Raw genomic sequence first — 56,829 nt, forward strand, 5'->3', positions numbered from 1 at the left:
TACAACTTCCGCCGCATCCTCGCTTGGCTGGAGCTTTTTGTCGCCTTCATCCAGATCGCGATCATCAGCCTATTCGGCACCCGTCAAACCGCCGACGCCGCTTGACGAGCTTTCTTCACGGACGACTGTTTCCGCTTGGCCTTGCCCGAACCGCAGAGCTCCCTCGGCGTAGATGTCGTAGAAATCGCTCTCGGCCTCGGTCGTGAGGTCATAGGTCATGAGAGGGAGGCTGCCCGGCCCGGCGGCGCGCTTCCATCAGCAGCTCGTTGGGTGACTTGTCGCTGATCCCGCTCTTCAACGCATCGTCGACGATCCGCTGCAGTTCCGCCGTCGTCGCCACTTGCTCCTGATCGCGGCGGATGAGATCGAGAAGATAGCTTTCCACGTCATCGAAGCCGGCCGACTCGGCCTTGGCTTCGACCCATTCCTGCACTGGCTCGGGAAGCGAGAGGGTCATCGTCGCCATGAGTGCATCTCCTCGTCAGCATGAAGGCCGACATCAGCGCCGTTAAGGAAGATCGACCGAGGAGCCCTTTCGATCAAGTCCCCCACTTCCGGTTGCCTCACACCGCATTCGCCAGCCGCACGAACTCGCTGACGCTCAGCGTTTCGGCCCTTCGCTGCGGGTCGATGCCGACGCTGGTGAGCAGCGCCTCGCCGCCGAGGCTCTTCAGGCTCTGGCGCAGCATCTTGCGGCGCTGGCCGAAGGCGGCGGCGGTGACTTTTTCAAGCTTGTCGAGGGCGGCGGGCTCCGGCGACTCGCGCGGCACGAGCTGGACGATCGACGAGGTGACCTTCGGCGGCGGCGTGAAGGCGGAAGGGGAGACGTCGAAGAGGATCTTCGCCCGGCTCCGCCACCCAGCCAGCACCGAGAGCCGGCCGTAATGGTCCGTGCCGGGTGCGGCGACGATGCGCTCGGCGACTTCCTTCTGGAACATCAGCGTCAGGCTTTCCCAGACCGGCGGCCAGGCAGTGGAGGTGAGCCAGTTCAACAGGAGCTGGGTGCCGACATTGTAGGGAAGATTGGCGACGATCTTGACCGGCTGCCCGCCGGAGAGCGCCGCAAGATCAATGGTCAGGGCGTCGGCGGAAACGATCTCCAGCCGTCCCGGATGATGTGCGGCGATTTCCTCCAGGGCGGCGATGCAGCGCGGATCCTTCTCGATCGCGACAACCTTCTTCGCGCCCTCGGCGAGCAGCGCTCGTGTCAGGCCGCCGGGGCCGGGGCCGACCTCGACGACGGTCGCCCGGTCGAGCGGCAGGGCCTGCCGGGCGATGCGGCCGGTGAGGTTGAGATCGAGGAGGAAGTTCTGTCCGAGGCTCTTCTTCGGCGCGAGGCCATGCGCCTCGATCACCGCCCGCAGCGGCGGCAGCCCTTCGGCGGCGGTCATCAGCGGTGCTTCGCCGCGGCCTCGCTCGCGGCCATCTTCCAGGCGAGCGCGATGGCGGCGCGAAAGCTGTCGGGGCGGGCCCTGCCGGTGCCGGCGATGTCGGCGGCGGTGCCGTGATCGGGCGAAGTGCGGATGATCGGCAGACCGAGCGTGACGTTGACGGTCTCGTCGAAGGCCAGCGTCTTGGCCGGGATCAGCGCCTGATCGTGATACATGCAGATGGCGACGTCGTAGCGCGCCCGGGCCGGCGGGTGGAACATCGTGTCGGCAGGAAGCGGGCCGACCGCATCGATGCCCTCGGCCTTGAGGATGTCGACCGCCGGGCGGATGACCGCCTCGTCCTCACGGCCGATCGCGCCCTTTTCGCCCGCATGCGGGTTGAGGCCGGAAACAGCGAGGCGCGGGCGCGCGATCCCGAGGCGATTGCGATAGTCCGCAGCCGTGATGCGGCAGGTGGCGACGATCAATTCCGTCGTCAGCTGGGCCGGCACGTCGGCGAGCGGAATGTGGATGGTGACGGGAACGCAGGACAGCTGCGGCCCGGTCAGCAGCATGACCGGCATGACCGGCGCGCCGGCCCGCGAGCAGAGCTCGGCGAGATACTCGGTGTGGCCGGGATGGCGGAAGCCGACGTCGTAGAGCGCCTTCTTGTCGATCGGCCCGGTGACGATCGCCGAAGCCCGCCCGTCGAGGCAGAAGCCGACGCCCCGGTCGATCGCCTCGATCGTGCCGGCGCCGTTGGCGGGCTGCGGCGTGCCGGGCGTCTCCGTCTGGCGGCTCTGAAGGGGAAGCAGCGCCAGCGCGTCTGCGTCGACCCCGGCGGCGTCTTCCGGCGCCGCGATCACCTCGAACCTGATCCGGTCGGTGAGGCCGAGCCGGTCGGCCCGGGCGGCCAGCATGGCCGGATCGGCAAGGACGAACAGCGGCGGAAGTCTTTCCGCCTTCGCTGCCTTCAGCATCAGGACGATGTCCGCTCCGACGCCGGACGGTTCGCCCAGCGTCACGGCCAAGGGCGCGGGCCCGCCGCCGCCGCCGCCCACGATCATTTGCGGACGATCTTCGCGCTCTTCTTGAGCTTGTCGAGAAGCTCCTTGTCGGGGCCCGACTCGCTCTTGCCGAGCTCAGCGAGGTCGCGCGAGCGGAAGACCATCGCCGCCGACTTGTCGTCGGAGATTTCACGGGTGTTGCACACCATGATGAACTCGACGCCGCGATCGGTCTCCTTGACCGGCGTGGTCTTGCCACGCGAAGCCGCCTCGACCGCGTCTTTCCAGAGCGATGGAAGTTCCGGTGCGGCGACCCGTCCGAGGTCGCGCACGGTCACGTCCCGCAGCTGCTTGGCAATGTCGTAGGTTCCCTCGCAGCCTCTCAGCCGCCCGCGCATGCCTTCGGCCTCGCGCTTGCGCAGCGAAAGCTTGGCGCTACGCTCGCTCGGCGGGATGACGAAGATGACCTGCTGCAGCGTGTATTCGGTGGTGGTCGGCTTCTTGCCGCCCTGCGCCAGCATGCGCTGCACCGCTTCCTGCTCGCTCACCGTCTCGTTGCGGCGCAGGCTCGCCTGCACGGCCTGGCCCCAGCTCATCTGAGCGCGGATGTAGGATTTGAAGCCCTCTGCGGAAAATCCCGCCCGCGACAGCACTTCCGTCAGTTGCGCCGTGGTGAGCTTGTTCTGCTTGGCGAAGTTCTCGAAGGCCTGATCGACGGCCGGGTCGGGAATGTTGACGCCGCGCCGCCGCGCTTCCTGCAGCTTCAGCGTTTCGTCGATCAGCTCGTCGGTGGCCTTCTGGGTCAGATTGCCGCCCTCGCGGCGAAGCTTCAGGAAGGCCGCCCGCTGCCGGATCTGATAGGTGGTGACCGGCTGTCCGTTGACGACGACGGCGACTTCCGAGGCCGCCTGCGCCGCCTTCGGGGCGAATGAAACATCGGCCGGGGCGACGGTGAAAAACGCACCGGCCGCGGCGAGGCCTGCCAGCAATCTCACGAATGTCATAGAGGCTCTGACTCCTCATCCAGGGCGGCCGTTGCTGCCGCCGGGTTGCTCGGTTCGTCGGCGGCGCCGACCGACTTGGCCGCTCGACCGGCTTCAATTCGCCTTCGTGTAAGCGAGTTGGAGCGCCGTGAGAAGTGAATTCGTCTCAAGCGGCCGGTCGGTGGCGCATGTCGTTCCCCCGGTGAACACCAAAGCTTTGGCGAAACCATGGTGACGGAGACGCGCGGGGGTTGCGACCCGGCGCGAGGCACCGAGCGCAAGGGCGAATCCCGGCGGTGGTTCTCCCCCGACAACGCCGGGCGCTGCTCCGATCGCCGGTGCGGCGGAGCGCGCCCTGTCAGAGCCCGATGTCGTACGGCTCGTTGAAGTTCGTCAGCGTCCTCAGGCCGACCTTGAACATCACCGTGGTCGAGCCGTTGTCGTCGGAATAGCTCGAGTTTTCGTCCTCGAAGGCGAGGAGCACCGAGAAGCACTCGTCGGCCCAGCCGAGAGCGACGCCCTGGCGGATCACCGAGCTGTTCTCGAGATCGTAGCCGATCGTGCCGTAGGCGGTCCAGTTCTGGTCGAATTTCAGCGAGGCGCCGGCGGTGATCTGGTTCTGGTCGTCGATCGACCCGTAGGTTGGCTGTGCGTCGATGAAGGAATAGGCGACGTAGCCCGACGCGACCGGTCCGGTATAGGCGCCGTAGAGATCGGCTCGGCGCAGGGCGAAGTCCTTTTCGTCAAAGCGGCCCTGGGTGCCGAAGGTGACGCCGGACGGCATGCCGAAGGACAAGGAGCCGACATAGTCGGAGCGATCGGTCTCGAGGCCGGAATCGTAGCCGACGAGGCTCAGGTCCCGCTCGGCGTAGGAGTTGACGCCGCCCAGGTGATAGGACTGGCCGATCACCGCGTCGATCGAATAGCCGCCGTCGAAACTGCCGGCGTAGCGCAGGCCGAGATTGGCTCTCGTTCCGCCTTCGAGCCGGTCGTAGCCGGAGAACTTGTCGAGGGAGAAGAGGTTGGCCGTGTTGAAGACGAGGGTCTGCGCGTCCTCGTTCGGCAGATAGCCGATCTGCGTCTCGTTCGGCCGCACGATGATCTGGCCGATCGGCTCGATGACGTGGCTGCCATAGGCGGTTTCGATCAGATAGGGATAGCGCGCCTCGAGGGCCGCCGTCGCCATGCCCCGCGAGCCGTCGTCGTCGATGTCGATCGCGCCGAAGGGATTGTTGGTGTCGCGATTCCCGTTGGCATAGATCGGCAGGGAGGAGCCGTTGCTCGACATGTCGGCGGTGTAGAGATCGCCTCGCACCGAGGCCAGCGGGGTCAGGACGAGGCCGACGGGGAGGATGTAGCTGTTCTTCCACTCCAGCGCGGTGGTCGCGCGGGTGTAGCTGCCCTCGAGGCCCTCGTAGCGAAGCGCGCCCGGCCTGAACTGGGGGCCATCGAACGGCTTGGCGCAGTCGTCTTCCGGCTCGATGCCGCCCGTCAGGTAGGTGTTGCAGAGCCTTGTGACGCTATCCTCGTTGCGATGGATCGACGCCAGATTGGCGGTCAGCTTGAGCTCGCCGCCGAAAACCGATTCCGGCTCGATCCGCTCATAGTCGAGGGAGGGCAGGACGTAGGGCTGCTGATGCGCCAGTGCGGCCTCGTCCGACTGGTACTGGAACTTCTGGGCCCTGAGATCGAAGTAGCTGCGCTCGCCGAGGCCGGTCAGATAGACTTCCGAGACGCGCTTGCCGTCCGAATAGCCGGTGATGTCGTAGGTGTTGGCGAAGTTCTCGTCGCTCTGCACGAGAACGTCCCAGCCGAAGGTCCAGCGATCGGACAGGGCGAACTTGCCGGTGGAGCCGACCATCCCGCGCGTCTTGTTGTCGAAGTCAGGCGTATCGTCGTCGAAGCCGGTCCGGTCCTGCTGGATGATGCCGGCGGTCTTCAGCGTGAACATGCCGTTGTCGAAGGCCTGGCGGTACTCTGCTTCGGCGAGGAAGCCCTGCTTGGTGTAGTAGGTTCCCGCGACGGTGACGTCGGCACTGTCGTTCAGCACCATGAAATAGGGGACCCGTACCCCATAGCCGAGATCGCTGGAGGTCCGGAACTCCGGCGCGAGGAAGCCGCTCTGGCGCTTCACCGTCGGATCGGCCGACTGGAAGTAGGGCAGATAGGCGATCGGCGCGCCGAACAGCTCGAACCGGGCGCCGTAGTAGCGGATCAGCTTTTCCTTCTCGTCCCAGATGATCCGGCGCGCCTTGATCTGCCAGAGCGGTGGGCGCTCGGGATGTTCGCGGCACGCCTCGCAGGCGGTGTAGACGCCGCGCTCGAACGTGGTGGCGCCGTCTCCGCGCACCGCCTGGGCGGCGGCGAAGCGGGTGTTTTCCGGCGTTTCCAGCCGGAGCGCCTCGATGAAGCCGTCACGGAAATCGTCGGTGACGTCGATCTGGTCGGCATAGATCAGGTTGCCGTCGGGCTGCTTCAGCTCGACGTCGCCGACGGCGATCAGCCGGCGGGTCTTCTGGTTGTAGATCAGCCGCCGGGCGACGAGCTTGTACTCGCCATAGTCGATCTGGACACCGCCGGTGGCGGTGACGACGTCGTTTCTGGTGTCGTAGTCGACCGTGTCGGCCGCCAGGAACAGCTTTGCGTCGTCGCCTGGCAACGACGCGGCCGACGGAATCGCCGGCTGCGCCCGCACGGTCACCGGGCCGCCGAACACCAACACGCACGCCGCAGAAAGAAGAATTGTCCACGGCCGAAGCCGGATCGCGCCCGGCTCGGCGGCGAACGTCCCCCTCATTGTCATCGCCTATCCATCCTCCTGATGGAGCAGGATCGTTACCCCCAACGATCCTGCGGCCAATACTGGAAACCACGCGGCCATCACCGGCGGAACGATGTCGTTGCTCCCCAGCGCCTTCGCGAGGAACGTTACCACGTAGAGTGTGAAGCCCGCCAGCACTCCGAGCGCAATCGCCCGGCCGGCCTGTTGAGTTCTGGAGAACCGTGTCCCAACTGTCGCAGCCACCAATGTCATGGCGAGGAACAGCGCGGGCCGGGCCAGAAGCGTCTGATACTGCATGTCGAAGGCCATCGCATTGAGCCCGAGGCTCCCGGCCACCTCGATTTCCCTCGGCAGCGCGAACACCGAGGTTGCCTCCGGATCGGTGCCCCTTTGCTCGATGTATTCCGGCTTCAGGGTGGTCGGCAGGACGAATTGCCGGGGATAGGACGGCGGGTAGCCGATCCGGGTGACGCGCGGCTGCGACAACACCCATTGGCCGTTCTGGAGCACCGCGCGGTCGGCATCGATGCGCTGGACGATCGAACCGTCGTCTCCGAACAGGAATGCGCTGACCTTACCCAGTTCGGTGCCGCCGGCGGCGACGGTCGCTCCGCCGAGGATCGAGCGGACGCCCTCGGCATTCTGTCGCAGCCAGACTTCCTCGCCGCTCCGCGAGGAGGACCCACCGAACAGCGACGTCTCGATCGATTCGGCCTGTGCCTTGGTCCAGGCCGCGAGCGGATTGTAGACGAAGGTGGCGGCGAGCCCGAGAAGCAGCGATCCGGCCATGAAGGGCATCAGGATCTGCCAGATCGACACACCGGCGCTGCGGGCGACGACGAGTTCCAGCCGTCGGTTGAGATTGAGCAGCGTGAAGATCGAGGCGAACAGGATGATGAAGGGAAACGCCTGTTCCATGAAGCCCGGCACGCGCAGAGCCGAGAAGCTCGCGGCGCCGAGGAAGCCGAGGTCGTCGGTGCGTCCGCGCCGCGAGAGTTCGACCATGTCGACGAGATAGATGAGCGCGAAGACGGCGGTGAGCGTCGAGAAGAAGGAGATCAGATAGAGCCGCAGAAAATAGCGGTTGAGCGTCAGGTTCTTCATCGGCCGGCCTCGGCGGTTCCGGGCTTGGGACCTTCGAAGAAGCGGGTGATCGCATGCGCGGTGGCCTCCGCGGCCTCGACAAAGCGCCGGTAGACCCTCCACTCGGTGATGTTCGCGTCGGACCAGATCAGCCAGGCATCGAGAGCGATGGCCGAAAGCGGCAGGGCATAGGCGGCGAAGGCCCAGCCGGAGTGCCCGTCGACCTGGGCGATGACCAGGAAACCGAGCGCTTTCAGCCCGAGCCCGCCCGTCAGCCCGAGCGTCATCGCGGCGGAATTCGCCTCCCGATTGGTTCGCGGCTGACCCGCCACGACGACGGCCCAGAGCGCGAAGGCGATGGCATAGAGCCAAGAGGTCATCCGGTCGGTCAGCTCCCTCCACAAGGATCCCGGATCCTCGCGATACTGCTTGTCGGCCGGATTGGGCGAGATCAGCTCGGCGGTCGAGCGCTCGGAGGTGCTGATCCAGTCGCTCTGATTGGCCGGCTTCAGGTCGGCGAGATCGAATGCGTAGGACTGGAACTGGACGACGGCGACGGAATCGTCCTTGACGTCGCGGCGATGCAGCTGCCCGTCGCTGAGCAAAAGCAGCGACTGCCCGTCCTCCTCGGCGATCCGCGCCTCCCTGGCGAAATAGATCAGCTCGGTCTTCGGATCCCGGGTGTCGGCGATGAACAGGCTGGTGATGTTCGAGCCTCTCGCCGCGCCGATCGACAGCTCCAGCCCGTCCTGGACCCTTTCGAAACGTCCCGGCTGCAGGAACAGGGTGATCGTATCGGCGTTGATGGCGCGAATTCCGTCGCGAAACGCCTTCGAGGACATCGGTCCGACGACGTTCGAGACCAGAAGGATGACGATCCCGCCGAGGACGCCGAGAACGATCACCGGCTTGGCGGCGACCTTCGGAGCAGCGCCGGACGCCGCCATCACCGCCCGCTCCGAATCGGCGTTGAGGCCGTTGAGCGTGTAGATCGCGCCGATCAGGACGGCGAAGGGGACGATGCCGGCCGCAAGGTCCGGCAGGAGCATCAGGGCGATCCAGAAGATGTTGCCCGCCGCCGACGCCGTCGACTTGACGATGTCGACGCGCGACAGCGCCTGGACGATCCAGACGATCAACACCAGCGCGCCAAGGGCGCCCAGCGAGTTCGTCACGGCGCGCCGGAACACGTAGCGTTCGAGGATCGTCATAGGGGTCGGCGCCCAGCCGTCACGAGGCGGCTCCTTGAAAATCTGAAGTGGCGAGGCATTCGCGTCGTCGGCCGCCCGCATCTTCCGCCTGCGCGTGCTGCGCATGCTCCGTCCGATGTCGCCGCCGCAATAGACGTCCCGAACCGGCTTGTCGAGAAGTCGGCTGCAACACCTGCAGCGGCTTTCGGCTCGCGGTCCGGAGGAGTGGTGGCGGCGTCCATGCGTCGGGCAAGCTCGTCGAAGGCTCTCGTTTGGCCGGGCCAGCCGGTTCAGCCGGCGGCGCCTGATCACAGTCGCGCAGCTTGGCTAAGGAAGCGGCAAGGGACATGGTTAACGCGTCTTGTCGCTGGTCGCCGCCCTTGCATTTCCCTGCTGGGGGCTCAAATCTGGCCCGGTTCGGCCAGCGAATCGATCGTCGGGCGCCGAGGACGGCAGCGCCCGTGCGTCGTCGGCGTGGAACGACGTCCAGATTGGACGCACCGCCGGACCGGACGGCCGAACGGACCGGGCTAAAGCAGCCTCTCGAAAGACCAGGAGACATCATGGCAACGCTTCCAAAGATCGAATTTGCAGCTCTCGACGCACCGGCGGGCGACGTCCTGGTCGTCCTTGCCGGCGAGGGCGGGTCGATCCCGGAGGGGCTGCCGGCGGCGCTGCGAGAGGCGGTCGCCAAGGCCGCCGGTATCGCCAAGTTCAAGGGCAAGGGCCTTGCCACCCTCGATCTCATCGCGCCGGCCGGTGTCGAGGCCGATCGTCTCCTCGTCGTCGGCACCCATTCGAAGGATCCGGCGAGCGAGGAGGATTTCCTCAAGCTCGGCGGGACGATCCTCGCCAAGACCAAGGGCGCAGCGACGGTCACGATCAGGTGCGAACTGCCGGCCGGCGGCGCGCTTTCGACCGCCGACGTCGCGCGGATCGGCGCCGGGGCGTTGCTGCGCGCCTATGACTTCGACCTCTACAAGACCAAGAAGACCAAGTCCGGCGACGAGGGAGACGAGGAGAAGAACGACGCGCCGTCGACGCTGACCCTCGCCGTCGCAGACCCGGACGCCGCGCGTGCCGCCTTCGAGCAGGAAGAGGCGGTGGCGAGCGGCACGATGCTCGCCCGCGACCTCGTCAACGAGCCGGCCAACATCCTCGGCCCGGTCGAATATGCCGAGCGCATCCAGGAGCTGGCCAAGCACGGGATCGACGTCGAGGTGCTCGGCGAGAGCGAGATGAAGGCGCTCAAGATGAACGCGCTGCTCGGCGTCTCGCAAGGCTCGCCGCGGCCGCCGCGCCTCGTCATCATGCGCTGGAACGGCGCCGGCAAAGACGAACAGCCGGTGGCCTTCGTCGGCAAGGGCGTCGTCTTCGACACCGGCGGCATCTCGATCAAGCCGGCCGGCTCGATGGACGAGATGAAGGGCGACATGGGCGGCTCGGCCGCCGTCGTCGGCCTGATGCGGGCGCTCGCCGGCCGCAAGGCCAAGGTCAACGCCATCGGCATCGTGGGGCTGGTGGAGAACGCCGTCGACGGCAACGCCCAGCGGCCGGGCGACATCGTCACGGCGATGTCCGGCACGACGATCGAGGTGCTCAACACCGACGCCGAGGGGCGGCTCGTCCTCGCCGACGCGCTCTGGTACTGCCAGGACCGGTTCAAGCCGAAGTTCATGGTCAATCTGGCGACCCTGACCGGCGCGATCATCGTCGCCCTCGGCAATCATCACGCCGGGCTGTTCTCCAACGACGACGAACTTGCCGAGCGGCTTTCGGCCGCCGGCAAGGCGAGCGGCGAGAAGGTCTGGCGGCTGCCGCTCGGCCGCGAATACGACAAGATGATCGAAGGCAAGTTCGCCGACATCAAGAACATCGGCGGCGGCCGGGCCGGCGGCTCGATCACCGCCGCGCAGTTTCTCAAGCGCTTCGTCAACGACGTGCCCTGGGCCCATCTCGACATCGCCGGCACGGCGATGGGCTCGCCCTCGAACGAATACAACCAGTCCTGGGCCTCGGGCTTCGGCGTCCGGCTGCTCGACCGGCTGGTCGCCGATCACTACCAGTCGAAGTGATCGATCCCGGGGGAGGCGGCCTCCGCCTTCCCTTTCAGGTCCGGATCGGCGAAAGTCTCGAGGGTATCGCGGTGGCGCGGCGTCGAAAGGCCGGGCCGCCGACGCGTCTCATGGAACCGCCGCCAATGAACCGCCGCTCATGACGGAAGTCCTGTTCTACCATCTGACCGAAAGCCGGCTGGAACAGGCGCTGCCGGACCTTCTGGAGAAGTCGCTGGCGCGCGGCTGGCGGGTCGTCGTGCAGTGTTCCAGCGCCGAGCGGCGCGACGCCCTCGACAACCATCTGTGGACCTATCGCGAGGACAGCTTCCTGCCCCACGGCACCGACGCCGAAAGCTCCGGCGCGCTGCAGCCGATCCTTCTAACGGTCGATGCCGCCCAGCGGGCCAACGAGCCGGATGTGCGATTTCTGGTCGACGGCGCCGTGCCCGACACGCTGACGGGATACGTCCGGGCCGTCTATCTCTTCGACGGCCATGACGGCGAACAGCTGGACACGGCGCGAGGGCGCTGGAAGATCGAGAAGGCCGCCGGCCACGCCGTCACCTACTGGCAGCAGACCGAGGAAGGCCGCTGGGTCAAGAAGGCCTAAATCTTCTGATTGAATTTGGTTAAAAATTGTTGATATAATTTTCGTTGTTTGCCGTGAAGGCAATTTTTCCAGCCCTGAACCATGAAAGGGTTCCCGAACATAATAATCCTTAAAATTCAACGAATAGAGAAATATTCGATGTCTTCTATAAAATTTTTTACTTCCCGGAAATTGATTTCCGCCATTATTATGACAGTTATCACAGCTGTAATTGGGTTTTTGCTAGAAACAATTGTTTCCCCCTCCGCGAATGTGATTGTGAATAATGATATCAGGCTCCCTCCAGTAGCAAGCAAAAGCAGCGATAATTTGCCTCTCTTAATTCAGCGTGCTGAAGTCGATTACGCTCATGTGCGGCATGCGTTTTGGCCATGGAGTGCGGATCAACGATACGTAAGAATAGAAGCCGCTATACGAAACCAAGGAGAGAAACTGAGCAACTGCAACGTGTTTTATAAAACAGAAGGGAAATTCCTGCCTAACGCGATATTTCGCGACAACGGAGTATTTTTTCAAGATATCTACTACGAGAAGGACAGTAGAAACTTTTCACTCGGAAATGGGGTCAATGAAAAGCAATTTGATCATGAGTATCGGATAGAAAAAGAAATAGAGATTATGAAAATTATCGTAAAATGTGACAAAGAGCAGAGTCAGTGGGTTGATGTTAAAGGATTCCCATTATCTAAATAGTTTTTCCATGATTTTCTTTCGATTATTGCGAGGTCATCAAATCTAAAGCGTATTTTTCACGTTCGATGCGAATGTAACATAAAGTCAAAATCGTCTAAAATACAATTTCGCCCTTCAGATACAGCACCGCCTGGCCGGAGACGACCACCGTCTCGCCATCGAGCGTGCATCTGAGATCGCCGCCCCGGGCCGAGACCTGCCGGGCGACGAAGTCGGATTTCCCCAGCCGCTCGGCCCAGTAGGGCACCAGCGAGCAATGGGCCGAGCCTGTAACCGGATCCTCGTCGATGCCGGCCTTCGGCGCGAACATGCGCGAGACGAAGTCGACGGCGAGGCCGGGCGCCGTGGCGATGACGTTGAGCGGCGCAAGGGCGGCGATCGCCCGGAAGTCGGGCGAGAGGCCCATCACGTCGGCCTCGTCGGCAAAAACGGCGAGCCAGGACGTGTCGCCGGGCGTCGCAAACTCGACCACCTCGTCCGGCCGCCGGCCGAGCGCCGCCGCCACCGGTTCGATTGCGGCCGTGCCGTTGCGGGCCCGTCGGGGAAAGCGCATGACCAGCCAGCCGTCGTCACTCCGCGAAACAGTGAGGTCGCCGACCATGCGGGTCGAGAAGGTCAGCGTCCCGGCCGCCTCGCCGAGAACGTTGGAAAGGACGAAGGCGGTGGCGAGCGTCGCATGGCCGCAGAGCGGCACCTCGATCGCCGGGGTGAACCAGCGCAGCTCCCAGCGCGCTTCGCCCGCGGGCACGAAGAACGCGGTCTCCGAGAGGTTGTTCTCGGCCGCGATCTGCAGCATCGTTTCGTCCGGGAGCCAGCTTTCAAGCGGCACCACGGCGGCCGGGTTTCCGGAAAACAGCCGGTCGGTGAAGGCGTCGACCTGATAGATCGGCAGGGTCGTCATCGTCGCTTCCTCGGATCGTTCCATCATCGAGCCGGATTAGACCCGTCCCGCCGGCCGATGCCATGCAATTCGTGTCACGGGCGCAAAAACGTCGGGGGCGTCCGCGGCGGGTGCCATCCGCGCTCAGCCCGCCTATGTTCGTGCGCAAGGAGAAGGAAATGGCGGTCGAACATCGGGACGCGGCGAAGACACGCGAAGGCGAGGCCGGGGCTGAGCATCACGGTCATGGTCACGATCATGGGGCAGGGCATCGGTATCCCCATGAGGGTGGTCAGCATCAGGGGCATGACCACATCCACGACCATGGCGGTGGCCACGATCACGGGCACGGGCACGACCATGGCGGCCACCACCACCATGCGCCGGAAGTGTCCAACGCCAACGAACGGGCGGTGCTGTTCGGCTTCGTCCTGACCTTCGGCTTCATGATCGTCGAAGGGGTGGGCGGCCTTCTTTCCGGCTCGCTCGCCCTCGTCGCCGATGCCGGCCACATGCTGACGGATTCGGCCGCCCTGGCGCTCGCCTGGGCCGGCTTCCGCTTCGGCCGCCGCAATTCCGATGACCGCCGCACCTTCGGCTACATGCGCTTCGAGATCCTCGCCGGCTTCGTCAACGCCGTGGCGCTGATCCTTCTGATCGTCTGGATCGCCTATGAGGCGGTGATGCGGCTGGTCACGCCGCAGACGGTGCATGCCGGGCCGATGCTGGCCATCGCGCTAATCGGGCTTCTCGTCAATGTCGGCGTCTTCTTCATGCTGCGCCAGGGCGACCGGGAGCACGTCAACATTCGCGGCGCGATGCTGCACGTCCTCGGCGACCTTCTCGGCTCGGTCGCGGCCATCGTCGCGGCGATCGCCATCTATTTCACCGGCTGGACGCCGATCGATCCGATCCTCTCCGTCCTGCTCTCGGCGATCATCCTGAAGAGCGCCTGGACGCTTTTGAAGAACACTCTCAACATCCTGATGGAGGGTGTGCCCGGCGGCATCGCCACGGACGAACTGACCGAGACGCTTCTGCAGGAAGTCGACGGCCTCGCGGCGGTCGACCACGTCCATGTCTGGTCGATCACCTCCGGCCAGCCGCTGGCGACGATGAACGTCCGGTTGGCAGAGGGCGCCGAGCCGCGACAGGTCGTGTCGTCGGTGAAGGAGGTGCTGCAGGCAAAATTCGGCATCGATCATTCGACGATCGAGATCGACTTCGGTCAGGCGCCGGCATCCTGCCCGCTCGACGGCGGCAAGGAGCGGGGCTCGCCCTCCGCCGTGGACGGCCCAGGCGATCCGGGCCGAGCGGGCGCGCGAAAGACTGCCGCGGCCGCCTGAGCCTCCGGTTCGCCTCGGCGGGCACATTCCGGGATCGACCGGCAGAGTTTCCGCCGGCGCCGCCCTTGACCTTCCAGCTACTGGAATGCCGATCTATGCCGTGCGGGCGAATGAACCGAACGCGCCGCATCGGCGAGCATCGGTCAGCGCCCGGCCGAATGATCGAAGGACGAGACAGATGAACACCGCACGATCCCTCACGCTCGCCATCGACGGCATGTCCTGCGCGTCCTGCGTCAATCGGGTCGAGAAGGCCCTGAGGGGGGCGGACGGCGTCACGGCTGCCGACGTCAATCTCGCCGCCGGGACGGCGACCGTCGGTCTCGCCGAGGACGCCGATACCGCTGCGGTCGTCGCGGCGTTGGACACGGCCGGCTATCCCGCCCATCTCGCCGAGCTGACCTTCGACGTCGAAGGCATGAGCTGCGCCTCCTGCGTCGGGCGGGTCGAACGGGCGATGAAGGCCGTGCCCGGCGTCGTCGGGGCGGCGGTCAATCTGGCGTCCGGAACCGCTTCGGTGCGCGTTCTGGAAGGCGCGGTGGATGTTTCGGCGATCACCGAGGCGGCGAAGGTCGCCGGCTATCCGGCGACCCCGCGGAACGATGGCGACGAAGCCACTGCGAGCCGTGACGAACGCATGGCGACGGAAGAGAGGGCGTTGAAGCGCGACGTCGTCGCCGCTGCCGTTCTCGCCGCGCCGGTGTTTCTCCTCGCCATGGGCGGTCACGTGTTTCCGTCGGCCGAGGCCTGGCTGGCCGGCACCTTTGGCCACGACACGCTGCTCTACGTCCAGTTCGCCCTGACGGCGGCGGTGCTGATCGGCCCGGGCCGGCGCTTCTACGAAAAGGGCGTGCCGGCGCTGCTGCGCGCCGCGCCGGACATGAATTCCCTCGTCGCCCTCGGGACAGTGGCGGCCTTCGCCTATTCGACCGTTGCGACCTTCTGGCCTTCGCTGCTGCCGGAAGCCGCCCGCCACGTCTATTTCGAAGCCGCCGCCGTGATCGTCCTTCTCATCCTGGTCGGCCGACTGATGGAGGCGCGGGCCAAGGGGCGGACGGGTGTGGCGATCCGCAAGCTCGCCGGGCTGCGGGCAAAGACTGCCCGGGTGATGAAGGACGGCGCCGAGATCGACACGCCGCTCGACCGGCTGGCCGTCGGAGACGTCATCCGGGTGCGCCCCGGCGAGCGGATCGCCGTCGACGGCGTCGTTACCGAGGGGACGAGCTATGTCGACGAATCGATGCTGACGGGCGAGCCGCTGCCGGTCGAGAAACATCGCGGCGATAAGGTGGTCGGCGGCACGGTGAACGGAGCCGGCAGCTTCGCCTTCACGGCCGAGAAGGTCGGCGCCGAGACCACCCTGTCGCAGATCATCCGCATGGTCCAGGCGGCGCAGGGCGCCAAGCTGCCGATCCAGGCGCTGGTCGACAAGGTGACGATGGTCTTCGTCCCGGCGGTGATGGCGGTGGCCGCGCTCACTTTTTTCGTCTGGCTCGCCTTTGCGCCGGCGCCGGCGCTGGCCGATGCGCTCGTCGCCGCGGTGGCGGTGCTGATCATCGCCTGTCCCTGCGCCATGGGGCTGGCAACGCCCACCTCGATCATGGTCGGCACCGGCCGGGCCGCCGAGCTTGGCGTCCTCTTCCGCAAGGGCGACGCGCTGCAGGCCCTGCAGGAGGTCGGCGTCGTCGCCTTCGACAAGACCGGTACCCTGACCGAAGGCCGGCCGAAGCTGACCGACCTCGTCGTCGCGCCGGATTTCGAAGAGGATGCGGTGCTGCGGTTGGTCGCCGCGGTCGAAGCGACCTCCGAACATCCGATCGCCACGGCCATCGTGGCAGTGGCGAAGACGCGCGGCCTCGAACCTGCGACGGCGTCGAACTTCCGCTCGCTGACCGGTCTCGGCGTTGCGGCGAATGTCGAGGGCCGTGAGGTCCTCGTCGGCTCGGCACGGCTCCTGTCCCGCCAGGGGATCGCCCTCGGCGATCTCGAAGCCGCCGGCGAGGCGTTGGCGAAGGCCGCCAAGTCGTCGGTCTTCGTCGCGGTGGATGGCGTCGCCGCGGCGGTGGTCGCGGTGGCCGACCCGGTTCGCGAGGAGACGCGGGCGGTCGTCGACGCGCTGCACGGCATGGGGCTGAAGGTCGCGATGATCTCCGGCGACGCCAGGGCGAGCGCCGAGGCGGTGGCGAGCGGTCTCGGCATCGATCACGTCGTCGCCGAGGTCATGCCGGACGGCAAGGTCGCGGCGATTGAATCGCTGCGGGAGGGTGGCCGGATGGTCGCCTTCGTCGGCGACGGCATCAACGACGCGCCGGCGCTGGCGGCGGCCGACATCGGCATCGCCGTCGGCAGCGGCACGGACGTCGCGATCGAGAGCGCCGAGGTCGTGCTGATGTCCGGCGATCTTCGCGGCGTGCTTTCGGCCTTCGAGATCAGCCGGCGGACGATGACGAACATCCGCGAGAACCTCGTCTGGGCGTTTGGCTACAACGTCGCGCTGATCCCGGTGGCGGCGGGCGTGCTCTATCCGGCCTATGGTATCCTTCTGTCTCCGATGCTGGCCGCAGGTGCGATGGCGCTGTCCAGCGTCTTCGTCCTCACAAATGCGTTGCGGCTGCGCTTCGCCGGGACCGGGCGCGCGGCAGGGGCGAACGGTGCACCGGCCGGCCGCCTGGCCGGCGAGGCGATGAAGCGGCCGGTCGAAGTTTGACCGGCCGTAGCCCCCTGCTTCAGAGGGGGCGCCCGAGCCTTTGATGACGTACGACCTGGATCAGAGGTCTTCGCGCAGCATCTGGTCGATCTCGCGACGCTCCTTGCGCGAGCGGATCTGCACGGCGTCGATGGTGCGCGGTTTGAGCTTCAGGATGCCGTCTTCCTCGGCGAGGTCGTAGGCGCGCTTGGCGCCAATGCTGATCTCGTCGGGCCCGTAGACACCGATGATGTAGACGGTGAGCGCCTTCAGGCCATCCCAGCCATTGTGCGGGCCAGGCGGGTCGTTTGGTCCCTTGTAGTCGAGGACATGGGTGACGATCGCCGAAAAGCTGCCCAGGTCGCGCATCGCTCCGGATTCGATCGGGCCCTGACGGGTCTGCTGCTTGATGTCCCCGGCGTCGCCGGTGTTCTCGATCTCCTCGATCTCGGTCACCGGATAGCGCAATTCGCCGGCGCCGGTTTCGAGCACGACGATGATGCTGCGGATGAAGATCGTGTCGCGGCTCATATTGGTGACGAGGCAGCGGGCCTCGAGATCTGAGCGCATGCCGCGGGTGATCAGGAGCCGCGGCCGCCGGTCGCGGCTGAAGCTCGAATACAGCATCTGCAGGTAGAACGCCCAGATCCCCAGCATGCCGAGATTGGCGAAGACGTTGATCAGATCCGCGTTTTTAGTGATCCATTCCAGCATGTCTTCATCTTCCGATCCAACTTCGCAGTCTTCTGCCCTTGCGGCTACGGGCAACGCCCTGCTTGCCGGCCGCTCCAGCCTGCGGGCCGCTGCCGAAAATGAGGTTTTCGTGCAAGATTGCGAGGGATGCCCGGTCGATCCTATTTTTAGCCGGCGGACCAAGGCTCCGCGGAACGAGCGAACGAGGAACGAGATGAAGAGTGCCGGCATCCACCACGTGACCGCGATCGCCGGGCCGGCGGTGCGCAATCTCGACTTCTACACCCGCGTCCTCGGACTGCGGCTGGTCAAGAAGACCGTCAATTTCGACGATCCGACCGCCTATCACCTCTATTTCGGTGACGAAGCCGGTACGCCCGGCACGATCGTCACCTTCTTTCCCCTCGAACATGCGGCGCAAGGCCGGGTGGGTGTCGGCGAGGTGGAGGAGATCATGCTCGCCGTTCCCGCCGCCTCGCTCGGCTTCTGGTCGCACCGGCTGATCGAGAAGGGCGTCGACCATTCCGGCATCGAGAAGCGCTTCGGCGCGAGCGTGCTTCCCTTCAAGGATCCCGACGGCATGCGGCTTTCCTTCGTCGGCACGGCGGCGGGAGCCTCGGCGGAAGGCCAGGCCCCGGGAGAGGCGATCCCGGCGGAACACGCCATTCGCGGCATCCATGGCGTCAGCCTCCTGATCGAGGAGGAAGCGCCGACGGCGGCGATCCTCTTCGACGTCTTTGGTTTCGACAAGATCGGCGAAGAAGGATCGCGCCATCGCTACGTCTCCGGCGCTGCGATCGGCGGCATCGTCGATCTCCACGCCGTCGGCGGCTTCCTGAAGCCGCGTCCTGGCCGCGGCAGTGTCCATCATCTCGCCTTTCGGGCACGCGACGACGCCGAGCAGGCGGCGATGGTGGAAAAGCTGACCGAAGCCTACGGGCGGGAGGTCACCGAAGTGAAGGACCGGAAATACTTCCGCTCGGTGTATTTTCGCGAGCCCGGCCATGTCCTGTTCGAGATCGCCACCGACGTGCCCGGCTTTGCGGTGGACGAGGCGCCCGAAGCCCTCGGAACCGGCCTGATGCTGCCCGATCAGTATGAGCCGCTGCGAAAGCGCATCGAGGCGACGCTAACGAAGCTTTGATCAATCTCGCAGTATATACCGCGCAGCTTGAAAACGGCCCGCGGCCGTGCAGCCCAGCAGGCCGCACGAACTGCGCATGAACCGGTGCTTCGCGGCCTCGCGAAATTGTTTTCGTCGCATCGCAGGAACCCTCTCGCAATGCGAAGCCAAGCCGGCTACATGTGCGAACGATCGTTCGCTCGCATCGTGTGGCCACTGAGGGTCCCCGCGAATGCGGGTTCGTTCGACAGCTTTAAACTCGGAAAGTCGCCAATGTCGCAAAGCACCGCCCTCGAGATCGCCTTTCCGGTTCCGCCGCCGCCCGCAACGGCGCAGGAACAGCGGCGCCAGCAGGTGCTCGACGCGGCGCGGGTGTGCTTTGCCCGGTCCGGCTTTCATTCGGCCTCGATGCATCAGATCTGCGCTGAGGCGCAGATGAGCCCCGGCGCGCTCTACCGCTATTTTCCCTCCAAGGATTCGATCATCGAGGCCATTGCCGAGGAGGAGCGGGTGATGGCGGCGGCCTGTACGCAGCTCCTGTTCGAGCCGGGCGACCTCGTCGAGCGGATCGTCCAGGTCGGGGTGGAATATCTCAAGCATACCCGCGACCGGGCGACGGGTGGCCTGACCATCGAGATCTGGTCGGAGAGCATTCGCAACACGGCGGTCGGCCAGCGCTTCTGCGAAATCGAGGCGGATATCCACGCCAGCTTCCGCAAGCTGCTCCTCGACGCACGCCAGCGCGGCGAGATCGATCCCGACGCCGACATCGACGCCGCGCTGACGCTGATCTTCGCGCTGGCGGACGGCCTGGTGCTGCACCTGCAGCTTCATCCGAAGATCAGCATCGATACGATCGAGCCCCAGCTGCGCAAGTTCGTGCAGGGTCTGCTCGCCCCCAAGGGCGACGCGCAGGTTCCCTCGGCCCGGCGCCCAGAGGTCTGAGATGGCCGAGATTTTCCGCCGCCTTGAAGAGATGACGACGATGGCTGCAATCGAGCAGAACCCCTTGAACCCGCGGCGCTGGCGTCTCGGCGCCGTGGTCGCGGCGCTGGTGGCCGCAGCCTTGCCGTTCTCCGCCGCGGCGCAGGAGCCGGTCGCCGCGATCAGCGCCCCGAAGCCGCCGAGCATTTCCGTGATCGCCGCGACGAGCGGCGAGATCGTCGAGACGGTCGACGTCACCGGCACCTTGATGCCGCGCGAGACGGTGTCCGTCGGGGCCGACGTCGACGGCCTGAGGATCGTCGAGCTTTCGGCCGACGAGGGCGACGCAGTCGAGAAGGGCGCGGTTCTGGCCCGGCTGGAAACCGACATGATCGATTCCAACATCGAGCTCAACGCCGCCCAGATCGATCGCGCCGACGCGGCGATCGCCCAGGCCGAGGCGCAGATCGCCGAGGCCGAATCCGCGGTGACGGAGGCGAACGCCGCTCTCGATCGCTCCCGGCCCTTGGCCAAGAAGGGCATCATCGGCCAGGACGTCCTCGACCAGCGGGTCGCCGCCGCCTCCAGCGCCAGGGCCCGCCTCAGCGCCGCCCAGCAGGGGCTCGCTTTGGCGAGAGCCGACAAGTCCGCCCAGATCGCCCAACGCGACCAGTGGCTGCTGAGGAAATCCAAGGCCGAGATCAAGGCGCCGACGTCGGGCCTGGTCCTGTCGCGCAGCGCCAGGCTCGGCGCGATCGTCTCGGCGGGCTCGGGCAGCCTGTTCGAGATCGCCCGCGACGGGCTGATCGAACTCGAAGCCCAGGTTTCGGAAACCGTCCTCGCCCGGCTTGACGAGGGCCAGCCGGTGAACGTCCATCTCGCCGGGCGGCGGGAGCCGGTCATCGGCGAGATCCGGCTGATCTCGCCGCGGGTCGACCAGGCGACGCGGCTCGGCATGGTCAACATCGCCCTGCCGAAGGACGCCGAGGGGCTGCGTGTCGGCGCCTTTGCCCGGGGCGTCATCGAGGTCGCGCGGCACGAGGGCGTTCTGGTGCCGCGGACGGCCGTCGTTTTCGAAGGCGAGGATGCCGTCGTCCAGGTGGTGGAGAACGGCATCGTGAAGCGGCGCGCCGCGACGCTGGGCCTCACCACCGCCGATACCGTCGAGGTCCTTCAGGGGGTTGCGGCGGGCGAGAGCGTCGTCGCGACGGCCGGCGCCTTCGTGCGCGACGGCGACAGCGTGACGCCCGTGAAGATGGCCGAGAGCGGGGGCGAGTGATGAACTGGAACATTTCCAGCTGGGCGATCCGGCACCCGGTTCCGCCGATCCTCCTCTTCGTCGTCCTGATGGCGCTCGGGATCTACAGCTTCTTCGCCCTGCCGATCACGCGATTTCCCAATATCGACGTGCCGGTGGTCTCCGTCGTCGTCACCCAGTCCGGTGCCGCGCCGTCGGAGCTCGAGACCCAGGTGACGAAGCGGGTCGAGGACGCGATCGCCGGCATTTCCGGCGTCAAGCACATCACCTCGACGATCACCGACGGGCAGTCGGTGAGCGCGGCGGAATTCCGCCTCGAAATCGATACGGACCGGGCGGTCAACGACGTCAAGGACGCCGTCGCCAAGATCCGTTCCGACCTGCCGCGCTCCATCGACGAGCCGATCGTCCAGCGCATCGAGGTCGAGAACCAGTCGATCGTCACCTATGCGGCGTCCTCGCCCGGCATGACGCCGGAGCAGCTCTCCTGGTTCGTCGACGACACGGTGGTCCGCGAGTTGCAGGGCCTGAAGGGCGTCGGGCGGGTCGAGCGCATGGGCGGCGTCGAGCGCGAGATCCAGGTGCGGCTCGATCCCGACCGGCTGGCCGCGCTCGGCGTCACGGCGGCGACGATCAACGAGCAGCTGCGCTCGACGAACGTCGACCTGTCGGGCGGCCGCGGCGATTTCGGCGGCCAGGAGCAGGCGATCCGCACGCTCGCCTCGGCCGATACGGTCTCCGGCCTCGCCGCCACCCGCATCGCGCTGCCCGGCGGCCGCGAGGCCAAGCTCGCCGATCTCGGCGAGGTGGTCGACAGCTGGGAGGAGCCGCGCTCCTTTGCGCGTCTCGACGGCGAACCCGTCGTCGCCTTCTCGATCTACCGTGCCAAGGGGGCCAGCGACACCACCGTCGCCGACACCGTGGCGGAACGAGTCGGCGAGCTCGGCGCAGAACATCCCGACGTCTCCTTCGCCAAGATCGACGACAGCGTCACCTACACCTACGGCAACTACGAATCGGCCATGGAGACGCTGGCCGAGGGCGCGATCCTCGCCGTCATCGTCGTCCTGTTCTTCCTGCGCGACTGGCGCGCCACCCTCGTCGCGGCGATCACCCTGCCGCTCGCCGCCATCCCGACCTTCGGCGTGATGGACCTGATGGGCTTCTCGCTGAACCTCGTCAGCCTGCTCGCCATCACGCTCGTCACCGGCATTCTCGTCGACGACGCCATCGTCGAGATCGAGAACATCGAACGCCACATGTCGATGGGCAAACCGCCCTACAAGGCGTCGATGGAGGCGGCCGACGAGATCGGCCTCGCGGTCATTGCCATCACCGCGACGATCATGGCGGTGTTCGCCCCGGTCTCCTTCATGGGCGGCATCGCCGGCCAGTATTTCAAGCAGTTCGGCCTGACCGTGGCGATCGCGGTGTTCTTCTCGCTGCTCGTCGCGCGATTGATCACGCCGATGCTCGCGGCCTATTTCTTCAAGCCGCACCGCCATCACGGGCCGGGTTTCTGGCGGTTGCTGCTCAAGCGGCTCCTCTGGTTCATTCCGCTCTGGGCGATTGGTGCGGCGGCGCTCTATACGATCGCGGTGCTGCCGCAGCTGGGCGCGGAATCGGCGCTGAAGAACTTCCTCGCCCCGATCGCTGCCGACCTCCCGCCGATGGATTTCGCCACCGCGCAGCATAACGCGGCGCTTTTCGCCGCCGGCCTGTTCGGCTTGGCCGTGGCGCTCGCCTATCTCGGCATGCCGCATGCTCCCGAGGGCAAGGTGGGGCCGTTCACGCGCGTCTATACGGCGTTCCTGCGCGGCACGCTGCACGTCTTCTGGATCCCGACGCCGTTCTGGCGCAAGGGCGCCGACGGCAAGCGGCGGCTCCTGCGCTTTCCCTTCGGCATGCGTTGGGTGACGCTCGGCGTCGGCATTGCCCTGTTCGTCGGTTCGATCAGCGCGATCCAGTACCTGCCGACGGGCTTCATCCCGAAGGAGGACGCCTCGCGCATCGTCGTCTCGCTGGAACTGCCGCCCGGCTCGACCCTCGAAACCACCCGCGCCGTCACCGACGAGGCGGTGGAGTCGATCCGCGAGCTGCCGGAAGTCCGAAGTGTCCTCGTCATCGGCGGGTCTAGCCCGACCGGTACCCTCGAAGTGCGCCGCGCCGCGCTGACCGTCAACCTGTCGCGAAAGCACGAGCGCACCCGCAGCCAGGGCGAGCTCGAGCCGATCATCGCCGAAAAGCTCGCCGAGATCCCCGACGTTCGAGCCTTCTACGTCAACGACCGCGGCGAGCGGGACTTGTCCGTCGGCATTCTTGGCGACGACGGCGAAAAGGTCTCGCAGGTCGCGGCGCAGCTCGAATCGGAGATGCGCAAGGACCCGATGTTCGCCAGCCCCTCGGCCATGGCCTCCTTCGCCCGGCCGGAGATCCGCATCACCCCGCGCTTCGACGTCGCCGCCGATCTCGGCGTCACCGCCGACCAGATCTCCCAGACGGTGCGGGTGGCGACGATCGGCGACGTCGGCGCGAATCTCGCCAAGTTCAATCTCGGCACGCGGCAGATCCCGATCCGGGTGGAGCTGGAAGAGTCGGCCCGGGCCGATCTCGCCACCATACGCAATCTCAAGGTCACCACGGCTTCGGGGGCGGCCGTGCCACTCGAGACCGTCGCCCAGATCGGTTTCGGCCGCGGCCCCTCGACCATCGACCGCTACGACCGCGACCGGCTGGTCAAGGTCGGAACCTCGATGGCGCCGGGCTACGAGATCGGCCAGGGATCGGCGCGCATCGCCGAACTGCCGGCGGTCAAGGACATGCCGGCCGGCGTGCGGCTGCAGGAGGTCGGCGACGCCGAGATCCAGGCGGAGGTCTTCGCCGGTTTCGCCTCGGCGATGGTCGCCGGCATCATGATGGTGCTGGTCGTGCTGATCCTCCTGTTCGGCTCGTTCTTCGTGCCGATCACCATCCTGGCCGCCCTGCCCTTGTCGGTGGCCGGCGTCATCGGTGCCTTGCTCCTGACCCACACGGCGGTGTCGATGCCGGTGGTCATCGGAATTCTGATGCTGATGGGCATCGTGACGAAGAACACCATCATGCTGGTCGACTTCGCGGTCGAGCGGGAAAAGCACGGCATGAGCCAGACCGACGCGATCATCGACGCCGGCGCCAAGCGCGCCCGGCCGATCATCATGACGACGCTGGCCATGGCGGCGGGCATGCTGCCGGCGGCGATGGCGACGGGCGAGGGCGGCGAGTTCCGCGCGCCGATGGCGATCGCGGTGATCGGCGGGCTGTTGGTCTCGACCGTCTTGTCGCTGGTGCTGATCCCGTCGATCTACACGCTGATGGACGATCTCAGCCACGTCACCGGCCGGCTGTTCCGCTGGCTGCTCTCGCCGAACGCGGCGGAGGAGGAAGCCGGAACCGCCCTCGTTCCGGCCCATGGCGGCGCCACCGTCACGGCCTGGCCGCATCCGAGCGGACCGGTGCCGATCGCCGGTCCCGGCTCGGTCTTCGTCTACGGACCGCCGGCGATCTATCAGATCGGAACGAGCAAGCCGCGGGACGAGGACGACGAGGCGACCCGCTATCCGCATGCGGCCGAATGAGCCGGGCCGACGGGCGGGCGAAGGGCCCGCCTGAAATGCTTCATGCGCCGCGTAAAAGGCGCTTGATCGCCTCTTGACCGGCGCTGCGATCGCGTGGACAAGCTCGCCCATGGAACCGATCGGCGACAGCGCGCCAGCGCCGGACATTGAAATCAGGGGGCTGACGCTCACCGATGCGCGCGATCTCGCGCCCCTGATCGCCGCCTACAACCAGGCGCTGTTCCGCGGCCCGCCCGGCTCTCCCGACGCCTATTACGCCGAGGAGCTGCTGCAGGATCGCACCGCCGAGATGCTCGGCGCGCGGCTCGACGGCGCCCTGGTCGGCTTCATCATCTTCTACGACATCCCGGACGTGTGGACAGGCATGCGGTCCGGCCTTGCCGACCACATCTTCGTCGACCACCGCCACCGTCGCAAAGGCATCGCCAAGGCGATGGTCGACGTCCTCGCCGAAGAGGCCGACGGCAGGGGATGGTCGAAGCTCGTCCTGCACGCGCCGCGCAATCCGGGCACCGGGCGCCGCCTCTACGAAAAGGTCGCCGAGCCGGCCGATTGGGCGAGCTACGTCATCCGCTTCATCGACCGCGAGCCGAACGTCAGGTGATTCGCTGGATCTGCCTTCGAATGGGTGAGCGGATCGTCCACGGCCCGCCCGATCGGGCTTTCGCGGGAGACGCCTCCGATCGACCGGGGACCCTTAATCGATTAAGCTTGCCGGTTCTTTTCGCACCTGCGGCGAAAGGCTTGCTTTCAAACGGGCGATCGTCCTTTTAGAAGGCTTCCATTGGCCGCTCGCCGTCTCCGCTCAATTCCGAGGACGGTTTCGTCCGGCCGAAAGCATGGACAGGAAGGCACCGATGTCCGACGTCAAATCCGCGCGGCCGCTCTCGCCGCATCTGAGCATCTATCGCTTCAGCCCCACCATGGCGATGTCGATCATCCATCGCATCACCGGCATCGCGCTCTATGTCGGCACGCTGCTCCTGGTCTGGTGGCTGGTCGCCGCGGCGAGCGGGCCCGACGCCTTTGCCACGGCCTCGGCCGTCTTCGGCTCGTTCATCGGCCAGCTGGTCCTGTTCGGTTACACCTGGGCGCTCGTCCACCACATGCTCGGCGGCCTCCGCCACTTTGCCTGGGACATGGGACATGCCATCTCCAAGGAGACCTCGACGAAGCTTGCCATCGCGACGGCCATCGGCTCGGTGTCGATCACCGTCGTCCTGTGGCTCGGCATCCTGATCTTCGGCTGAAAGGGGTAACATCCATGAGCGACTTCAGAACCCCTCTTCGCCGCGTCCGCGGCCTTGGCGCCGGCGGCGGCACCGAGCATTTCTGGCAGCAGCGGCTGACCGCGCTGGCCAATGCCGTCCTGATCACCTGCTTCGTGATCCTCCTCCTCACGCTGATGAACGAAAGCTACGAGGGGGTGCGGGCGGCCTTTGCCAATCCCTTCGTCGGCATCATCATGGCATTGATGGTCGTGTCGGCGACGATCCACATGAAGCTCGGCATGCAGATCGTCATCGAGGACTACATCCATGGCGCGGCCAAGTTGCCGCTCCTCATCCTCAACATCTTCTTCGCGATCGCGGTGGCTGCCGCATGCCTTTTTGCGATCGTCAAGATGAGCTTCGGAGTCTGACCATGGCCGAGAATGGATCGACCGCGAACGGCGCCACCCAGCCGAGCGCGAAGCCCGACGGCACCGGCGGCTACACCGCCCAGCCGCACCGCACCGCGCCCGGCCAGAACGGCAAGGCCTATGCCTTCGTCGACCACACCTTCGACGTGGTCGTCGTCGGGGCCGGTGGTGCCGGCTTGCGCGCCACCCTCGGCGCCGCCCAGGCCGGGCTTCGGACCGCCTGCATCACCAAGGTGTTCCCGACGCGGTCCCATACCGTCGCGGCGCAGGGCGGCGTCGCCGCCTCGCTCGGCAACATGGGCAAGGACGACTGGCGCTGGCACATGTACGATACCGTCAAGGGGTCGGACTGGCTGGGCGACCAGGACGCCATCGAATATCTGGTGCGCAACGCCCCCCAGGCGGTCTACGAGCTCGAGCATTTCGGCGTGCCGTTTTCGCGCACCGAGGACGGCCGGATCTACCAGCGGCCCTTCGGCGGCATGACCACCGAATTCGGCCAGGGCCCCGCGGCCCAGCGCACCTGCGCCGCCGCCGACCGGACGGGCCATGCGATCCTTCACACGCTCTACGGCCAGTCGCTGCGCCATTCGACCGAGTTCTACATCGAATATTTCGCCATCGATCTGATCATGGACGATGAGGGCGCCTGCGTCGGTGTCGTCGCGCTTTGCCTCGACGACGGTACGCTGCATCGCTTCCGGGCGAAGAAGACGATCCTCGCCACCGGCGGCTATGGCCGCGCCTATTTCTCCGCCACCTCGGCCCACACCTGCACCGGCGACGGCGGCGGCATGGTGCTCAGAGCCGGCCTGCCGCTGCAGGACATGGAATTCGTGCAGTTCCATCCGACCGGCATCTACGGCGCCGGCTGCCTGATCACCGAAGGCGCGCGCGGCGAGGGCGGCTACCTGACCAATTCGGAAGGCGAGCGCTTCATGGAGCGCTATGCCCCCTCGGCCAAGGATCTCGCCTCGCGCGACGTCGTCTCGCGCTCGATGACCATGGAGATCCGGGACGGGCGCGGCGTCGGCAAGGACGGCGACCACATCTTCCTGCATCTCGACCATCTCGACCCGGCGGTGCTGCACGAGCGGCTGCCGGGCATCTCGGAATCGGCGCGCATCTTCGCCGGCGTCGACGTCACCAAGGAACCGATCCCGGTGCTGCCGACGGTCCACTACAACATGGGCGGCATCCCGACGAACTTCCACGGCGAGGTGCTGACCAAGAAGGACGGCGATCCTGATGCGGTGGTTCCTGGCCTGATGGCCGTCGGCGAGGCCGGCTGCGTCTCGGTCCACGGCGCCAATCGCCTCGGCTCCAACTCGCTGATCGACCTCGTCGTCTTCGGCCGCGCCGCGGCGCTGCGCTGCGCTGAGACGGTGGCGGCCGGCGAAAGCCAGCCGGACCTTCCGGCCGGCGCCGGCGACAACGCGCTCGCCCGTCTCGACCGCTTCCGCTACGCCGACGGCTCGACGCCGACGGCCGAGCTGCGCGACAACATGCAGCGCACCATGCAGTCGAACTGCGCGGTGTTCCGCACCGGCGAGATTCTCGAAGAGGGTCACCAGAAGATCCACGACGTCTGGCGGGCCTCCGACGACATCCGCGTCACCGACCGTTCGCTGATCTGGAACACCGACCTCGTCGAGACGCTGGAATACGACAATCTCATCGCCCAGGCGGTGGTGACCATGGATTCGGCCCGCAACCGCACGGAATCGCGCGGCGCCCATGCCCGCGAAGACTTCCCCGATCGCGACGACGCCAACTGGATGAAGCACACGCTGTCCTTCTGCGACACCGTCGGCAAGACGGTGACGCTGGAGGATCGGCCGGTGCACACCTACACCCTGTCGAACCAGATCGAGTATATCGAGCCGAAGAAGCGGGTGTACTAGAAGGGCGGCTTTGCTCGCCTTCAATGACCTGAAGCAAACGGCGTCGCACTGGATGGTGCTGCGCCGTTTGCGCTTTTGCGCTTCTGGCTGGGTGTTGCTCGGGCTCTCCGCCGCCGGGATTTTCATATGGTCGACGTCCGCCCAGCGGGCTTTCGAATTTCGTATTCCCCCCGAACGCATTCTTGCTCCCCTCGGCGCCTTTGTCCTGGCGCTGACGGTCGTCGCCATGATCGCGGCGAGTATCGTCCTTCGTCGCTGGCGCTATCTCCCCGGCATTACCGCGCATGCACTCGTCGCGGCGCTTGTGCTATCCAGTGGTCTTTCCTTTAGGGATGGCCTTTTCGGCGAGACGTGCGGCAAAGCGGCCGGTTGCTTCTTTCTATCCGACGCAGGAATGATCACAGACACGGGCTACAAGATCTGGCATGCGCCCGATCAGGGTTCGCCTCTCCTGTGGCGGGTTCCAAAATCGAGAAGCATCAATTATTCCGAGGATGGCTCCTACAGCTCCGATCCGCATCTTCTTCTCACCAAGGACGAAGAGGTTCTGGTTCTGGCTCGGGGCGGCTATTTCGTCGACGCCATCGATCTTGCCTCTGGACGCGTGCTTTCGGACTTCATCGTCTGGGACGAGCCGGACCGGAAGGCCCTGATGCAGCGGAACTCCGATGCGATCGCCGCTCTCGCGGCAAGCCATGGCGGTCTTGCCGGCCGCTGAGAGCCGCCGGCTGCGTGGGGCGCCCGGCCGGATCGCCGCGACGCTCCCTCTGGCGGGATTGGCCGCTGCGCCGAGCCGAGTCGCTGGCCGGCAGATAATCGGGGTCGGACGGGACGGGGACGGCTTCTGGCCCGATCTGGCGGGACGGCGACAGGCTGCTCGACAAGCTGTCCTGCTCGAAGGCGTCTGATCCGTGACGACGGGTGGCCCTCGTGCAAGAGAAGATCAGGCCACCAGAGCATTTAACCGGCTTTCAATAAAGTTGGCGGAAAAGAGGAGCGCAAGTTCCCCTTACGCAAGTGCAGGCGAAGCCGGCCCCTCTGAAAGTCTCGACGATGACGGTTGCGAAAATCACACGCCCCCTGTGGATCAGAATTGCCGCCTATGGCGTGGCGTCGGTTCTTTTCGCCAGCGTTACCATCGGCGGACTGGCCTGGTATCGCCAGGCAGCGATGAGCGATGGCGCCATCCGGGCCGAAACTGCCAACGACCTCGCCTTCGTCGAGGCGGACATTCGCGCGCAAAAGCGGTCCGCTTCGGGCATTGCCTTGACGTTCGCCAGCGAGCCCGAAGTGGCTCGGCTCATTCAAGAAGGCGCCCATGACGAACTGATCCGGCGCTATGCCGCCAGCCTGCCGGAGATCATCGCCAAGAGCGACGTCCAGGCCATCAGCTTCGTCGATGCCGATACGAAAGCCATCGCCCGCATCCACGATCCGGAAAAGCACGGCGACTTCATGAAAGGTCGCCGCACGATGGTGGAGGTGGCGCTGGCCGAAAAGCGGCTCACCGCCGGTATCGAGCCCGGGCGCACCGCGATCGGCATGTTCGCCTCGGCGCCGGTGGTTCTCAATGGTCGGGCTGTGGGCCTGATCGACGTCGGCACGCGCCTGACCGCCGATTACTTCAGCCGCATCGCGCAACGGCTCGATGCGCAGATTGCCGTTCACATGTACAGCGAGGGAAAATTCGCCACCCAAGATTCGACGTTCGCGTCAGGCGAGAGCGTCCTCTCGCCCGAGCAGCTCGATGAGGCCCTTGCCGGCCGCCCGGTCTCGGCGTCGACCTCGATGGACGGAAAGGACTACTCCGTCGCCGCCTTTCCGCTCACCAATTTCTCCGGGCAGAACATCGGCATCGTCGAAGTGGCGTCCGACGTGACCGCTCTGGTGGAACATCGCGAGTCGGCTCTGTGGGCGACTGTGCTCGGAACGGGCATCGTCACGCTCTTGTCGCTGATCGGTTTCGTGTTGTTCGCCCGTTCGCTGGGAGCTTCGATCAATCGTTTGACGTCGACCATGGGTCGTCTGGCGACCGGCGATCTGAAGGTCGAGGTGGAGGGCCAGGAGCGCCCCGACGAGATCGGTGCCATGGCCGGCGCCGTGCAGGTGTTCAAACAGACGGCGATCGATCAGCAGCGTCTCGAAAAGGAGGCCAAGGCGGCGCGCGTTTCCGAAGCGGAAGCCAAACAGCGCCAGGCCGCTCTGGAACATGCCAAGGCGGAAGACCTGCGGGCCTTCATGGGCGTCGTCGATGCCAGCTTCGATCGGCTTTCGGCCGGCGACCTGACGGTCCGGATGTCGGATACGGTGGCGCCGGAATTCGAGCCGATCAAGGCGAAGTTCAACGCCTCGGTGGAAGAGCTGGAGGCTGCCATCGGCCGGGTGGTCGGCACCGTCGGAACGATCCGCACGGGACTTGCGGAGATCACCGTGGCCTCCAACGATCTCGCTCAGCGCACCGAGCAGCAGGCGGCATCGCTGGAAGAGACGGTGGCGGCGCTGGGCGAGGTGACGGGCGGCGTCAACAACACGGCCGAAGACGCCGGCAAGGCTCGACAGGCGGCGAACTCCGCTCGTCAGAAGGCCGAGAAGGGCGGCGAGATCGTCGCCCGGGCGGTGAGTGCGATGCAGGGCATCGAAACGTCGTCGCAGCAGATCTCGCAGATCATCGGGGTGATCGACGAGATCGCCTTCCAGACCAACCTTCTCGCCCTGAATGCCGGCGTCGAGGCCGCCCGGGCGGGCGAAGCGGGCAAGGGCTTTGCGGTGGTGGCGCAGGAAGTGCGGGCGCTGGCCCAGCGCTCGGCCGAGGCTGCCAAGGAGATCAAGGGGCTGATCAACGCCTCGTCGGAACAGGTGGAAGAGGGCGTCGATCTGGTTTCGGCATCCGGCAAGTCGCTGGACGAGATCGTCGCCGAGGTGGCGGGCATGGCGGAGGTGATCGCGAAGATCGCCGACAGCGCCCGCGAACAGGCGACGAGTCTTCGCGAGGTCTCAGCGGCCGCCGACCAGATGGACAAGGTGACCCAGCAGAATGCCGCGATGGTCGAACAGTCGACCGCCGCAGCGCAGACCCTGTCGGCCGAGACCGACGGCCTCGCCGAGGCGGTGGCGCGGTTCAGGACGACGGCTCGGAGCGCCACCGCAACGGCCGTCGCGCCGGCCAAGTCCCGCATTGCGGCGCCGAAGCCTGCGAGGCCGGCCGCCAAGGTCTCCGCGGGCGCCGTGCCGCAGATGAAGACGACGGGATCCGGCAGCGCCGCCCGACGCCCTGCCGCGGCCGAAGACAGCTGGGAGGAGTTCTGATCCGCCAGCGACGACGGGTGGGGGAACCCGCCGCGCGGCGCAGTCCAGGTCGATTTTCAGGCGAAAGCGGGGGAGGGCGATGGTCCTCCCCCGCTTTCGTTCGTCCCGACGAATGAGCGGCGCGGCCGGACCGCCCAAGGGAGCTGAAAGATCATGCCCCGGACCGGCGGGTTAAACTGCGTTCATGATCTGCGCAGCGACCTTGCTGCACGACCGGTCCCGTCCATTTGCTGCAGGAGCGAACAGCAAAGGATGAAGACCATGCAGCTCGAGGGAAACGTCGCCGTCGTCACGGGTGCGAGCTCGGGGATCGGCAGGACCATCGCCGAGACTTTCGTGCGCGAAGGCGGCAAGGTGGCGATCTGCGACATCAACATGGACGGCGCCGAGAAGGTCGTCGCCGAGATCAGGGCGAAGGGCGGCGACGCCATGGCCGTCGAAATGGACGTCACCGACGAGGACGCGGTGAACCGCGGGGTCGATCAGGTGGCGGAGCGATACGGCCGGATCGACACGATGGTCTCCAATGCCGGCATTCAGATCGTCCACCCGATCGAGGAGTTTCCCTATGCCGAGTTCCGCAAGCTGGTGACGATCCATCTCGACGGGTCGTTCCTTCTGACCAAGGCCTGCGTCAAGCACATGTATCCGAGGAAATCCGGCTCATTGATCTACATGGGGTCGGTGCACAGCCATGAACCGTCTGCCCTGAAGACCGCCTATGTCGCGGCCAAGCACGGCATTCTCGGTCTTTCCCGGGTGATGGCCAAGGAAGGCGCCAAGCACGGCGTCCGCTCCAACACCATCTGTCCGGGCTTCGTGAAGACGCCGCTGGTCGAGAAGCAGATCCCCGAACAGGCGCAGTCGCTCGGCATCTCCGAGGAAGACGTGGTCAACAAGATCATGCTGGGGGAGACGGTGGACCAGGAGTTCACCACCATGCAGGATGTCGCCGACGTCGCGCTGTTCCTGGCGGGCTTCAAGTCGAACGCCCTCACCGGCCAGTCGATCGTGCCGAGCCACGGCTGGTACATGGCCTGAGCCGAAACGACTGCGCTCATGCGGGGCGCTTGCTTTCGCAGGAGCAGGCGTTCGGCACCATGCCTTCGTCGGCGCGGATGCGACCGCTCCCGGCGATCCGTCGCGTTGACATGTCGACGAGCCATTACAGGCGCCGCCGCCTTGACGGGCGGGGCGGGCTATCAACCCCCGCGGGCTTTCGCCCATTCGGAAACCGGGACTTTTCGCGATAGCAAGTTACGGAATTGCAATCTTAAGTAGCAAATCGATCGAGCCGCCAGACTGCCTGCAACAGCACCGCCTGACATCTGCGTGACTTCAACGTAACTCCGGCTGATATTTGCCTCGGCGAACAGTAGAGGCAGGGAGGCGGCCTGTCGCGATAAGATGACGTTCACCAATTCCTGCCAGAACGGAATGAGCCTCAAGTGGAGAGCCGTTCCAAACTGGTCGGAGAGTGAGAATTGTCCTTCGTGAATATGTCGATTTCCCGGAAGCTCGCGCTTGCTCTCGGTTTCCTGTCGCTCCTCTCGCTCGCCATGGGTGCGACGATTTTCTGGACGGCCAACCAGATCGCCGATGCCGCGGACGCCAAGGACAGCCGCACCGCAATCACCGATGCCGCGATCGATGCGCGGTTCGCTCTGGCCCGGCAGGAGAACTCGCTGCGCGGCTTCATGATCACCCGGGACGAATACTTCGCCGGCCGGGTGAAGGAGCACCACAAGACCTTCGAGGCCGCACTCGCCAAGCTGCGTGATCTCGCCGGCCCCGACAGCGCCTTCGCGGCTAAGTATGGAGACGTTCAGGTTGCGATGACCGCCTGGCAGACCGAGATCGCCGATCCCGTCATCGCCGCGGCCCGCCAGGAGGCGACCTATCCCGCCGCCCTTGCGATCTTCAATTCCGGCAAGGCCGACAAATTCATCGAGCCGATCGAGGAGGCGCTCGACTCGGAGCGGGACACGGCCCGGCAGGCACTGGCGGACGCCCAGATCCTCGAAAAAGGCGCGATCGCGATCTCGCACAATACCATCGCCGCCGCTCTCATCGCCATCGCCATCTCGGCCGTGTCGCTCGGCGTCGTCCTCTCCAAGACCATCATCCGTCCGATCAGCGCGATGACCGAGGCGATGCGGCGGCTTGCCTCGGGTGACAACGCCGTGGCGGTTCCCGGCCGTGAACGCGGCGACGAGATCGGCGCGATGGCGGGTGCCGTCGATGTGTTCAAGCAGCAGGCGATCGCACGCGATCGGCTGGAGACGGAGGCCGAAGCCGCCCGCATTTCCGAGGCCGAGTCCAAGCAGCGCCAGGCCGATCTGGAACATGCCAAGGCGGAAGACCTCAGGGCCTTCATGGGCGTCGTCGACGCCGGTTTCGACCGCCTCTCCTCGGGCGACCTGACGGTGCGGATGACGGGCCAGGTGGCGCCGGAATTCGAGCCGATCCGCGCGAAGTTCAACGCTTCGGTGGAGGAACTGGAAGCGGCGATCGGCCGGGTGATCGGTGCCGTCGGCACGATCCGCACGGGCCTTTCGGAGATCACCGTCGCTTCCAACGATCTCGCCCATCGCACCGAGCAGCAGGCGGCGAGCCTGGAAGAGACCGTGGCGGCTCTCAGCGAGGTGACGAGCGGCGTCAACGACATGGCCGAGGACGCCGGCAAGGCTCGCCAGACCGCCCAGTCCGCCCGCCAGAAGGCGACCCGCGGCGGCGAGATCGTCGCCAATGCGGTGACGGCGATGAACGGCATCGAGACGTCGTCCCAGCAGATCTCGCAGATCATCGGGGTGATCGACGAGATCGCCTTCCAGACCAACCTCCTCGCCCTGAACGCCGGCGTCGAGGCGGCGCGGGCCGGCGAGGCGGGCAAGGGCTTTGCGGTGGTCGCCCAGGAAGTGCGGGCGCTGGCCCAGCGCTCGGCGGAGGCGGCGAAAGAGATCAAGGGCCTGATCACCGCTTCGTCGGAGCAGGTTGAAAAGGGTGTCGAGCTGGTCTCGGCGTCGGGCCAGTCGCTGGACGAGATCGTCGCCGAAGTCGCCGGCATGGCCGAGGTCGTCGCCAGGATCGCGGAATCGGCGCGCGAACAGGCGACGAGCCTGCGCGAAGTCGCCGGCGCGGCCGACCAGATGGACAAGGTGACCCAGCAGAACGCCGCCATGGTCGAGCAGTCGACGGCGGCCGCCCAGACGCTGTCGGCCGAGACCGACGGCCTCGCTCAGGCGGTGTCGCGGTTCAAGACGACCGGCGGCAAGAGCGTCGCGGCAACCCCGTCGCGGCCTCACGCTGCCGCTCCGAAGGCGCACAGGCCGGCCGCAAGGCCCGCACCCCGCGCCGTACCGCAGATGAAGTCGACGGGAACGGGCGGTGCCGCGCGCCAGCCCGTCGCGGCGACGGACAGCTGGGAAGAGTTCTGATCCCGGTGCCGGGAGAAGGGGAAGCGGCTGGCGAAACGGCGGCGAAGGGGACGACGAAGGACGGGGATGGCCGCGCGCCGTCCCCTCTCGCCGTCCGGGCGGGCGAACCATCACCCGTCAACGCCGTGCCACCGCAACACTTTGACGCGGCGCGCCGCGCGCTAGTTACCGTCTCCCCATCGGAGACACACTCATGGAAATCATCGCCATTCAGCCGCTCGTCGCGCTGATCGCCGGAATCCTCATCCTCGTCGTTCCGCGGCTCCTCAACATCATCGTGGCGATCTACCTGATCGTCGTCGGCCTGATGGGCCTCTTCCCCGACCTCATACACATCTGAAGGGGCGGGCGACGATGACCCGCCGGCTGGTGATCCTCGGCGGCGGCGCCGGCGGCTCCGAACTGGCCGCGAAGCTCGGCCGCCGGGACGACCTCGACGTCACCCTGGTCGACCGCCATCCCTCGCATCTGTGGAAGCCGCGGCTGCACGAATTCGCCGCCGGGACGATCGATTCGACGCTTTCGGAACTGAGCTACTACATGCTCGCCCGCATGCGCGGCTTTGCCTTCGAGCAGGGCGACGTCGAACGGATCGACCGGGCTGACAAGCAGGTGCACCTGACCGGACCGGCGGCGCCGGGCGGCGCCGGCGCCGTGCCGCGGCAGATCGCCTACGATCATCTCGTCGTCGCGCTCGGCGGGGTGACGCCGGATTTCGGCACGAAGGGCGTCGCCGAGCATGCCGTCCGCCTCGACGAGCGGTCCGACGCCGACCGATTTCGCGCCCGCTTCATCGCCTTGATGATCTCGGCCCGCGAGACCGGCCGCCCGGCGCGGGTCGTCATCGTCGGCTCGGGCGCAACCGGCACAGAGCTTGCCGCGCATCTGCGCCAGGTCGAGAGCGGGTTCTTCCGCAGGGCGGGCGAGACGCCGCGCGACATCCTGGAGATCCTGCTTGCCGAGGCGGCGCCGCAACTGATGCCGGGGGCCGACGAGGAGCTGCGCCGGAACGTCGCGGCGCGGCTCGACGCTCTCGACGTCGAGACGTTGACCGGGGCGAAGATCGCCGAGATCACCGCCGACAGCGTCGTCGAGGCGGACGGGACCCGGCATCCGGCCGACATCTCGGTGTGGGCGGCCGGCCTCGTCGGCAATCCGCGGCTTGCCGAGCTTTCCGATTTCGACCTCGACAAGAAGGGACGGATCGTCGTTGATTCGCGGCTGCGCACGACGATGGATCCGGCGATCCAGGTGCTCGGTGATGCCGCGAGCTTGACGCCGGAGGGTGCCGAGACGCCGCTGCCGCCGACGGCCCAATGTGCCAGCCAGCAGGCGGACTACCTCGCCTCCGCGATCCCCGCGCTTCTCGCCGGCAAGGAACCCGAGCCCTTCGTCTACGACGATCGCGGCCGGCTCCTGTCGCTCGCCCGGGCGGGGTCGGTGGGACAGATCGGCTTCGGCCGCCAGCACGACCTCCTGGTCAAGGGTCAGTTCGCCAACGCCGCCTACAAGAGCCTGCAGCGCCGGCATCAATGGACGCTGCTCGGGCGGCTGCGCGGCGGCGTCGCGATCTTCGCCGACTGGATTTCCCCGGCCAAGGGCGCACAGCTCAAGCTGCACGGCTGATCCGGAGCATGTCGACGGGCGAGGGGCGCTTGGCACTGACCTCGACTGATTTTCGCGTTGGCGCATGTTTGCAATAATGTTGAAAGCTCGCGGCTGCATCGTTTCGTTTGCTCAGGATCAGCCGGACGCCGAGGGTCGCCGCCAGAGGAGGACGCATTGGATTTCGAACCGGTCAAGCTTGGCGAAATGCCGAAGGAGTCAGGGCGCGCCACCTTCATCCGCCGCCTGTTGACCAATCCTGCTACGGCAGCCCCGGCCGAACTCTACGAAAGCAAGGTGGTCTCGCCGAAATTTGCCGCGGGCAAGCTCGTCTACGTCGCCGATGCAGCGCACCTCGAGACGATCTTTGTCGAGCGGCCCGAGGACTTTCCGAAGGGGCGCATCGACCAGCGGATCCTCAGGCCGATCTTCAACGACGGCCTGCTCCTGGCCGAGGGCGGCGACTGGCGCTGGAAGCGCCGGCTCACCGCGCCGGTGTTTTCGCCGGCCGCGATGAAGCGCTTCCTGCCTGACATCGTCGCGCCCTTCGTCACGACGGCCGAGGCGTTTCTGGCCGCCGGGAACGGTCCCGTCGACGCTTCCGGCGCGATGAAGTCGGCGACGCTTGAGGTCATCGACCGGCTGCTCTTCGGCGGCGAGCGGGAGATCGATCCCGACGCGATCATGACCCATGTCGAAAACTATCTGGCGCCGACGCCCTGGATGGTCGCCTACGCCCTTTTCGGTATCTCCCCGGCGATGCCTTTCCCCGGCCAAAGGCGCCAGTCGCGGGCAAGGGATGGCGCCCGGAACATTCTCGGCGAGTTCGTCGCAAGACGCCGGGCGGGCGAGCGTTCGAGCGACGACCTGACCAATCGCCTGCTCGCGGCCAGCGACCCGGAGACCGGCGGCGTCCTGTCCGACGGCGACATGGTGGACATGCTCCTGACCCTGCAGGCAGCCGGCCACGAAACCTCGGCCAATGCGCTGACCTGGGCGCTCTATCTCCTGACCCGGCTGCCTGCCGTGCAGGAGCAGCTGATCGCCGAAGTCGACGCGGTCACGGCCGGCGGGCCGGTGACCTACGACCAAATGCCGCGCCTCCTCGCGGTGCGCGCCTTTATCGAGGAGACGATGCGGCTTTATCCGCCGGCGCCGTCCCTGTCGCGCATGGCCCGCAAGGCGGAAAACTTTTCCGGCGTCGCGGTGGAGGCGGGCGCGGCTGTCCTCGTCCCCGTCCATCTCATCCATCGCCATCCGGACTATTGGAAGCGGCCCGATGCCTTCGATCTCGATCGCTTCCTGCGGCCCGGCCGCCCGCCGCGCACCGTCTACATGCCGTTCGGCGCAGGCCCGAAGATCTGCGTCGGAGCGCAGCTCGCTTTGAGCGAGATGACCGCCGGGCTCGCGACGCTGCTGCAGGCCGTCCGGTTCGAGCCGGCGACAGGCGGCGAGCCGCGGCCGCTTCATCGCGTGACGCTTCGCCCGGCCGACGATCTCTTGGTGATGGCCGCGCCGCGAGGCGGACGGCTGCGCCCGAAAACCTCGTTCACCGCGCCCCGGGCAGCGTGAAAGGCCGAAGATATTCCGCGTGCTCTGCCCTCTGCGCGGCCACGCCGGCACAGTGCGGGTTGAAGCGGTTTTGCTAACGCGGCCTTAATCTTAAGGGCGCCTTAACCCTCTTCGGCTAGCCTCTGGGAAGGTGTGGACGAGGCCGGCCCCACGGTCGGCAGATCGTCGAAAAGAAGTCGCAGCGGGTCAGGTGAATGGCGTACGTAACGGTCGGCGGAGACGAGACTTCACTCTTTCGGCGGGGTCTGGAGATGATGGGGGCCATAGGCCTCCTGCTCCTTTCGGCCTATCTCGGCCTTGCCTGCGCCACATGGTCGGTCACCGACCCCTCGCTCAGCCAGTCCAACCAGAACATGATCGAGAACGCCGCCGGGGCGACCGGCGCGATCGTCGCCGACCTGATGATGCAGATCTTCGGCATCGGCGCGACGCTGGTGATCGGCCTGCCGGTGATCTGGGCGCTGCGGCTGATCCGCGGCAACGGTGTCGATCACATCTGGAAGCGCGGCTGGTTCGCCGTCGGCGGCATCGTCCTGTTCTGCGCGGCGCTCGGCTGCATCGAGCCGCCGGCCACCTGGCCGCTGCCGATCGGCATCGGCGGCGTCGCGGGCGATCTCGTCCTGAAGATCCCGGCCTCGCTTTTCGGCGGCTATCCCAGTGGTTTCACCGCGCTCGTCCTGGCCGTGCTGCTGGCCGCTCCGGCTGTCTGGCTCTATCTCAACGGCGCCGCCCTGATCGGCCGCTACGCCACCAGTGCCGAGAAGCGCAGGCTCGCCGAGGAAGACGATGGCGAAGGGCGCTTCGCCCTCCTCTTCGGCGCCGCGGCGCATGGCTTCTACTCGCTCAAGGCCGCCTGGCAACGCCGCAGCGAGCAGCGCCAGAAGCTCAAGGAACCCGATTTCGGCGACCGCTTCGACGAGTGGCACGACGCCGACGAGGCGGCCTTCGCGCCGCCGCCCCCGGCTCCCGTCGAGCGGGCCGGCCGGTCGATCCGGGTGCAGATGCCGGTCAATGACGGCAACAGCTTCGTCGACCCCACCGACTGGCAGGAAGACGAGGACGCCGCCGCGGCAGCCTGGGCGGCGGCCGACGAGACCGTCTGGCAGGACGATCGGCAGGCCGCCTATCCGGCCGCTCCGGTCGCGACGCAGAGCAAGGCCGACGACTTTATCGTCGACGAGCACGAAGACGAGCGCACCGACTTCGAGGAAGAGATCGCGGCCGCGGTATCGCAGGAGGTGCCCCCGGCCGCCGCGGCTCGCGACGACGCCATGTCCTTCAGCGCCGACGACCGGGTGACCGGGCGCGGCGGCGAGGAAGACGGCGGCGGCTGGCGCGGCCTGCTTGCCGGCAACATCGTCGCCTTTCCAGGCCGCAAGGCCGGCCAGCGGGCCGAACGCCAGGACGGCGAGCGCCGCGACCCGGCGCCGGCGCAGGAGCCGCAGCGGCCCCGCCCGCAGGCGCCACAGGCCGCACCCTCGCGCGGCCCCGCAGCCGGCGACGCGGCGGCCCGCGTCGTGCCCCAGCAGCGCACGGTGACCGCCGACCAGCAGCGACTGCGCAGCGGCTCCGGCCGGGCCGTGGCGATGAAGTCGGCGCCGCAGCCGATGACGGTGGCCGATTCGGCGAGTTTCGAGCTCCCTTCGATCGACTTCCTGTCGCCCCCCAAGGCGACGGCGCGCGACTCTTCGATGTCGCCCGAGGCGCTGCAGGAGAACGCGCGGCTGCTCGAGGGCGTGCTGGAAGACTTCGGCGTCAAGGGCGAAATCATCGAGGTCCGGCCCGGCCCGGTCGTCACGCTGTATGAGTTGGAGCCGGCGCCCGGCATCAAGTCGTCCCGCGTCATCGGCCTTGCCGACGACATCGCCCGGTCGATGTCGGCCATCGCCGCCCGCGTCGCCGTCATTCCCGGCAAGAACGCCATCGGCATCGAACTGCCGAACCAGCGCCGCGAGACCGTCTACTATCGCGAGATGATCGCGTCGGAAGCCTTCGCCCAGAACAAGGGCAAGCTGCCGCTCGTCCTCGGCAAGACCATCGGCGGCGAGGCGGTGATCGCCGATCTCGCCAAGATGCCGCATCTGCTCGTCGCCGGCACGACCGGTTCAGGCAAGTCGGTGTCGATCAACACGATGATCCTGTCGCTGCTCTACCGGTTCACCCCGGCGGAATGCCGGCTGATCATGATCGACCCGAAGATGCTGGAACTGTCGATCTACGACGGCATCCCGCATCTCCTCTCGCCGGTCGTCACCGACCCGAAGAAGGCCGTCGTCGCGCTGAAGTGGACGGTCCGCGAGATGGAGGACCGCTACCGCAAGATGTCGAAGGTGGGCGTCCGAAACATCGACGGCTTCAACACCCGCGTGAAGAGTGCTCTCGACAAGGGCGAGACGATGTCGCGCACGGTCCAGACCGGCTTCGACCGGGAGACCGGCGAGCCGATCTTCGAGACCGAGGAGTTCGATCTCGAGCCGTTGCCCTACATCGTCGTCATCATCGACGAGATGGCCGACCTGATGATGGTCGCCGGCAAGGACATCGAGGGCGCCGTCCAGCGCCTTGCGCAGATGGCGAGAGCCGCCGGCATTCATGTGATCATGGCCACCCAGCGCCCCTCGGTCGACGTCATCACCGGCACGATCAAGGCGAACTTCCCGACCCGCATCTCCTTCCAGGTGACGTCGAAGATCGATTCGCGCACCATCCTCGGCGAGCAGGGCGCCGAGCAGTTGCTCGGCATGGGCGACATGCTGTTCATGGCCGGCGGCGGCCGCACCCAGCGCGTCCATGGTCCCTTCGTCGACGACCAGGAAGTCGAGGCGATCGTCAGCCATCTGAAGTCGCAAGGGGTGCCCGACTATCTCGACGCGATCCTCGTGGACGAGGACGAGGACGAGGACGGTGGGGCTTCCGGCGGCGGTTCCTCGAACGGGGGCGGTTCGTCCGGCGGCGACGATTCCGACGATCCCTACGACCAGGCCGTGGCGGTCGTCCTCAGGGACGGCAAGGCGTCCACGTCCTACATCCAGCGCCGCCTCGGCATCGGCTACAACCGCGCCGCCTCGATCATCGAGAAGATGGAGCAGGAGGGCATCGTCGGCCCGGCCAACCACGCCGGCAAGCGCGAGATCCTGGTGCCGACGGAAGACGAGATGTAGTCGGGCGTCGGGACGGCAGGCGAGGGGGGCCGGATTCCTTCCTGGCTCGCCTCGCTTTCCGTCTCTCGGTCGTCGACCGTAAGCGCCACGGCACGTTCATCCAGCGGCGGCCAGAGCCTCGTCCTTCGTAATGGGGAAAATCAAGAAGACGCAGCTGCCGCTGGCAGACATGGTGCTCGACGAGGAGCCGCAGCGGACTGATCGGGCGTTGATCGGGCGTTACGACCGGGGTGGGCTGAACGTTATGGCCAGCGTTTCCCACTCATCGTAGGGCGCCAGCGCCTCGAGACCGCCATAGGGCGCGCAGCGCTGGATGGCCCGCACCGCGCTCTTGGCGAGAACGTCGAAACCCTTGCCCTGTCCGAGACCGCGCTCGACTTCAGGCGTCGCCGCAAGGTCACCGGCCGGGGTGAGCCGGACCGTGACCTTTGCCGTACCGCCGTCGAGCGAGATTGGTGGCGCCGACCAGCAGGCGGCAATCCGTCTCTGCAGCTCTGCGGAGACTGCCGCCCGGTCGCTCCCGGCCACCGCCGGCGTTGCCGACACCCCCGCGACGAGAAGAGCGAGCGCGCCGGCAGGCCACCGGATTGTCACGGCCGTCAGCTCCGGTTGAGCAGCGCCAGCAAGCTCGACGTGTCCCAGCGCCTGCCGCCCATCGCCTCGACCTCGGCGTAGAACTGGTCGACCAGCGCGGTGACCGGCAGGCGGGCGCCGTTGCGCTTGGCTTCGGCAAGGCAGATGCCGAGGTCCTTGCGCATCCATTCGACGGCGAAGCCGTGGTCGTAATGGCCTTGGTTCATGGTCTTGTGGCGGTTTTCCATCTGCCAGGAGCCGGCGGCGCCCTTGGAGATCACCCCGACGACCTTTTCGATGTCGAGGCCGGCCTTCTGGCCGAAGGCGATGGATTCGGCGAGGCCCTGCACGAGGCCGGCGATGCAGATCTGGTTCATCATCTTGGTGAGCTGGCCGGACCCGGCCGGCCCCATCAGCCCGACCATCTTGGCGTAGCATTCGATGACCGGCCTGGCGGCTTCGAAATCGGCTTCCGCCCCGCCGCACATCACGGTCAGTGCGCCGTTTTCCGCGCCCGCCTGGCCGCCGGAGACCGGTGCGTCGACAAACTTGAAGCCCTTTTCGCTGGCAGCCTCCGCCAGCTCGCGGGCGAGTTCGGCGGAGGCGGTGGTGTTGTCGATCAGCGTCGCGCCCTGCTTCATGCCGGCGAAGATGCCGTCGTCGCCATAGACGACCGAGCGCACGTCGTCGTCGTTGCCGACGCACATGAAGACGAAATCACAGCCCTCGGCGGCTTCGCGCGGTGAGGATGCGGCCGCGCCGCCAAACTGGCCGGCCCATTTCGACGCCTTCTCGGCAGTTCGGTTCCAGACGGTGACCTCGTGGCCGCCCTTTTCCTTCAGATGGCCGGCCATGGGATAGCCCATCACGCCCAGTCCGATGAATGCGACCTTCGCCATCTGTCCGTCTCCCCGTCACGTCGGCTTCGTCGTGTCTGCTTTGGTCTGCGAACTAGACCGGTGCCTGCCGGGGTCAATCGGACCGTGAGCACGAAGACCCTCGGTGGCCGGAAAGTCCGGCGGAAAGGCGACGTGCGCGGCTCTCGATCCGTCGGCCGAGGACGCTGACGTCTCCACCCGTCGAACCCATGCCGATCTTCGCCGAGCCGGCGGCTCGGCGAAGATCGCGATCCGGAGCCGGGAGGCGCATGCTTCCGGGATCAGGCCGCCCTGGCGAAGGATGTGACCCGCTCATCGGGAAGGGTGAAGGTTTCGACCAGGCCGTTGAGGCGGTCGCCTTCCCCGGCCAGCGACTGGATGGCGTTGGTGGTCTGCTCGACCATTGCCGCGTTCTGCTGCGTCACCTGGTCGAGCTCACCCATCGCGACGCTGATCTCGCCGAGGCGCCGTGCCTGATCGCGGGAGGTTTCGGCGATCCCTTCCAGCGCCGCATTGACGGTCTGGATGTTGCTTTCGATCGCATTCAGCGACTGGCCGGTGCGTCGGACCAGCGAGACGCCGCCCTCGACCTCGTGGGTCGAGCGCTGGATCAGCTTGCCGATCTCGGCCGCGGCATTGGCGGAGCGCTGGGCGAGTTCGCGCACTTCCTGGGCGACGACCGCAAAGCCCTTGCCCGCTTCGCCCGCCCGCGCCGCCTCGACGCCGGCGTTCAGGGCGAGGAGATTGGTCTGGAAAGCGATCTCGTCGATCACCCCGATGATCGTCTCGATCTCCTTGGACGAGGCTTCGATCCGCTCCATGGCGCTGATCGCCTGGCTGACCACCTCGGACGAGCGGCCGGCATCGGCGACCGTGCGTTCGGTGGTCTTCACCGCGTCGTCGCAGCGGGCGAGCGAACCGCGCAGCGAATCGTTGGTCTCGGCGAGCGAAGCGACCGTCTGTTCGAGGGTCGCCGCCTGGCGCTCCGTGCGGCGGGACAGCTCCCCGGAGGATTCCTGAAGCTCGAAGGATTCGTGGCGCACATGGGTGGCCGCCTGGCTGATCGACTGGATGGTCGCCGAGAGCTGCTCCAGCGAACGGTTGTAGTCGTGCCGCAGGCTCTCCAGCGCAGCGGGGAAGGGCGTCCTGATCCGCGTGTCCAGCCGGCCCGCAGCCAGCGCCTTCATGCCGTCGGCGAGGACGCGCACGGTGTGCTCGAGTTCCCGGGCGTTTCTCTCGCGCTCGGCGCTGGTCTGCTCGCGCTCCTCTGCAAGCTGATGGTCCTTGGCCAGAGTGGCCGCTTCGATCTCGTCCTTCTCGATGGCGTTGCGCTTGAAGGAATCGAGCGCCCGGCTCATCGCGCCGATCTCGTCCTTGCGGCCCAGCGTGTCGATGGTGATGGTCTTGTCGCCGTCGGTCAGCCGGTTCATCAGGCCGGCGAGATCGGTCAGCGGGCGCGTCAGGCGCGCCGAGACGAGGAAGCCGATCAGCGCCATGGCGAGCACGATGGCGAGCGTCGTTCCGAGCGCATACCAGGCGAGATCGTCGGCGGAGGCCAGCATCGTCTCCTCGTCTTCGCCGATGGCGAGGAGCATGGTCTCTCCGAGAACGTCGACGGGTTGCCAGACGTAGAACTCGCCTTGGCCCGCGACCTCGGCAAAGGCCGCCCCGGCACGAGCCTGGCGCGCCGCGGTCTGCAACGTCTCGGGCAGGCCGGCCGAGGCGGCGCCGCTCTTGCCGGCTTCGATCCGGCCCGCGGGCGAGAGCAGCATGGCCTCGTCGATCCCGTTCGCGCCGGTCGCCGGGGCGATCACCTGATCGAGGCGGGTCGCGGCGATGCGCACGACGATGGTGCCGCGGCGCTCGTTCTTGCCCCAGTTGCTGAAGTTTAGGGATCGGGCCAGGAAGGCCGAGCGGGCGTCTGATGCGGCGGGATAGGTGGTCAGCCCCGTCGTGACGACATCGTCCGGCCCGGCCGCTTCCGATCGCGCGACGATGTCGGCCAGGGTCCCGCCTTCAAGCTCGGCGACGTTCCGCAGCAGTTCGGGACCTTTTGCGGCGCTGAACGACACGGTGCCATTGGGGGCGACGACATAGATGTCAGCGAGCTGCGCGCTCGCCAGGGCATTGATGAGCGAGGCGTGGAACCGGCCGTATTTCATCGCGTAGAGCAGCCGGGAATTTTCGCCCTCATAGGCGATGCGCTCTTCGGTGGACTTGCTCGGATCCTGGAAGTGCTCGGCGATCTTGGGTCCCTCTGCGGCGAGGATATTGTCCATCCCGTCCATGGTCTCGCCGAGCGTATTGTTGCGAGCGACCTCGCCGAGCGCCTCTTCGGCCCGGCGCAGATAGGACGAAAGGGCGTCGGCTCGCACGCTGGCGACCATGGCGAGCCGTGCCTGGCTGGCTTCGATCAGCCCGTCCCTGCCGATCCGGTAGCTGAGGGCCCCGACGGCCGTGCCGGCCACGAGGGCCGCACCGACGACGAGGAGGGCGAATTTCGCCTTGATCGAGAGAGAGCCGAGCCGCATGTGATTTTTTCTCATGGAGGATTATCGTTTCCAACGATACTTTCCAGAGTCTCTTTCGAATTGATGAATCCACAACGTCTCGTTACGCAAAAATGTCGCAGGGGGACCGTCGTCGTCCGGGCAAAGCGGGGGGGGGGCGGCGGACTCTCCCGTGAGCCGGCGTCAGCGCTTCAGATGCACTGTCAGCCGCCGTTCGGCCCAGTTGGTGGCGTGGCGCAGCGCCTCGACGAGGGCAAGGTAGAGGAGCGCCGCCCAGACATAGGTCTGGAAGTCGTAGGTGCGCGAATAGGCCTGCCGCGTTTCGCCGAAGAGATCGTAGACGGTGATGATCGCGACGATGGCCGAGGCCTTGATCATCAGGATGATCTCGTTGGCATAGGGGCGCAGCGCGACGATCATCGCCTGCGGGAGCACCACCTTGAAGAAGATGACGGAGCCCGGAAGCCCGAGCGAGCGGCCGCCCTCCCACTGGCCCTTGGGCACGCTCTCGATCGCCCCGCGCAGGATCTCCGCCTGATAGGCGGCCGTGTTCAGCGCCAGCGACAGGAGCCCGCAATACCAGGCCTCGCGGAAGAACCACCACATCCCGATCGCCTCGAAGAAGTCGTGGAACTGGCCGAAGCCGTAATAGACGAGGAAGATCTGGGCGATCAGCGGCGTGCCGCGGAAGAAATAGACGAAGGCGAAGGCCGAGCCCCCGGCGATCGGATTGGCCGACATCCGGCCGAGGGCGACGGGCAGCGAGACGAGGGCGCCGAGGACGAAGGAGACCGCGACGAGGGAAACCGTCACCCACAGGCCGCTGAGATAGGACCAGCCGAAGCGCGCGATCAGCGTCGTGTCGAAGGCCTTCGCGAAATAGATCACGAAGGCGATGGCGAACGCGATCCACACGCCGATGGCGATCATGCCGGCGATCTTCGGCTTCTGCGGCGGTGGCGCCGGCGCGGCGAGGGAAGGCCCGTTGCCGCTCATCTCGCCACCTCGCCGCGCTTGGTCCAGCGGTCGATGCCGCCGATCACGAAAGAGGAGAGGATCGTCAGGACGAGATAGAGGACGATCGCGGTGCCGAAGAACAGGAACGGCTCGCGCGACACCCGGGCGGCGATCTGCGCCTGGCGCAGGATGTCGGCGAGGCCGATGACCGAGACCAGCGCCGTATCCTTCAGAAGGTTCATCCACAGATTGCCGAGGCCAGGAAGCGCGATCTTGATCAGCTGCGGCAGGATGACGAGGAGCATCACCTTCGTCCGGCCGAGGCCGAGAGCCATGCCGCCCTCTCGCTGGCCGTGGGGGATCGCCCGGAAGGCGGACAGGAAGACTTCACTGGCGAAGGCCGAGAAGACGACGCCGAGCGCCACCATGCCGGAGACGAAGCTCGACAGCGCGATGTCCGGCAGGCCGGTCGCCTGCGACAGGGACTTCAGCCCGGCATTGACGCCGAAATAGACCAGAAACAAGGTCAGGAGCTCGGGCAGGCCGCGAAAGATCGTCGTGAAGATGTCGGCCGAAAGCTTCAGCAGCCGGTCGTCCGACTGCTTGGCCAGCGACAGAAAGAAGCCGAGGCAGAGCCCGATCGGTAGCGTTGCGAGCGACAATGTGACGGTGACGACGACGCCGGTGGCGAGTTCGTCGCCCCAGCCGGTCGATCCGAAACCGAGAAGGGTAAGGGATTCGTTCATGCGATCCGTTGGTGGACGATCCGTTCGCTGCCGCGGTCACGGGGATGGTCTGGATATCCCTGTCTCATGCCGAAAAGGGCCGCCGGAGACGAAGCCGGCGACCCTTTTCGTCTTCTATCGTGCGTCTCGCCTCACTGAGCGGCCGGCGTTTCGCCATAGACGTCGAAGTCGAAATACGTCTTCTGGATCTTGTCGTAAGTTCCGTCCTCGCGGATCGCCACGATGGCGTCGTCGAGCATCTTCTTCAGCTTGTCGTCGCCCTTCCTGAGGCCGATGCCGATGCCCTTGCCGTAGATGGCGGGGTCGGCCGGCAGGGTGGACAGCAGCTTGCAGCAGGCGCCGGCGTCGCTCTTCAGCCACTCGTCGAGCACCACAACGTCGTCGACTACGGCGTCGAGGCGGCCGTTCTCGATGTCGAGCTTGTATTCCTCGGCGGTCGGATACTGGCGGATGTCCGCGTCGGGGAACAGTGCGGCGGCCGCCTGGGCGTGAGTGGTCGAGACCTGCGCGCCGACCGCCTTGCCGGACAGCGCCGCGTCGGTCGCCTCGGTGATCTCCGAGTCCTTCGGCACGGCGACGGCGGGGGGCGTCTGGTAGTATTTGCTGGTGAAGGCGATCTGCTCCTCACGCTCCGGCGTGATCGACATGGAGGCGACGATGGCGTCGAAATTGCCGTTCTGCAGGGCCGGGATCATGCCGTCCCAATCCTGCGTCACGAAGGTACATTCGACCTTCATCTGGGCGCACAAGGCCTTGGCGATGTCGACGTCGAAGCCCTTGAGTTCGCCCGCGGCGTCGAGGAAGTTGAAGGGTGGGTAGGCTCCTTCGGTGCCGATCACGACCTTCGACCAGTCCTTGTCGGCGTCGCTCTCCTGAGCGACGGCCGATCCGGCGAACAGCGCCGAGAGCGCGGCGGCGAGAGCGAGTGATGGAGCAAGACGCATGGAAGACCTCTTTGTCGTCAGGAAATGTCTGTTCATTGGCCCACCGGCGGCCTTGATGCCGCGCGATTGAGCATGCTTCGTCGAAAGGCATGCTGGCATTTTTCGAAAGCCGAAAGCAACTCCCGGGTGATCGATGAACGTTTCTCGACCGTCGCCGGCCGCGCCGAGCCGCTCACTGATCGGTTTCCTTCGAGAGGAAAGCCGCGGCACGGGCGAGATCATCCGGGGTGTTGACGTTGAAGAACGGATCCCCGCCGGGAGCGCCGGGAGCGGGCTCTATCGCCACTTCGCGATAGCCGGTCGCCTCCAGGAAGGCGCGAATCGCCAGCGGCCGGCCTGAGTCGAGCCAGCGGCCGAGATCGGCGAGGACCGTCAGCGGCCAGAGGCTTGCCGCCGGCTGCGGCCGGCCCGCGAAAGAGGCGATCACCGGCCGGTCTCCGGCCGCAGATTGCAGGGTCGGGACGAGATCGCCCGGCAGAAACGGCGTGTCGCCTGGCGCGACGACGAGTTGCCGCGCTCCGTCTTCGGCGGACGGGCCGCCGTTTCTCTCGACCAGCGTCAGCAGCCCCGCCTCGATGCCGGCCAGCGGACCCAAGAGGCCGGGCCTGCGGTCCGGCGCGAGCGCGAGGCCGAAACACTCGAAACGCTGGCCGGGAGGCGCCGCGAGGAGGAGTGGAGCCGCGTGCGCCGACAGCCTGTCGATCACATGGGCGATCAGCGGCCGGCCGGCGAGTTCGACGAGGGGCTTGGGAATGCCGCCGCCCATGCGGCTGCCCCGTCCGCCGGCGAGGATGAGGCCGGCCGGCTTGTTCGGACCGGTCACCGTTTCCCCCGTCAAGCGTTGCGGACCCGCCGCGCCGCCATGGCGACGATGAGCGAGCCGAGCCCGAAGGCGGCCATCAGCGCGAACAGGCCGATCGGGCCGCCATGGCGGGTGGCGACCAGCGAGGCGGCGAAGGAGGCGAGCGCCCCGGTGCCGATCTGCAGCGCGCCCAGCATGCCCGCCGCCGCGCCCGCGGCGTGGGGGACGACGCTGACGCCGCCGGCCGTCGAGGTGGGGGTCGCCAGGCCGTTGCCGATGCCGACGAGGAACATCGGCGCGAACACCGTCGCGGGCGTCAGCCATCCGACGACGATGAAGGCGAGGGAGAGGAGCGCCGCCGACATCGAGATGGCGCTTCCCGCCACCATCAGCGTCTTGATGCCGAGCCGCTCGGACAGTTGGGCGGTCATGAAGTTGCCGAGGATGTAGCCCGCGGCGCACAGCCCGAACCACAGGCCGTATTCGGCCGGCGTCATGTGCAGAATGTTTACTGCGACGAAGGGGGCGCCGCCGAGAAAGGCGAAAAACACCGCCGAGATCAGCGCCGAGACGAGCGCGTAGCTCCAGAACGAGCCGGCGCCCAGCAGCGCGCCGTAGTTCTTGAACTGGTCGCGCATCGGCTTGCCGCGGTCGGCATTGGTTTCCGACAGATCGGCGAGGAGAAGGCCGATCGTGACGACGCCGATCGCGGCCAGCAGCCAGAACACCCAACGCCAGCCGAAGGCCGTGTCGATCGAGCCGCCGATCAGCGGTCCGAGCATCGGCGCGACGGCAAGGCCCATGGTGACGTAGCCGATCATCGCTGCGGCACGCTCGCGCTCGAAGACGTCGCGGACGATCGCCCGCGACAAAGCGATGCCGGTGGCGCTCGCCGCCTGCACGACGCGGCCGGCGAGAAACAGCCAGACCTCCTCGGCGGCGAGGCACATCCCGGTGCCCACCATGAACAGCACCATGCCGCCGATGATCACCGGCCGGCGGCCATAGCGATCGGACAGCGGCCCGGCGACGAGCTGGATCAACGCCGTAGCGGCGAGATAGAGCGACAGGCCGAGGCCGACGATCGCCTCTTCCGCCAGGAGATCACGGGCAATCGAGGCCATCGACGGGATGAAGATATTGATGGCGAGCGGCGAGAGGGCCGAGGCGACGATCAGCGTCACGAGCATCGGCCGGCGTGTCGCCGCGGCCGCGACGGGGGACTGCGTCTCGCGATGAATTGCCATGTCGGGGATCGTCGCGCCTGTCTCTTCGAGGTTTGCGGCGACAGGGCGCCAGCGGTTCGGTCGCAGCGGAAGATGGCCCCCGACGCCGGCCTGGCAAGGGTGCGCAGAGCGTGGCCGCTGCGCGGCCATCTCCTGCAGGGGTGCTTGGCCAGATTGGGCTCTCGCCGCGTTCAGAGCCAGGCGAGATGGTCACGATCGCGCGAGAATCGCACCGATTCCGGCACTTCGTTAAAAACGTCCTTCGTGTGGAAAGAAATACTCAGTCGATGCTTCGCAGAGTTCTTGCTTCAGCGCGGCTGGAGAAGGGCAGATGGGATTCGACTTTTCGGCGGTCACCGCCCTTCTCGGCGGATATTCCGCCCATCGCAAGCTTCCGTTCGATCCGGACGACCCCTTGCGTCGGCATCGACGCAGCGACGACCGGCATCGCGGCGGGGCAGTGGGTCCGCTTGATGGTCCCGATGACGATAAGGAAAGCCTCGCCGCCGCCGCGATGCGGCTCGACGGTCCGCCGGTCACGGGCGGCGCACCCGGTGCCGTTTCCGGTATCGGCCGGGCGCTCGACGCGCTGATGTCGGCAGAAGAGACCCGGCGCCGCAAGACGAACGAGGCGCCAGGCCCCGCCGACGCCGACGCCACGCCGCTGTCAGCGGCGCTCAAGGCGTCATTGCCGGTGCGAAGTGCGCTGCCTGCGCCGAAGGCGTCGGACGGGCAGCCGTGGCTTCCTGCCGTGGCGCGTGAGAGCGAGCGGAATTGGGACGAGATCCGCGAATTCATCGAGGCGCTGGGTCGGGCCGAACGCCCGGCGGAGGCGCAACCCGGATTGGCGAAACGCAGCGACGTGCGGCCCTGGCTGCCGAAGAAGGCATCGTAGGAGCGGCGTCGTAGGACAGGGGAAGCCGCCCCTCGGCGGATGCTCGGCAGCGCCGGGGAACGGCCAGGGCAGAGGGAGGAAAGACGGGTGAGCTTCGATCTATCGTCGATCTTGAAATTCCTGGCGCGCGCCATTTTGAAGCTGGTGCAGGAGCGGCTGGCGAAGAACGCCGTTCCCGAGCCTGCTCCCCCCGCGTCGGCGCCGCCCGCAGCCCCAACGGTCGAGGTGAGAGCCACCACGCCGAGCGACCGGGTGCTGGCGGCGGTCGTCGATCTGAAGCTCGACCCGCGCGCGTCGCAGTCCAAGCAGGCCGATGTCGCCAGTGCCGCGGCCGCTCTTTCGACGCAGAGCCTCGCCGACGATGCCCGATCCCGCGGGACGACCGCGGCTCTTGGCGCCGTGCCCGATGCGGAGCGCGAACGGTTCCGCCAGGCCGCGCTCGAAACCCAAGAGAACTGGCGCAGCAAGCGTCTCCTCGCGGCGCTCGCCGAGCGGACCGGGACGGTCGACCTCCTGGGAACGCCCTCGGGCGCGGGGAAGCCGAACCCGTCGCCCACCGCCTCGACGGCAGCGGACAAGGAACTCTCGCAGGCCCAGGCCAATCTGCGCGCCGCGCTGCAGGCTTATCGGGCGCTGGAGAGCGCCTGAGCCTCTTACGGCGGAAAAAGCCCTGGGTGCCGGGCCCGTTCTGCCGAGTGCCACGGCCGAAAGATCAGCTGCCGGCCGGGCCCTTCAGCGTCATCGTCACTGGGCCGACCAGCTTGTCGTAAGTGGCACGCTCGTCCTCCGGGTAGCGGATCGCCACCGAATGGATGAGATTGCCGCGGAAGATGTAGCGCTCGTAGAAGATCTTGCCGTCGCGATAGCCCGAGACCACGGCCCAGCGGCGGCCCGAGGCGTCATAGGTGACGTCGTCCGTTCGGCCGCGGGCGCGGATGACGGATTTCGGCGTCTCGTCGCCGGCGTTTTCGCGGGCATAGATGAAGATCTGCGCGCCGTCCGGCGATGCCCAGGCGAGGCCGTCGCCTTCCACGGGCGCCGGCAGCTTTTGCGGAAACGCCTCGGACGGAAAGCTCGCCTTGGTGCCGAAGCGCTCGTTCTTGTAGGTCACCTGGTCTGCCAGGACCGGGCCGCAAAAGATCGTCGCGGCAAGGCCTCCGGCTGCCGCGATGGAAAGGCTTCGATGGTTGCGCATGTTATCCTCCGGTCACGCTCATATGTCGCGAGACGGCGGGTTTGCGCGTCTCTCGATCGATAATGAAGTCGTGTCCCTTCGGTTTCCTGCCGATGGCCTCGTCGATGGCGTTCGACAGGAGTTCGTTGCCCTCGGACGCTCTGAGCGGCGCCCTGAGGTCGGCTGCGTCCTCCTGGCCGAGGCACATGTAGAGGGTGCCGGTGCAGGTCAGCCGGACGCGGTTGCAGCTTTCGCAGAAATTGTGGGTGAGCGGAGTGATGAAGCCGAGCCGGCCGCCGGTTTCCTTCACCTCGACATAGCGGGCCGGCCCGCCGGTCTTGTAGGGTATGTCGGTCAGAGTGAAGCGCTCGGCCAGTCCCGCCCTGACGGCGGAAAGCGGCAGATACTGGTCGGTGCGGTCGCCGTCGATCTCGCCGAGCGGCATCGTCTCGATCAGCGTCAGATCCATGCCCCGGCCATGGGCCCATTCGAGCATCGACGGGATCTCGTCGTCGTTGAAGCCCTTCAGGGCGACGGCGTTGAGCTTGATCTTGATGCCGGCCGCCTGCGCCGCGTCGATCCCCGCCATCACCTTGCCGAAATCGCCCCAGCGGGTGATCGCCTTGAACTTGTCGGGGTCGAGCGTATCGAGCGAAACGTTGATGCGCTTCACCCCGCAATCGGCGAGTTCGCCAGCGAAACGCTCCAGCTGCGAGCCGTTGGTGGTGATCGTCAGCTCGTCGAGCGCGCCGCTCCGGAGATGGCGCGACAGCGAGCGGATGAGATGCATGATGTTGCGCCTTACCAGCGGCTCGCCGCCGGTCAGCCGCAGCTTGCGGACACCCTTTTCGACGAAGGCGGTCGACAGCCGATCGAGTTCTTCCAGCGTCAGGAGATCGCGCTTCGGCAGGAAGGTCATGTCTTCCGCCATGCAGTAGACGCAGCGGAAATCGCAGCGGTCGGTGACGGAAATCCTGAGATAGGTGATCGCGCGGCCGAACGGATCGATCATTTCACCGAGCGGAGCCGGGCGGGCGGGAGCCGCCGCAGCTCCAGGACGGTCGATGATGTCGCGGGCAATCGCCATGTTCGAAAATCGTCCTTCGGCGGGTGGTCAGGTGGATCGAAGATGATTTGCGACCTTCGGTCGAGGCCGGCGCGTAGGGCGCCAGACTCCATCGAAATCGATCCACATGCTTGCATTTCGTCGGTCGAATGTGGAATTGCGCAGGGCCAGGGTCAAGCCGCAGGGGCCGATCAAGCCATTGGAAAAGCGACCGTGACCGTTCCAGCCAGGGTCGCCGCAGAGAGGTTTCGACAATGAACGCCAAGGTGGATGCCCCGAGCGAGCTGAAGGTCTCGAAGGATCGCCGGACGCTGACCGTCGTCTGGCCGGACGGCGCGCGGGACGAATTTTCCGCCGAGATGCTGCGGGTTCTCTCCCCCTCGGCCGAGGTGCGCGGCCATTCGGAGGCCGAGCGCAAGACCGTCCCGGGCAAGATCGACGTGACGATCCGCGACCTCCAGCCGGTCGGCCATTACGCGGTGCGGATCGTCTTTGCCGACGGCCACGACACCGGGCTCTATTCCTGGAGCTACCTGTCGCAACTCGGCCGCGACAAGGACGCGCGCTGGCAGGGCTATCTGGACGAGATGAAGGCCAAGGGGCTGCGGCGCGAAGCCTAAGCCGCCGCACGTCCAGAAATCTGGCCGGCAATCGCCGGTCCGCTTCCTCCGCACGGCTCCGACAACGTCGCCTGTCGCTGCCGGAACTGTGGGATTTAGCTCGCTAGCAGAGCCTCAGGCCGGAGCCTGAGAGCGCTTGAACGCCTCCCGCTCGGTCAGCCGGCTGATGAAACCCTGGATCACGGCGCTCTCCGTGACACGCGGCGCCCCGAACATGGTGAAATACCGCAGTGTCGCGCCGAGGGCGATATCGGCGGCAGTGACGGTTTCGCCGGTGACATAGGGAGCTTCTGCCAGCTGCCGTTCGATCGTGTCGATGACGTCATCGTAGCTGCCCCAGCCCAGCGCGATCTTCGGCAGCGGCGGGGCATCCTTGCGCATCATCGCCTCGACCCCCGCGGGTTCCAGGCAGGAGGGGCCGAAGAACAGCCAGCGATAATAGCTGGCTCGTTCGCTGGTGCCCACTGCCGGGGCGAGACCTGCCGCGGGAAAGCAGTCGGCGAGATGGGCGAGGATCGCCGCCGCCTCGGTCATCACGGTGCCGTCGGGCAGGATCAGCGTCGGCAGCTTGCCCATCGGATTGATCGCGAGGAATTCCGGCGTGCGGTTCTCGCCCTTCTGGAAATCGATCGGGATGAGCTCGTAGTCGGCGCCGACCTCCTCCAGCATCCAGCGCGCCACCGCGGCGCGGCTCGTGGGATTGTAGTAGAGCTTGAAACGGCCTTGCATCAGGTTCTCTCCGAGGAACAAAAAGCGAATAGACAGGCAGCTATGCACCGGCCATCATGTCAGCATTGCGACGCCTCGGCCAAGGGATAGCGGGTTCTGCGAGCGCTCACAGCAGCCGCGGCTGAGCCGGCTCCGCCGCAGCCTCCGCGCCATCTTCCCTCGCTCCCTCCGCGACGATGGTCAGCGCCCCGTCGGCGAGCGGCCGCTGGAGCATCGCGGCTTCCGCCCAGGGCGCCGACAGCCAGAGGTCGATCTCGCCGGGTTCGGTCAGGATCACCGGCATCGCCTTGGGGTGGACGCGGCCGACTTCCTCGTTGGGCTCCGAGGTGAGAAAGCCGAAGAGATCGGCGGTCACTTCCCCTTCCTTGACCTTCCTGACGCTGGTCCATTCGGTCCAGATGCCGGCAAAGACGGCGAGCGGCCGGTCTTGCGACAGGGCGAACCAGACCGGCACCTTCTTTCCGGCCCGGTCCTCATATTCGGAAAAGCTGGTGAACGGGACGACGCAGCGATGCTCCGGCGAAAGCCAGCGGCGCCAGTGCGGGCTCTTGACGTTGCGGATGTTGGTGACGCCGGGATCGGCCTTGCGGTTCTTCAGGACGAAGGCCGGCGAGGGCATGCCCCAGCGCATCATCGTCAGCTCCCGCTCGCCCTCGACGTTGCGCACCACCGGCGCGGCGTAATCGGGAAAGACGCCGGGCAGCGGCGGCAGGTTGCCTGTCCTGTCGGCCATCGCCCGGGTGAACTCGCGGATCGCCTGCTGGCCCTTGGTGACGGAATAAAGGTTGCACATCGCGTCTGGCTCCGGCTCGTCCCGGCCAAAGTCGCCCCCGGGCGCGTCTTCGGCAAGTCCTCGGGCACCGGGTTCAGCTGGAGCGAGGACGGGGGCGCGTTCCCGAGCCGCCTAGCCTTGGCAGGGTGCGGGGTCTATGCGACAGATTTCGCTGGGTGGGGAGGAAGCATGACGGAAAGCATTGAGACCTTCGACTATGTCGTCGCCGGGGCGGGCTCGGCCGGCTGCGTGCTCGCCAACCGGCTTTCGGCAGATCCGAAGAACCGGGTGCTCTTGCTGGAGGGCGGCGGCAAGGACGGCTGGATCTGGTTTCACATCCCGGTCGGCTATCTCTTCGCCATCGGCAATCCGCGCGCCGACTGGATGTTCCGCACCGCCGAGGAGGCAGGGCTGAACGGCCGCTCGCTGGCCTATCCGCGTGGCAAGACGCTGGGCGGCTCCTCGGCGATCAACGCGATGATCTATATGCGCGGCCAGGCCGCCGACTACGACCACTGGCGCCAGCTCGGCCTGAAGGGCTGGGGCTGGGACGACGTTCTGCCGGTGTTCAAGCGGGTCGAGGATCACGTCGAGGGCGGCAACCAGTTTCACGGCACCGGCGGCGAGTGGCGGGTCGAGCACCCGCGGGTGAAGTGGGACATCCTCGACCGTATCCGCGACGCGGCGGAGGCTGCGGGTGTGCCGAAGATCCCCGACTTCAACACCGGCGACAATACCGGGTCGTCCTACTTTCAGGTCAACCAGAAGGGCGGTCGGCGATGGAGCGCGGCACGCGGCTTCCTGAAGCCGGTGCTGAAACGCCCCAATCTCAAGGTCGAGACCGGCGTTTCAATCGACCGGGTCGAGTTGACCGACGGCCGGGTGACCGCCGTCGTCTACCGCAAGGACGGCGCGACGCATCGCGCGGGCGTGCGCGGCGAGGCGGTTCTTTCGGCTGGCGCCGTCGGCTCGCCGCTGATTCTGGAGCGCTCCGGCATCGGCCATGGCGAGCGGCTCGCCGACCATGGCATCGACGTCGTGAAGCATCTGCCGGGGGTCGGCGAGAACCTGCAGGACCATCTACAGATCCGGCCGATCTATAAGGTGAACGGCATCAAGACGCTGAACACCGAATACTGGAACCTCGTTTCGCGTGCGATGATGGGTGTCAACTACGCGCTGTTTCGCAAGGGGCCGCTGACCATGGCACCGAGTCAGGTCGGCGCTTTCGTCAAGTCCTCGCCGGAATACGAGAGCGCCAATCTGGAATTCCATTTCCAGCCGCTGTCGCTCGACGACTGGGGCCAGGGCCTGCATCGTTTCGGCGCCTTCACCGCCAGCGTCTGTAATCTGCGCCCGACCAGCCGCGGCTCGATCCACCTCTCCGGACCTTTGCCGGAGGACCAGCCGGACATCCGGCCGAACTATCTGTCGACGGAAGCCGACCGGCGCGTTGCCGTCGATTCCCTGAAATGGGCGCGAAAAATCGTCTTCCAGAAGCCGATGGAGGCCTATCGGCCGGAGGAATACAAACCCGGCGCCCATGTCGCCTCGGAAGAGGAAATGCTGGTCGCCGCCGGTGATCTCGGCACGACGATCTTCCATCCCGTCGGTACCGCCAAGATGGGGACGGAGGACGACGCGATGGCCGTTCTCGACGACAGGCTGCGGGTGCGCGGGATCGCGGGGCTGCGGGTGATCGACGCCTCGGTGATGCCGGCGATCACCTCGGGCAACACCAATTCTCCGACCATCATGATCGCCGACAAGGGGGCGGAGATGATGCTGGAGGATGCCGGGCGACGGTGACGGCCGGCCGCTCCGAGGCGAATTGCGACATGTTCCATCAACGTCTGCAATTCCAGCCATTCAGCCTGACCACGGCGTCATTCTCGGGCCCCGTCCCGAGAATCCTGTGTGTTCGAATTGATGTATGGTGGGAAGCGGGAAGGAGGCCGGGAGAATCCTGGTCGTCCAGAAGACAGACCGCACCCTGGCATGGCCCCTTCCC

General features: G+C 66.6%; 46 protein-coding genes. 25 read left to right on the plus strand and 21 right to left on the minus strand.

Features of this window, described 5'->3' with window-relative positions:
- Positions 1–208: 208 nt before the first annotated feature.
- From GTK09_RS23615 to GTK09_RS23645, 7 genes are all read right to left on the minus strand, one after another.
- Complete coding sequence (locus tag GTK09_RS23615) at positions 209–466, minus strand: ribbon-helix-helix domain-containing protein (RefSeq protein ID WP_163465870.1); 258 nt, start codon at positions 464–466, stop codon at positions 209–211.
- Between the two features lie 97 nt (positions 467–563).
- Entirely contained in the window at positions 564–1,391 is an 828-nt protein-coding gene (gene rsmA, locus GTK09_RS23620; RefSeq protein ID WP_163465871.1) for a 16S rRNA (adenine(1518)-N(6)/adenine(1519)-N(6))-dimethyltransferase RsmA, read from the minus strand.
- Positions 1,391–2,437, minus strand: coding sequence for a 4-hydroxythreonine-4-phosphate dehydrogenase PdxA (gene pdxA / locus GTK09_RS23625; RefSeq protein ID WP_163465872.1), 1,047 nt, complete (start codon positions 2,435–2,437; stop codon positions 1,391–1,393). Before pdxA ends, rsmA begins: the two co-directional genes overlap by 1 nt.
- Positions 2,434–3,381, minus strand: coding sequence for a peptidylprolyl isomerase (locus GTK09_RS23630; protein WP_163465873.1), 948 nt, complete (start codon positions 3,379–3,381; stop codon positions 2,434–2,436). Before GTK09_RS23630 ends, pdxA begins: the two co-directional genes overlap by 4 nt.
- Before the next feature lie 337 nt (positions 3,382–3,718).
- Positions 3,719–6,163, minus strand: a complete 2,445-nt coding sequence (locus GTK09_RS23635; protein ID WP_163465874.1) for an LPS-assembly protein LptD — start codon at positions 6,161–6,163, stop codon at positions 3,719–3,721.
- A 3-nt stretch (positions 6,164–6,166) separates the two neighbouring features.
- Positions 6,167–7,246 carry an LPS export ABC transporter permease LptG gene (gene lptG / locus GTK09_RS23640; protein WP_163465875.1) on the minus strand — a complete coding sequence of 360 codons (1,080 nt, stop codon included), beginning with the start codon at positions 7,244–7,246 and terminating at the stop codon, positions 6,167–6,169.
- Positions 7,243–8,436, minus strand: a complete 1,194-nt coding sequence (locus GTK09_RS23645; RefSeq protein ID WP_163465876.1) for an LptF/LptG family permease — start codon at positions 8,434–8,436, stop codon at positions 7,243–7,245. The genes lptG and GTK09_RS23645 overlap by 4 nt, the downstream gene beginning before the upstream one ends.
- A 542-nt stretch (positions 8,437–8,978) precedes the next feature.
- On the opposite strand from GTK09_RS23645, the gene GTK09_RS23650 reads away from it, so the two are divergent.
- From GTK09_RS23650 to GTK09_RS23660, 3 genes are all read left to right on the plus strand, one after another.
- Positions 8,979–10,490, plus strand: a complete 1,512-nt coding sequence (locus GTK09_RS23650; protein WP_163465877.1) for a leucyl aminopeptidase — start codon at positions 8,979–8,981, stop codon at positions 10,488–10,490.
- A 139-nt stretch (positions 10,491–10,629) separates the two neighbouring features.
- Positions 10,630–11,082 (plus strand): DNA polymerase III subunit chi, encoded by a 453-nt coding sequence (locus GTK09_RS23655; RefSeq protein WP_163465878.1) that lies wholly within the window; start codon positions 10,630–10,632, stop codon positions 11,080–11,082.
- A gap of 138 nt (positions 11,083–11,220) precedes the next feature.
- On the plus strand, positions 11,221–11,775 hold the full coding sequence (locus tag GTK09_RS23660; RefSeq protein ID WP_163465879.1) for a hypothetical protein: 555 nt from the start codon (positions 11,221–11,223) through the stop codon (positions 11,773–11,775).
- 94 nt (positions 11,776–11,869) lie between these two features.
- Here the strand turns inward: GTK09_RS23660 and GTK09_RS23665 are convergent, their stop codons facing one another.
- Positions 11,870–12,676: a PhzF family protein gene (locus tag GTK09_RS23665; RefSeq protein ID WP_163465880.1), complete on the minus strand. Its 807-nt coding sequence runs from the start codon at positions 12,674–12,676 to the stop codon at positions 11,870–11,872.
- A gap of 158 nt (positions 12,677–12,834) precedes the next feature.
- Between GTK09_RS23665 and GTK09_RS23670 the strand changes: the two genes are divergently transcribed.
- The gene (locus GTK09_RS23670) at positions 12,835–14,001 is read left to right on the plus strand and encodes a cation diffusion facilitator family transporter (protein ID WP_163465881.1); all 1,167 of its coding nucleotides are present in this window, start codon (positions 12,835–12,837) and stop codon (positions 13,999–14,001) included.
- Between the two features lie 178 nt (positions 14,002–14,179).
- Positions 14,180–16,708, plus strand: coding sequence for a heavy metal translocating P-type ATPase (locus GTK09_RS23675; protein WP_163465882.1), 2,529 nt, complete (start codon positions 14,180–14,182; stop codon positions 16,706–16,708).
- 60 nt (positions 16,709–16,768) lie between these two features.
- On the opposite strand, the gene GTK09_RS23680 is transcribed toward GTK09_RS23675, so the two are convergent.
- Positions 16,769–17,401 carry a hypothetical protein gene (locus GTK09_RS23680; protein WP_163465883.1) on the minus strand — a complete coding sequence of 211 codons (633 nt, stop codon included), beginning with the start codon at positions 17,399–17,401 and terminating at the stop codon, positions 16,769–16,771.
- A 193-nt stretch (positions 17,402–17,594) separates the two neighbouring features.
- Here GTK09_RS23680 and GTK09_RS23685 point away from each other — a divergent pair, with 193 nt between their 5' ends.
- The 16 genes from GTK09_RS23685 (at position 17,595) to GTK09_RS23760 (ending at position 40,926) form a co-directional block, all read left to right on the plus strand.
- Positions 17,595–18,524, plus strand: a complete 930-nt coding sequence (locus GTK09_RS23685; RefSeq protein WP_163465884.1) for a ring-cleaving dioxygenase — start codon at positions 17,595–17,597, stop codon at positions 18,522–18,524.
- Positions 18,525–18,776: 252 nt separating this feature from the next.
- Positions 18,777–19,448, plus strand: a complete 672-nt coding sequence (locus tag GTK09_RS23690) for a TetR/AcrR family transcriptional regulator (RefSeq protein WP_163465885.1) — start codon at positions 18,777–18,779, stop codon at positions 19,446–19,448.
- Position 19,449: 1 nt separating this feature from the next.
- Positions 19,450–20,706 (plus strand): efflux RND transporter periplasmic adaptor subunit, encoded by a 1,257-nt coding sequence (locus GTK09_RS23695; RefSeq protein ID WP_246218097.1) that lies wholly within the window; start codon positions 19,450–19,452, stop codon positions 20,704–20,706.
- On the plus strand, positions 20,706–24,299 hold the full coding sequence (locus tag GTK09_RS23700; protein WP_163465886.1) for an efflux RND transporter permease subunit: 3,594 nt from the start codon (positions 20,706–20,708) through the stop codon (positions 24,297–24,299). Before GTK09_RS23695 ends, GTK09_RS23700 begins: the two co-directional genes overlap by 1 nt.
- Positions 24,300–24,408: 109 nt before the next feature.
- Positions 24,409–24,903, plus strand: coding sequence for a GNAT family N-acetyltransferase (locus tag GTK09_RS23705; protein WP_163465887.1), 495 nt, complete (start codon positions 24,409–24,411; stop codon positions 24,901–24,903).
- 253 nt (positions 24,904–25,156) lie between these two features.
- Positions 25,157–25,549 carry a succinate dehydrogenase, cytochrome b556 subunit gene (sdhC, locus tag GTK09_RS23710; protein WP_163465888.1) on the plus strand — a complete coding sequence of 131 codons (393 nt, stop codon included), beginning with the start codon at positions 25,157–25,159 and terminating at the stop codon, positions 25,547–25,549.
- Positions 25,550–25,563: 14 nt separating this feature from the next.
- Positions 25,564–25,941, plus strand: coding sequence for a succinate dehydrogenase, hydrophobic membrane anchor protein (gene sdhD / locus GTK09_RS23715; protein WP_163465889.1), 378 nt, complete (start codon positions 25,564–25,566; stop codon positions 25,939–25,941).
- Between the two features lie 2 nt (positions 25,942–25,943).
- Complete coding sequence (gene sdhA, locus GTK09_RS23720; RefSeq protein WP_163465890.1) at positions 25,944–27,845, plus strand: succinate dehydrogenase flavoprotein subunit; 1,902 nt, start codon at positions 25,944–25,946, stop codon at positions 27,843–27,845.
- Positions 27,846–27,855: 10 nt separating this feature from the next.
- Positions 27,856–28,563: a hypothetical protein gene (locus GTK09_RS23725; RefSeq protein WP_163465891.1), complete on the plus strand. Its 708-nt coding sequence runs from the start codon at positions 27,856–27,858 to the stop codon at positions 28,561–28,563.
- Between the two features lie 335 nt (positions 28,564–28,898).
- On the plus strand, positions 28,899–31,151 hold the full coding sequence (locus GTK09_RS23730; protein ID WP_246218098.1) for a methyl-accepting chemotaxis protein: 2,253 nt from the start codon (positions 28,899–28,901) through the stop codon (positions 31,149–31,151).
- 261 nt (positions 31,152–31,412) lie between these two features.
- Positions 31,413–32,192, plus strand: coding sequence for a 3-hydroxybutyrate dehydrogenase (locus GTK09_RS23735; protein WP_163465892.1), 780 nt, complete (start codon positions 31,413–31,415; stop codon positions 32,190–32,192).
- Positions 32,193–32,644: 452 nt separating this feature from the next.
- Entirely contained in the window at positions 32,645–34,588 is a 1,944-nt protein-coding gene (locus tag GTK09_RS23740) for a methyl-accepting chemotaxis protein (protein WP_312869950.1), read from the plus strand.
- A gap of 193 nt (positions 34,589–34,781) precedes the next feature.
- A complete protein-coding gene (locus GTK09_RS23745; protein ID WP_163465894.1) occupies positions 34,782–34,928 on the plus strand; it encodes a DUF3096 domain-containing protein in 147 nt (48 codons plus the stop codon).
- Positions 34,929–34,942: 14 nt separating this feature from the next.
- Positions 34,943–36,214 (plus strand): NAD(P)/FAD-dependent oxidoreductase, encoded by a 1,272-nt coding sequence (locus GTK09_RS23750; RefSeq protein ID WP_163465895.1) that lies wholly within the window; start codon positions 34,943–34,945, stop codon positions 36,212–36,214.
- Between the two features lie 156 nt (positions 36,215–36,370).
- Positions 36,371–37,765 carry a cytochrome P450 gene (locus GTK09_RS23755; protein ID WP_163465896.1) on the plus strand — a complete coding sequence of 465 codons (1,395 nt, stop codon included), beginning with the start codon at positions 36,371–36,373 and terminating at the stop codon, positions 37,763–37,765.
- A gap of 251 nt (positions 37,766–38,016) precedes the next feature.
- Complete coding sequence (locus GTK09_RS23760) at positions 38,017–40,926, plus strand: FtsK/SpoIIIE family DNA translocase (RefSeq protein ID WP_246218099.1); 2,910 nt, start codon at positions 38,017–38,019, stop codon at positions 40,924–40,926.
- 219 nt (positions 40,927–41,145) lie between these two features.
- On the opposite strand, the gene tolA is transcribed toward GTK09_RS23760, so the two are convergent.
- From tolA to GTK09_RS23800, 8 genes are all read right to left on the minus strand, one after another.
- Positions 41,146–41,520, minus strand: a complete 375-nt coding sequence (gene tolA, locus GTK09_RS23765) for a cell envelope integrity protein TolA (RefSeq protein ID WP_163465898.1) — start codon at positions 41,518–41,520, stop codon at positions 41,146–41,148.
- 5 nt (positions 41,521–41,525) lie between these two features.
- On the minus strand, positions 41,526–42,398 hold the full coding sequence (locus tag GTK09_RS23770; RefSeq protein WP_163465899.1) for an NAD(P)-dependent oxidoreductase: 873 nt from the start codon (positions 42,396–42,398) through the stop codon (positions 41,526–41,528).
- A 260-nt stretch (positions 42,399–42,658) separates the two neighbouring features.
- A complete protein-coding gene (locus GTK09_RS23775; RefSeq protein WP_163465900.1) occupies positions 42,659–44,923 on the minus strand; it encodes a methyl-accepting chemotaxis protein in 2,265 nt (754 codons plus the stop codon).
- Between the two features lie 147 nt (positions 44,924–45,070).
- A complete protein-coding gene (locus tag GTK09_RS23780) occupies positions 45,071–45,883 on the minus strand; it encodes an ABC transporter permease (protein ID WP_163465901.1) in 813 nt (270 codons plus the stop codon).
- Complete coding sequence (locus GTK09_RS23785) at positions 45,880–46,590, minus strand: ABC transporter permease (RefSeq protein ID WP_163465902.1); 711 nt, start codon at positions 46,588–46,590, stop codon at positions 45,880–45,882. The genes GTK09_RS23780 and GTK09_RS23785 overlap by 4 nt, the downstream gene beginning before the upstream one ends.
- Positions 46,591–46,721: 131 nt before the next feature.
- Positions 46,722–47,534 carry a lysine/arginine/ornithine ABC transporter substrate-binding protein gene (locus GTK09_RS23790; protein ID WP_163465903.1) on the minus strand — a complete coding sequence of 271 codons (813 nt, stop codon included), beginning with the start codon at positions 47,532–47,534 and terminating at the stop codon, positions 46,722–46,724.
- Between the two features lie 172 nt (positions 47,535–47,706).
- Positions 47,707–48,357 (minus strand): molybdenum cofactor guanylyltransferase, encoded by a 651-nt coding sequence (gene mobA, locus GTK09_RS23795; protein ID WP_203561179.1) that lies wholly within the window; start codon positions 48,355–48,357, stop codon positions 47,707–47,709.
- 11 nt (positions 48,358–48,368) lie between these two features.
- The gene (locus GTK09_RS23800) at positions 48,369–49,583 is read right to left on the minus strand and encodes a multidrug effflux MFS transporter (protein ID WP_246218100.1); all 1,215 of its coding nucleotides are present in this window, start codon (positions 49,581–49,583) and stop codon (positions 48,369–48,371) included.
- 310 nt (positions 49,584–49,893) lie between these two features.
- Between GTK09_RS23800 and GTK09_RS23805 the strand changes: the two genes are divergently transcribed.
- Both GTK09_RS23805 and GTK09_RS23810 read left to right on the plus strand, forming a co-directional pair.
- On the plus strand, positions 49,894–50,457 hold the full coding sequence (locus GTK09_RS23805) for a hypothetical protein (protein ID WP_163465904.1): 564 nt from the start codon (positions 49,894–49,896) through the stop codon (positions 50,455–50,457).
- Positions 50,458–50,544: 87 nt separating this feature from the next.
- Complete coding sequence (locus tag GTK09_RS23810) at positions 50,545–51,105, plus strand: hypothetical protein (RefSeq protein WP_163465905.1); 561 nt, start codon at positions 50,545–50,547, stop codon at positions 51,103–51,105.
- Positions 51,106–51,169: 64 nt separating this feature from the next.
- On the opposite strand, the gene GTK09_RS23815 is transcribed toward GTK09_RS23810, so the two are convergent.
- Both GTK09_RS23815 and moaA read right to left on the minus strand, forming a co-directional pair.
- Positions 51,170–51,652 (minus strand): hypothetical protein, encoded by a 483-nt coding sequence (locus GTK09_RS23815; RefSeq protein WP_203561180.1) that lies wholly within the window; start codon positions 51,650–51,652, stop codon positions 51,170–51,172.
- Position 51,653: 1 nt separating this feature from the next.
- On the minus strand, positions 51,654–52,643 hold the full coding sequence (gene moaA, locus GTK09_RS23820; RefSeq protein WP_163465914.1) for a GTP 3',8-cyclase MoaA: 990 nt from the start codon (positions 52,641–52,643) through the stop codon (positions 51,654–51,656).
- 308 nt (positions 52,644–52,951) lie between these two features.
- Between moaA and GTK09_RS23825 the strand changes: the two genes are divergently transcribed.
- Positions 52,952–53,317, plus strand: a complete 366-nt coding sequence (locus GTK09_RS23825; RefSeq protein WP_163465906.1) for a gamma-butyrobetaine hydroxylase family protein — start codon at positions 52,952–52,954, stop codon at positions 53,315–53,317.
- 114 nt (positions 53,318–53,431) lie between these two features.
- Here GTK09_RS23825 and GTK09_RS23830 read toward each other — a convergent pair whose 3' ends face one another.
- Positions 53,432–54,046 (minus strand): glutathione S-transferase family protein, encoded by a 615-nt coding sequence (locus tag GTK09_RS23830; protein ID WP_163465907.1) that lies wholly within the window; start codon positions 54,044–54,046, stop codon positions 53,432–53,434.
- 106 nt (positions 54,047–54,152) lie between these two features.
- The gene (locus tag GTK09_RS23835) at positions 54,153–54,839 is read right to left on the minus strand and encodes an SOS response-associated peptidase (protein ID WP_163465908.1); all 687 of its coding nucleotides are present in this window, start codon (positions 54,837–54,839) and stop codon (positions 54,153–54,155) included.
- Between the two features lie 168 nt (positions 54,840–55,007).
- On the opposite strand from GTK09_RS23835, the gene GTK09_RS23840 reads away from it, so the two are divergent.
- A complete protein-coding gene (locus tag GTK09_RS23840; protein ID WP_163465909.1) occupies positions 55,008–56,627 on the plus strand; it encodes a GMC family oxidoreductase in 1,620 nt (539 codons plus the stop codon).
- Positions 56,628–56,829: the final 202 nt, after the last annotated feature.

This window comes from Jiella pacifica, assembly GCF_010500815.1.
Classification (GTDB): Bacteria; Pseudomonadota; Alphaproteobacteria; order Rhizobiales; family Rhizobiaceae; genus Jiella; species Jiella pacifica.

Excerpts from the sequence above, each read along its gene's own strand:
- GTK09_RS23830 (WP_163465907.1), bottom strand. The coding sequence starts at position 54,046 with ATGCAAGGCCGTTTCAAGCTCTACTACAATCCCACGAGCCGCGCCGCG.
- GTK09_RS23690 (WP_163465885.1), top strand. The coding sequence starts at position 18,777 with ATGTCGCAAAGCACCGCCCTCGAGATCGCCTTTCCGGTTCCGCCGCCG.
- GTK09_RS23805 (WP_163465904.1), top strand. The coding sequence starts at position 49,894 with ATGGGATTCGACTTTTCGGCGGTCACCGCCCTTCTCGGCGGATATTCC.
- GTK09_RS23730 (WP_246218098.1), top strand. The coding sequence starts at position 28,899 with ATGACGGTTGCGAAAATCACACGCCCCCTGTGGATCAGAATTGCCGCC.
- GTK09_RS23705 (WP_163465887.1), top strand. The coding sequence starts at position 24,409 with ATGGAACCGATCGGCGACAGCGCGCCAGCGCCGGACATTGAAATCAGG.
- GTK09_RS23615 (WP_163465870.1), bottom strand. The coding sequence starts at position 466 with ATGGCGACGATGACCCTCTCGCTTCCCGAGCCAGTGCAGGAATGGGTC.
- GTK09_RS23800 (WP_246218100.1), bottom strand. The coding sequence starts at position 49,583 with ATGGCAATTCATCGCGAGACGCAGTCCCCCGTCGCGGCCGCGGCGACA.
- GTK09_RS23780 (WP_163465901.1), bottom strand. The coding sequence starts at position 45,883 with ATGAGCGGCAACGGGCCTTCCCTCGCCGCGCCGGCGCCACCGCCGCAG.
- GTK09_RS23775 (WP_163465900.1), bottom strand. The coding sequence starts at position 44,923 with ATGAGAAAAAATCACATGCGGCTCGGCTCTCTCTCGATCAAGGCGAAA.
- GTK09_RS23635 (WP_163465874.1), bottom strand. The coding sequence starts at position 6,163 with ATGACAATGAGGGGGACGTTCGCCGCCGAGCCGGGCGCGATCCGGCTT.
- GTK09_RS23750 (WP_163465895.1), top strand. The coding sequence starts at position 34,943 with ATGACCCGCCGGCTGGTGATCCTCGGCGGCGGCGCCGGCGGCTCCGAA.
- GTK09_RS23700 (WP_163465886.1), top strand. The coding sequence starts at position 20,706 with ATGAACTGGAACATTTCCAGCTGGGCGATCCGGCACCCGGTTCCGCCG.
- GTK09_RS23790 (WP_163465903.1), bottom strand. The coding sequence starts at position 47,534 with ATGCGTCTTGCTCCATCACTCGCTCTCGCCGCCGCGCTCTCGGCGCTG.
- GTK09_RS23745 (WP_163465894.1), top strand. The coding sequence starts at position 34,782 with ATGGAAATCATCGCCATTCAGCCGCTCGTCGCGCTGATCGCCGGAATC.
- GTK09_RS23785 (WP_163465902.1), bottom strand. The coding sequence starts at position 46,590 with ATGAACGAATCCCTTACCCTTCTCGGTTTCGGATCGACCGGCTGGGGC.
- GTK09_RS23815 (WP_203561180.1), bottom strand. The coding sequence starts at position 51,652 with ATGCGCAACCATCGAAGCCTTTCCATCGCGGCAGCCGGAGGCCTTGCC.
- pdxA (WP_163465872.1), bottom strand. The coding sequence starts at position 2,437 with ATGATCGTGGGCGGCGGCGGCGGCGGGCCCGCGCCCTTGGCCGTGACG.
- sdhA (WP_163465890.1), top strand. The coding sequence starts at position 25,944 with ATGGCCGAGAATGGATCGACCGCGAACGGCGCCACCCAGCCGAGCGCG.
- GTK09_RS23630 (WP_163465873.1), bottom strand. The coding sequence starts at position 3,381 with ATGACATTCGTGAGATTGCTGGCAGGCCTCGCCGCGGCCGGTGCGTTT.
- GTK09_RS23825 (WP_163465906.1), top strand. The coding sequence starts at position 52,952 with ATGAACGCCAAGGTGGATGCCCCGAGCGAGCTGAAGGTCTCGAAGGAT.
- rsmA (WP_163465871.1), bottom strand. The coding sequence starts at position 1,391 with ATGACCGCCGCCGAAGGGCTGCCGCCGCTGCGGGCGGTGATCGAGGCG.
- GTK09_RS23695 (WP_246218097.1), top strand. The coding sequence starts at position 19,450 with ATGGCCGAGATTTTCCGCCGCCTTGAAGAGATGACGACGATGGCTGCA.
- GTK09_RS23675 (WP_163465882.1), top strand. The coding sequence starts at position 14,180 with ATGAACACCGCACGATCCCTCACGCTCGCCATCGACGGCATGTCCTGC.
- sdhD (WP_163465889.1), top strand. The coding sequence starts at position 25,564 with ATGAGCGACTTCAGAACCCCTCTTCGCCGCGTCCGCGGCCTTGGCGCC.
- GTK09_RS23760 (WP_246218099.1), top strand. The coding sequence starts at position 38,017 with ATGATGGGGGCCATAGGCCTCCTGCTCCTTTCGGCCTATCTCGGCCTT.
- GTK09_RS23655 (WP_163465878.1), top strand. The coding sequence starts at position 10,630 with ATGACGGAAGTCCTGTTCTACCATCTGACCGAAAGCCGGCTGGAACAG.
- sdhC (WP_163465888.1), top strand. The coding sequence starts at position 25,157 with ATGTCCGACGTCAAATCCGCGCGGCCGCTCTCGCCGCATCTGAGCATC.
- GTK09_RS23670 (WP_163465881.1), top strand. The coding sequence starts at position 12,835 with ATGGCGGTCGAACATCGGGACGCGGCGAAGACACGCGAAGGCGAGGCC.
- GTK09_RS23650 (WP_163465877.1), top strand. The coding sequence starts at position 8,979 with ATGGCAACGCTTCCAAAGATCGAATTTGCAGCTCTCGACGCACCGGCG.
- GTK09_RS23645 (WP_163465876.1), bottom strand. The coding sequence starts at position 8,436 with ATGACGATCCTCGAACGCTACGTGTTCCGGCGCGCCGTGACGAACTCG.
- GTK09_RS23840 (WP_163465909.1), top strand. The coding sequence starts at position 55,008 with ATGACGGAAAGCATTGAGACCTTCGACTATGTCGTCGCCGGGGCGGGC.
- GTK09_RS23770 (WP_163465899.1), bottom strand. The coding sequence starts at position 42,398 with ATGGCGAAGGTCGCATTCATCGGACTGGGCGTGATGGGCTATCCCATG.
- GTK09_RS23735 (WP_163465892.1), top strand. The coding sequence starts at position 31,413 with ATGCAGCTCGAGGGAAACGTCGCCGTCGTCACGGGTGCGAGCTCGGGG.
- lptG (WP_163465875.1), bottom strand. The coding sequence starts at position 7,246 with ATGAAGAACCTGACGCTCAACCGCTATTTTCTGCGGCTCTATCTGATC.
- GTK09_RS23680 (WP_163465883.1), bottom strand. The coding sequence starts at position 17,401 with ATGCTGGAATGGATCACTAAAAACGCGGATCTGATCAACGTCTTCGCC.
- moaA (WP_163465914.1), bottom strand. The coding sequence starts at position 52,643 with ATGATCGATCCGTTCGGCCGCGCGATCACCTATCTCAGGATTTCCGTC.
- GTK09_RS23835 (WP_163465908.1), bottom strand. The coding sequence starts at position 54,839 with ATGTGCAACCTTTATTCCGTCACCAAGGGCCAGCAGGCGATCCGCGAG.
- GTK09_RS23685 (WP_163465884.1), top strand. The coding sequence starts at position 17,595 with ATGAAGAGTGCCGGCATCCACCACGTGACCGCGATCGCCGGGCCGGCG.
- GTK09_RS23665 (WP_163465880.1), bottom strand. The coding sequence starts at position 12,676 with ATGACGACCCTGCCGATCTATCAGGTCGACGCCTTCACCGACCGGCTG.
- GTK09_RS23660 (WP_163465879.1), top strand. The coding sequence starts at position 11,221 with ATGTCTTCTATAAAATTTTTTACTTCCCGGAAATTGATTTCCGCCATT.